At 72.2% G+C, this 56,714-nt stretch carries 50 protein-coding genes and 1 CRISPR repeat array (1 of these 51 cut by a window edge); of the genes, 27 read left to right on the top strand and 23 right to left on the bottom strand.

The genetic code is table 11. The features are described 5' to 3' along the window. The 9 genes from cas3 to ACFZAX_RS04355 form a co-directional block, all read left to right on the top strand. On the top strand, positions 1 to 2,859 hold the 3' portion of the coding sequence (gene cas3 / locus ACFZAX_RS04395) for a CRISPR-associated helicase Cas3' (RefSeq protein WP_390958957.1). It extends 276 nt beyond the left edge of the window; 2,859 of the gene's 3,135 nt are visible here — the last part of the coding sequence; its start codon lies beyond the left edge, outside the window; its stop codon occupies positions 2,857 to 2,859. Positions 2,860 to 2,978: 119 nt separating this feature from the next. Further along, positions 2,979 to 4,754, top strand: coding sequence for a type I-E CRISPR-associated protein Cse1/CasA (gene casA / locus ACFZAX_RS04390; protein ID WP_390959241.1), 1,776 nt, complete (start codon positions 2,979 to 2,981; stop codon positions 4,752 to 4,754). After that, a complete protein-coding gene (casB, locus tag ACFZAX_RS04385; protein WP_390958955.1) occupies positions 4,751 to 5,560 on the top strand; it encodes a type I-E CRISPR-associated protein Cse2/CasB in 810 nt (269 codons plus the stop codon). The genes casA and casB overlap by 4 nt, the downstream gene beginning before the upstream one ends. Continuing rightward, positions 5,557 to 6,780 carry a type I-E CRISPR-associated protein Cas7/Cse4/CasC gene (gene cas7e / locus ACFZAX_RS04380; protein ID WP_390958953.1) on the top strand — a complete coding sequence of 408 codons (1,224 nt, stop codon included), beginning with the start codon at positions 5,557 to 5,559 and terminating at the stop codon, positions 6,778 to 6,780. Before casB ends, cas7e begins: the two co-directional genes overlap by 4 nt. Beyond that, on the top strand, positions 6,781 to 7,668 hold the full coding sequence (cas5e, locus tag ACFZAX_RS04375) for a type I-E CRISPR-associated protein Cas5/CasD (RefSeq protein ID WP_390958951.1): 888 nt from the start codon (positions 6,781 to 6,783) through the stop codon (positions 7,666 to 7,668). 1 nt (position 7,669) lies between these two features. Next, positions 7,670 to 8,386, top strand: coding sequence for a type I-E CRISPR-associated protein Cas6/Cse3/CasE (gene cas6e / locus ACFZAX_RS04370; RefSeq protein WP_390958949.1), 717 nt, complete (start codon positions 7,670 to 7,672; stop codon positions 8,384 to 8,386). A 5-nt stretch (positions 8,387 to 8,391) separates the two neighbouring features. Next, positions 8,392 to 9,432, top strand: coding sequence for a type I-E CRISPR-associated endonuclease Cas1e (gene cas1e, locus ACFZAX_RS04365; protein WP_390958947.1), 1,041 nt, complete (start codon positions 8,392 to 8,394; stop codon positions 9,430 to 9,432). A 16-nt stretch (positions 9,433 to 9,448) separates the two neighbouring features. Next, complete coding sequence (gene cas2e / locus ACFZAX_RS04360) at positions 9,449 to 9,805, top strand: type I-E CRISPR-associated endoribonuclease Cas2e (RefSeq protein WP_390958945.1); 357 nt, start codon at positions 9,449 to 9,451, stop codon at positions 9,803 to 9,805. A 49-nt stretch (positions 9,806 to 9,854) separates the two neighbouring features. Then, positions 9,855 to 10,841: a ChbG/HpnK family deacetylase gene (locus tag ACFZAX_RS04355; RefSeq protein WP_390958943.1), complete on the top strand. Its 987-nt coding sequence runs from the start codon at positions 9,855 to 9,857 to the stop codon at positions 10,839 to 10,841. 75 nt (positions 10,842 to 10,916) lie between these two features. Continuing rightward, a CRISPR array of direct repeats spans positions 10,917 to 11,736; the repeat unit is 29 nt; unit sequence GTGCTCCCCGCGCGTGCGGGGATGGTCCC. 231 nt (positions 11,737 to 11,967) lie between these two features. Here the strand turns inward: ACFZAX_RS04355 and ACFZAX_RS04350 are convergent. After that, a complete protein-coding gene (locus tag ACFZAX_RS04350) occupies positions 11,968 to 13,434 on the bottom strand; it encodes a tetratricopeptide repeat protein (RefSeq protein WP_390958941.1) in 1,467 nt (488 codons plus the stop codon). 388 nt (positions 13,435 to 13,822) lie between these two features. Here ACFZAX_RS04350 and ACFZAX_RS04345 point away from each other — a divergent pair, with 388 nt between their 5' ends. The 6 genes from ACFZAX_RS04345 to ACFZAX_RS04320 all read left to right on the top strand — a co-directional run bounded on the left by ACFZAX_RS04345 (position 13,823) and on the right by ACFZAX_RS04320 (position 18,668). Continuing rightward, the gene (locus ACFZAX_RS04345; protein ID WP_390958939.1) at positions 13,823 to 14,215 is read left to right on the top strand and encodes a hypothetical protein; all 393 of its coding nucleotides are present in this window, start codon (positions 13,823 to 13,825) and stop codon (positions 14,213 to 14,215) included. Positions 14,216 to 14,428: 213 nt separating this feature from the next. After that, positions 14,429 to 14,881, top strand: a complete 453-nt coding sequence (locus ACFZAX_RS04340) for a sortase-dependent protein (protein WP_390958937.1) — start codon at positions 14,429 to 14,431, stop codon at positions 14,879 to 14,881. Then, the gene (locus tag ACFZAX_RS04335; protein WP_390958935.1) at positions 14,878 to 15,573 is read left to right on the top strand and encodes a class F sortase; all 696 of its coding nucleotides are present in this window, start codon (positions 14,878 to 14,880) and stop codon (positions 15,571 to 15,573) included. Before ACFZAX_RS04340 ends, ACFZAX_RS04335 begins: the two co-directional genes overlap by 4 nt. Next, entirely contained in the window at positions 15,570 to 16,088 is a 519-nt protein-coding gene (locus ACFZAX_RS04330; protein ID WP_390958933.1) for a sigma-70 family RNA polymerase sigma factor, read from the top strand. The genes ACFZAX_RS04335 and ACFZAX_RS04330 overlap by 4 nt, the downstream gene beginning before the upstream one ends. After that, positions 16,072 to 16,671 (top strand): hypothetical protein, encoded by a 600-nt coding sequence (locus ACFZAX_RS04325; protein WP_390958931.1) that lies wholly within the window; start codon positions 16,072 to 16,074, stop codon positions 16,669 to 16,671. Before ACFZAX_RS04330 ends, ACFZAX_RS04325 begins: the two co-directional genes overlap by 17 nt. A 278-nt stretch (positions 16,672 to 16,949) precedes the next feature. Further along, the gene (locus ACFZAX_RS04320; protein ID WP_390958929.1) at positions 16,950 to 18,668 is read left to right on the top strand and encodes a hypothetical protein; all 1,719 of its coding nucleotides are present in this window, start codon (positions 16,950 to 16,952) and stop codon (positions 18,666 to 18,668) included. 95 nt (positions 18,669 to 18,763) lie between these two features. Here the strand turns inward: ACFZAX_RS04320 and ACFZAX_RS04315 are convergent, their stop codons facing one another. The 3 genes from ACFZAX_RS04315 to ACFZAX_RS04305 form a co-directional block, all read right to left on the bottom strand. Then, positions 18,764 to 20,221, bottom strand: a complete 1,458-nt coding sequence (locus tag ACFZAX_RS04315; protein WP_390958928.1) for an SPFH domain-containing protein — start codon at positions 20,219 to 20,221, stop codon at positions 18,764 to 18,766. 62 nt (positions 20,222 to 20,283) lie between these two features. Next, a complete protein-coding gene (locus tag ACFZAX_RS04310) occupies positions 20,284 to 20,808 on the bottom strand; it encodes a hypothetical protein (RefSeq protein ID WP_390958926.1) in 525 nt (174 codons plus the stop codon). A gap of 287 nt (positions 20,809 to 21,095) precedes the next feature. Further along, entirely contained in the window at positions 21,096 to 21,458 is a 363-nt protein-coding gene (locus ACFZAX_RS04305) for a hypothetical protein (protein WP_390958924.1), read from the bottom strand. Between the two features lie 102 nt (positions 21,459 to 21,560). Between ACFZAX_RS04305 and sigJ the strand changes: the two genes are divergently transcribed. After that, positions 21,561 to 22,460 carry an RNA polymerase sigma factor SigJ gene (sigJ, locus tag ACFZAX_RS04300; protein WP_390958922.1) on the top strand — a complete coding sequence of 300 codons (900 nt, stop codon included), beginning with the start codon at positions 21,561 to 21,563 and terminating at the stop codon, positions 22,458 to 22,460. A gap of 43 nt (positions 22,461 to 22,503) precedes the next feature. On the opposite strand, the gene ACFZAX_RS04295 is transcribed toward sigJ, so the two are convergent. Further along, a complete protein-coding gene (locus ACFZAX_RS04295) occupies positions 22,504 to 22,989 on the bottom strand; it encodes a redoxin domain-containing protein (protein WP_390958920.1) in 486 nt (161 codons plus the stop codon). 158 nt (positions 22,990 to 23,147) lie between these two features. On the opposite strand from ACFZAX_RS04295, the gene ACFZAX_RS04290 reads away from it, so the two are divergent. Both ACFZAX_RS04290 and ACFZAX_RS04285 read left to right on the top strand, forming a co-directional pair. Further along, positions 23,148 to 23,864: a serine aminopeptidase domain-containing protein gene (locus tag ACFZAX_RS04290; RefSeq protein WP_390958918.1), complete on the top strand. Its 717-nt coding sequence runs from the start codon at positions 23,148 to 23,150 to the stop codon at positions 23,862 to 23,864. Positions 23,865 to 24,074: 210 nt separating this feature from the next. Then, on the top strand, positions 24,075 to 25,808 hold the full coding sequence (locus tag ACFZAX_RS04285) for a SpoIIE family protein phosphatase (RefSeq protein WP_390959239.1): 1,734 nt from the start codon (positions 24,075 to 24,077) through the stop codon (positions 25,806 to 25,808). A gap of 12 nt (positions 25,809 to 25,820) precedes the next feature. On the opposite strand, the gene ACFZAX_RS04280 is transcribed toward ACFZAX_RS04285, so the two are convergent. Together ACFZAX_RS04280 and ACFZAX_RS04275 are read right to left on the bottom strand one after the other, a co-directional pair. Continuing rightward, on the bottom strand, positions 25,821 to 26,636 hold the full coding sequence (locus tag ACFZAX_RS04280; protein ID WP_390959237.1) for a GNAT family N-acetyltransferase: 816 nt from the start codon (positions 26,634 to 26,636) through the stop codon (positions 25,821 to 25,823). Positions 26,637 to 26,764: 128 nt separating this feature from the next. Then, complete coding sequence (locus tag ACFZAX_RS04275; protein ID WP_390958916.1) at positions 26,765 to 27,091, bottom strand: hypothetical protein; 327 nt, start codon at positions 27,089 to 27,091, stop codon at positions 26,765 to 26,767. A 600-nt stretch (positions 27,092 to 27,691) separates the two neighbouring features. Here ACFZAX_RS04275 and ACFZAX_RS04270 point away from each other — a divergent pair. The 3 genes from ACFZAX_RS04270 (at position 27,692) to ACFZAX_RS04260 (ending at position 30,429) form a co-directional block, all read left to right on the top strand. Continuing rightward, a complete protein-coding gene (locus ACFZAX_RS04270; protein WP_390958914.1) occupies positions 27,692 to 28,072 on the top strand; it encodes a MerR family transcriptional regulator in 381 nt (126 codons plus the stop codon). 279 nt (positions 28,073 to 28,351) lie between these two features. After that, positions 28,352 to 28,555 (top strand): cold-shock protein, encoded by a 204-nt coding sequence (locus tag ACFZAX_RS04265; protein ID WP_266706811.1) that lies wholly within the window; start codon positions 28,352 to 28,354, stop codon positions 28,553 to 28,555. Positions 28,556 to 28,836: 281 nt separating this feature from the next. Next, positions 28,837 to 30,429 (top strand): DEAD/DEAH box helicase, encoded by a 1,593-nt coding sequence (locus ACFZAX_RS04260; protein WP_390958912.1) that lies wholly within the window; start codon positions 28,837 to 28,839, stop codon positions 30,427 to 30,429. A 121-nt stretch (positions 30,430 to 30,550) separates the two neighbouring features. Here the strand turns inward: ACFZAX_RS04260 and ACFZAX_RS04255 are convergent, their stop codons facing one another. Continuing rightward, positions 30,551 to 32,836: an MMPL family transporter gene (locus ACFZAX_RS04255; protein WP_390958911.1), complete on the bottom strand. Its 2,286-nt coding sequence runs from the start codon at positions 32,834 to 32,836 to the stop codon at positions 30,551 to 30,553. Positions 32,837 to 33,069: 233 nt separating this feature from the next. Here ACFZAX_RS04255 and ACFZAX_RS04250 point away from each other — a divergent pair, with 233 nt between their 5' ends. From ACFZAX_RS04250 to ACFZAX_RS04235, 4 genes are all read left to right on the top strand, one after another. Continuing rightward, positions 33,070 to 33,897, top strand: a complete 828-nt coding sequence (locus ACFZAX_RS04250; protein WP_390958909.1) for a hypothetical protein — start codon at positions 33,070 to 33,072, stop codon at positions 33,895 to 33,897. A 214-nt stretch (positions 33,898 to 34,111) separates the two neighbouring features. Next, on the top strand, positions 34,112 to 35,626 hold the full coding sequence (locus ACFZAX_RS04245; RefSeq protein ID WP_390958907.1) for an alpha/beta fold hydrolase: 1,515 nt from the start codon (positions 34,112 to 34,114) through the stop codon (positions 35,624 to 35,626). 197 nt (positions 35,627 to 35,823) lie between these two features. Beyond that, positions 35,824 to 37,050, top strand: a complete 1,227-nt coding sequence (locus ACFZAX_RS04240) for a cation:proton antiporter (RefSeq protein WP_390958905.1) — start codon at positions 35,824 to 35,826, stop codon at positions 37,048 to 37,050. A gap of 138 nt (positions 37,051 to 37,188) precedes the next feature. After that, complete coding sequence (locus tag ACFZAX_RS04235; RefSeq protein WP_390958904.1) at positions 37,189 to 37,992, top strand: N-acetylmuramoyl-L-alanine amidase; 804 nt, start codon at positions 37,189 to 37,191, stop codon at positions 37,990 to 37,992. Between the two features lie 48 nt (positions 37,993 to 38,040). On the opposite strand, the gene ACFZAX_RS04230 is transcribed toward ACFZAX_RS04235, so the two are convergent. The 11 genes from ACFZAX_RS04230 to ACFZAX_RS04180 form a co-directional block, all read right to left on the bottom strand. Next, positions 38,041 to 38,418 (bottom strand): VOC family protein, encoded by a 378-nt coding sequence (locus tag ACFZAX_RS04230; protein WP_390958902.1) that lies wholly within the window; start codon positions 38,416 to 38,418, stop codon positions 38,041 to 38,043. Positions 38,419 to 38,490: 72 nt separating this feature from the next. Then, complete coding sequence (locus ACFZAX_RS04225; protein ID WP_390959235.1) at positions 38,491 to 38,856, bottom strand: PH domain-containing protein; 366 nt, start codon at positions 38,854 to 38,856, stop codon at positions 38,491 to 38,493. A 211-nt stretch (positions 38,857 to 39,067) separates the two neighbouring features. Beyond that, positions 39,068 to 40,840: an NlpC/P60 family protein gene (locus ACFZAX_RS04220; RefSeq protein WP_390958900.1), complete on the bottom strand. Its 1,773-nt coding sequence runs from the start codon at positions 40,838 to 40,840 to the stop codon at positions 39,068 to 39,070. A 124-nt stretch (positions 40,841 to 40,964) separates the two neighbouring features. Next, entirely contained in the window at positions 40,965 to 41,780 is an 816-nt protein-coding gene (locus tag ACFZAX_RS04215) for an enoyl-CoA hydratase-related protein (RefSeq protein WP_390958899.1), read from the bottom strand. Then, positions 41,777 to 42,940 carry a cytochrome P450 gene (locus tag ACFZAX_RS04210; protein ID WP_390959234.1) on the bottom strand — a complete coding sequence of 388 codons (1,164 nt, stop codon included), beginning with the start codon at positions 42,938 to 42,940 and terminating at the stop codon, positions 41,777 to 41,779. Before ACFZAX_RS04210 ends, ACFZAX_RS04215 begins: the two co-directional genes overlap by 4 nt. A 244-nt stretch (positions 42,941 to 43,184) precedes the next feature. Further along, positions 43,185 to 44,573 carry a cytochrome P450 gene (locus tag ACFZAX_RS04205; protein ID WP_390958897.1) on the bottom strand — a complete coding sequence of 463 codons (1,389 nt, stop codon included), beginning with the start codon at positions 44,571 to 44,573 and terminating at the stop codon, positions 43,185 to 43,187. A gap of 60 nt (positions 44,574 to 44,633) precedes the next feature. Then, positions 44,634 to 45,224, bottom strand: a complete 591-nt coding sequence (locus ACFZAX_RS04200) for an ATP/GTP-binding protein (protein ID WP_358761401.1) — start codon at positions 45,222 to 45,224, stop codon at positions 44,634 to 44,636. Further along, positions 45,199 to 45,573, bottom strand: coding sequence for a DUF742 domain-containing protein (locus tag ACFZAX_RS04195; protein ID WP_390958895.1), 375 nt, complete (start codon positions 45,571 to 45,573; stop codon positions 45,199 to 45,201). Before ACFZAX_RS04195 ends, ACFZAX_RS04200 begins: the two co-directional genes overlap by 26 nt. Further along, on the bottom strand, positions 45,570 to 45,974 hold the full coding sequence (locus tag ACFZAX_RS04190; RefSeq protein WP_390958894.1) for a roadblock/LC7 domain-containing protein: 405 nt from the start codon (positions 45,972 to 45,974) through the stop codon (positions 45,570 to 45,572). Before ACFZAX_RS04190 ends, ACFZAX_RS04195 begins: the two co-directional genes overlap by 4 nt. Continuing rightward, the gene (locus ACFZAX_RS04185; protein WP_390958892.1) at positions 45,971 to 47,200 is read right to left on the bottom strand and encodes an ATP-binding protein; all 1,230 of its coding nucleotides are present in this window, start codon (positions 47,198 to 47,200) and stop codon (positions 45,971 to 45,973) included. The genes ACFZAX_RS04190 and ACFZAX_RS04185 overlap by 4 nt, the downstream gene beginning before the upstream one ends. Before the next feature lie 766 nt (positions 47,201 to 47,966). After that, positions 47,967 to 48,767 carry a DeoR family transcriptional regulator gene (locus ACFZAX_RS04180; RefSeq protein WP_390958890.1) on the bottom strand — a complete coding sequence of 267 codons (801 nt, stop codon included), beginning with the start codon at positions 48,765 to 48,767 and terminating at the stop codon, positions 47,967 to 47,969. 314 nt (positions 48,768 to 49,081) lie between these two features. Between ACFZAX_RS04180 and ACFZAX_RS04175 the strand changes: the two genes are divergently transcribed. Continuing rightward, complete coding sequence (locus tag ACFZAX_RS04175; protein WP_390959232.1) at positions 49,082 to 49,972, top strand: SIS domain-containing protein; 891 nt, start codon at positions 49,082 to 49,084, stop codon at positions 49,970 to 49,972. Positions 49,973 to 50,214: 242 nt separating this feature from the next. After that, positions 50,215 to 51,147: a ketose-bisphosphate aldolase gene (locus ACFZAX_RS04170; protein WP_390958889.1), complete on the top strand. Its 933-nt coding sequence runs from the start codon at positions 50,215 to 50,217 to the stop codon at positions 51,145 to 51,147. Between the two features lie 92 nt (positions 51,148 to 51,239). Here ACFZAX_RS04170 and ACFZAX_RS04165 read toward each other — a convergent pair whose 3' ends face one another. The 4 genes from ACFZAX_RS04165 to ACFZAX_RS04150 all read right to left on the bottom strand — a co-directional run bounded on the left by ACFZAX_RS04165 (position 51,240) and on the right by ACFZAX_RS04150 (position 56,328). Beyond that, the gene (locus ACFZAX_RS04165; RefSeq protein WP_390958887.1) at positions 51,240 to 51,578 is read right to left on the bottom strand and encodes a P-II family nitrogen regulator; all 339 of its coding nucleotides are present in this window, start codon (positions 51,576 to 51,578) and stop codon (positions 51,240 to 51,242) included. Further along, positions 51,575 to 52,966, bottom strand: a complete 1,392-nt coding sequence (locus ACFZAX_RS04160) for an ammonium transporter (RefSeq protein WP_390958885.1) — start codon at positions 52,964 to 52,966, stop codon at positions 51,575 to 51,577. The genes ACFZAX_RS04165 and ACFZAX_RS04160 overlap by 4 nt, the downstream gene beginning before the upstream one ends. 667 nt (positions 52,967 to 53,633) lie before the next feature. Continuing rightward, entirely contained in the window at positions 53,634 to 54,764 is a 1,131-nt protein-coding gene (locus ACFZAX_RS04155; RefSeq protein ID WP_390958883.1) for an NADH:flavin oxidoreductase, read from the bottom strand. A gap of 349 nt (positions 54,765 to 55,113) precedes the next feature. Beyond that, entirely contained in the window at positions 55,114 to 56,328 is a 1,215-nt protein-coding gene (locus ACFZAX_RS04150) for a right-handed parallel beta-helix repeat-containing protein (RefSeq protein WP_390958882.1), read from the bottom strand. Positions 56,329 to 56,714: the final 386 nt, after the last annotated feature.

Here is a 56,714-nt window from a genome sequence, read left to right as displayed (position 1 = left end):
CTGGCGGACCGTATGGGCCGGGCCGGTCTGGAGGTGCCTCTTCTGAGGCGCTTCGGTGACGACCGCGGACTCGCTCCGCACGGCCTGGCGGGTCAACTCCTCGTCAATGAGTGGCTGGTGGAAAAGCGCGGGTGGCCACGGTCGGCGGTGGACCAGTTCTCCGTCGTGATCGGCGGGCACCACGGGGTACCGCCCAACGACTCGCAGCTCCATGGCGTTCGCCTGCACCCGGAGCTGATCCGCACCCCGGGGAGGACCGAACCGCGCTGGAAGCAGGTGCAGTTCGAGATTCTCGATGTGTTCGCGGAGCAGCTCGGGGTGTCCGGCAGGCTGGATGCGTGGCGCTCGGTGGAGTTGCCGCAGACCGTGCAGGTGCTGCTCTCGGCAACCGTCATCGTCGCCGACTGGATCGCCAGCAACCCGGATCTCTTCCCGTACGTCGGCACGGGTGTGTCCCGGACCGCGTCCGAGCGTGTGGAGGCGGCGTGGAGCGGGATCGATCTGCCGCCGCCGTGGCAGCCGGTCGAACCGGAGGGTACGGCGGACGAGTTGTTCGCGGCCCGGTTCGCGCTGCCGCCGGGCGCGACGGCGCGGCCCGTGCAGGAGGCCGCCGTACGCCTGGCGCGCGAACTGCCCCGTGCCGGGCTGATGGTCATCGAAGCACCGATGGGCGAGGGCAAGACCGAGGCGGCGCTCGCGGTCGCGGAGATCTTCGCGGCGCGCACGGGGGCCGGCGGCTGCCTCCTCGCGCTTCCGACCCGGGCGACCAGTAACGCCATGCTGCCCCGCCTGATCAGCTGGCTGAACCGGCTGGACGGGCTCGCCGGGGCCGGGCGGCACTCGTTGTTCCTGGCCCATGCCAAGGCGGCGCTCCAGCGTGAGTACGCGATGCTCCTGGCGAAGGAGGGGCGTCGGCCTCTGCGGGCCATCGATCTGGACGGGCCCCAAGTGGCGCGTCGGGCCTCGCGGGACCAGGACCTGGCCGCCACTGAACTGATTGCCCATCAGTGGCTGCGGGGCAAGAAGAAGGGGCTGCTCTCCTCCTTCGCGGTCGGCACCATCGACCAGCTGCTCTTCGCCGGGCTCCGCAGCCGGCACCTGGCACTGCGCCATCTCGCGGTGGCCGGCAAGGTCGTCGTGATCGACGAAGTACACGCCTACGACGCCTACATGAACGTCTACCTGGAGCGTGTCCTCGCCTGGCTCGGCGCGTACCGGGTGCCGGTCGTCATGCTTTCCGCGACCCTTCCGGTCGGTGTGCGACGGTCCTTGATCGACGCGTACACGGCCGGTGCGGCGGGCGAGGGGGAGGCCGGGGCGGGTGCTCCTCGGAGCCCGGCCGCGTACCCGCTGCTCACGGCGGTGGCGGCCCCCGGGCCACGCGACGCCTCCTCCGCCCCCGCCGCTGCCCCGGCGCTCCTCACGGCGCGACCGCCGGCCGCGTCGGGCCGGGGGGTGGACATCGCGCTTGAGTCGCTGGACGACGGGCTCGACGTGCTCGCGGACGCACTCGCGGTCGCACTGCGCGAGGGTGGTTGCGCACTCGTCGTACGGAACACCGTGGAACGTGTCCTGGAGACGGCCGCGTTGCTCCGTGAGCGGTTCGGTACGGAGAACGTCACCGTCGCCCATTCGCGCTTCCTGGACCTGGACCGGTCCGAGCTCGACGCGCGACTCCTGTACCGGTTCGGGCCGGAGGGCGACCGTCCGAAGGGGACCGAGGCGCACGTCGTCGTAGCGAGCCAAGTCGCCGAGCAGTCCCTGGACGTGGACTTCGACCTTCTGGTGACCGACCTCTGCCCTGTGGACCTCATGCTCCAGCGCATGGGCCGGCTCCACCGCCACCAGCGAGGACCCGGTCAGAACGAACGCCCCGTGCCCCTCCGCCGGGCGCGCTGCCTGGTCACCGGGGTCGAGGGCCCCGGCCTGACACAGTCCGGCCCGACACAGTCCGAGCTGACTCAGACCGCGCCGCCCGGACCGCCCGGACCGCCCGGATCGCCCGCACTGGCCGGGCCGCTTGAGCAGACGGGGCAGACGGGGCAGACGGAGCAGACGGAGCAGACGGAGCAGACGGAGCAGACGGGGCAGCCGGAGCAGACGGGGCAGCCGGAGCAGCCCGGGCCGCCGCGCCCGGTGGCGGGGTCGCAGAGCGTGTACGGGCTGCACGCCCTGCTGCGGTCCGCAGCCGTCCTGCGGATGTATCTCGGTCCGGAGAAGCGCGCGTTGAGGTTGCCGCAGGACATCACCGGACTGGTGCAGACGGCGTACGGCTCCGACGAGATCGGCCCGCTCGACTGGGCGGAGACCATGCGGGAGGCCGAGGACGAGCATCACACGGAGGTGGGCAGGAAGCGCAAGGCGGCACGGGCCTTCAGGATCGACCGGGTGCGCGCGGACGGTAGTCCCCTGATCGGGTGGATCGACGCGGGTGTGGGTGACGCGGACGACTCGCGGGCAGGGCGGGCCCAAGTCCGGGACACCGAGGAGTCGATCGAGGTTCTGGTGCTCCAGCAGCACGAGGACGGTTCGCTCACCACACTCCCCTGGCTGCAGGACGGGCGTGGCGGGCTCCTGCTGCCGATGGACGCGGTGCCGCCGTACCGCGCGGCGAAGGCGCTTGCCGAGAGCTCGATGCGGTTGCCCGCCGTGTTCACGAAGCCGTGGGTGATCGACCGCGTCATCGCGGAACTTGAGGAATTCATGATTCCGCAGTGGCAGGTGAAGGAATGCCAGATGCTCGCCGGGGAGCTGGTTCTGGCGCTGGACGTGAATTGTCAGACCCGACTGGCAGGCTTTGAGATCGAGTACAGCCGGGTGGACGGTCTGAAAGTCACGCGCCCGGACGCATCGACGTGAGGTGGGGGCCGATGGAAAGGGAAGTCGGGGCCGGTGGAGGGCGAGGAGCCGATGTCGTCGTCGGCGATGCGGTCGAGGACGGGGGTTCAGGGGAGGCGGGCTTGAGGTCGTTCGACCTGGTGACGCAGCCCTGGCTGCCGGTTCAGCTCGCCGACGGGTCGGCGGCGGAGTACTCCCTGCGCGAGGTGTTCGCCGGCGCGGGACGGGTGCGGCGGCTGGTCGGTGACGTGCCCACGCAGGAATTCGCCTTGGTGCGACTTCTTTTGGCCATTCTTCATGATGCCGTCGGCGGGCCCGATGATATGAGGTCCTGGCAGGCTCTCTGGAGGGACGAGCATTCGTTCGATTCCGTTTCTGTCTACTTGGATAAGCATCGCGATCGTTTCGATTTGCTTCATCCGGTGGCGCCCTTCTTCCAGGTGGCCGGATTGCGGACGGCGAAGGACGAAGTCGCCCCGCTCAACCGCATCGTGGCGGACGTTCCCAACGGCGATCCGTTCTTCAGCATGCGGATGCCTGCCGTCGAGCGCCTGAGCTATGCGGAGGCCGCGCGCTGGGTGGTGCACGCCCACGCCTACGACACCTCGGGCATCAAGTCCGGTGCCGTCGGGGACGACCGGGTCAAGGGCGGCCGGGGCTACCCGCAGGGCGTCGGCTGGGCGGGGAACCTCGGCGGGGTGATGGCCGAGGGGGACGACCTGCGCCGGACCCTGCTGCTCAACCTGGTCGCCTCCGACACCGGCCTGCTGGATGTCGACGAGGACGACCGGCCGGCCTGGCGCCGCGATCCCGACGGCCCGGGTGCCATGAAGCCGCGTGGGATGGCGTCCCGTCCCACGGGCCCGCGCGACCTCTACACCTGGCAGACCCGACGGCTCCGGCTCCACCACGACGGTGCGGGGGTGTACGGCGTGGTGCTCGGGTACGGCGACCCGCTCCCGCCGCGCAATCAGCACCGGACCGAACCGATGACCGGGTGGCGGCGCAGCGAACCGCAGGAGAAGAAGCACCGTCTGCCCAAGGTCTTCATGCCGCGCGAGCATGATCCCACCAGGGCGGCGTGGCGCGGACTGGAGAGCCTGCTCGTCGAGGGCGCCTCGCACGCGGGCGGCCAGGGGAAGCAGGGCGCCGAGCGTGTGCGGCCGGCGGTGCTGGAGTGGGTGGCCGCGCTCTTCGGACGCGGGCACATTCCGGACGGGCTGATCCGGGCGAGGACGATCGGCGCCCGGTACGGCACCCAGCAGTCGGTGATCGAAGAGCTGGTGGACGACGGGGTCACGCTGCCCCTGGTCCTGCTGCACGACGAGGACCCCCGGTACGCCCGCACGGCCGTGGTCGCCGTCACGGACGCGGACAGTGCCGTGAACGCGCTGGGCGACCTCGCCGGCGATCTCGCCCAGGCGGCCGGGGCGGACCGGGCGGTGCACCGGGCCGCCGCCCGGGACCGGGGGTACGGCGCGCTGGACGGCCCGTACCGCCAGTGGCTGCGCGGGCTGGTGGCCGGCGCGGATCTGGACCTGGCGCGTACGGAGTGGCAGCGGGCCGCGTACCGGACCGTCGAGCGGCTCGGCCGGGACCTCCTGGACGCGGCGACCGCGGCGAGCTGGGAGGGGCGGATGGTGGAGACCTCGCGCGGGCCGGAGTGGTTCGACGACACGCGGGCCGACCGGTTCTTCCGCATGCGCCTCGGCAGGGCACTGCCCCGGGCCCGGGACGACGGTCCGGGCGGTCCCGACGGCCAGGGCGGTGCCGATGGTGCGGGCGGCACCGACGGCCGGGACGGCGCCGATGGCGGGCGCGGCCCGGGCGGTCCGGGCGGTCCCGAAGAGGCCGAGTACGACACCACTGCCGGCGGGCTCGACGCCGACGTCACCGTTTCGGAGGTTCACACGTGACCACAGCGCAGCAGCAGCCGGTGCTGCCCCGGCAGGAGCCCGCTCGGGCACCGGCGGAGGCCGTACCGGAGGCGGTACGGGATGAGGGAGGCAGGGCGGGGCCGGAGGCGAGGAGCAGGGCCGAGCTGGTCGGCGAGGCGGTGCACGCGCATGTGGCTCCCCTGTGCCGGGGTTACCAGGACGACGAGGCCGCCGCGGTGGCCGCGTTGGCACGCATCCGGCGCGGTGCGGGCAAGCCCGCCGGGTCGCTCCCCGACCTCTGGGGGCTCCTCGGGTTGGAGAGGCTCGACACCACCGGTTGGGGCGAGGCCGACGTGGTCCGCGCCGAGGAGGCGGTGCACCTTGCGGTGACTCTCTGGGCGCTGCACCAGCAGTCCCATCCGGAGACCGCGATGCACGTGCCCGGCGGCCCGGACGTCGGCGGTGCGGTACGCCGCCTCATGAAACCGGACGAGATCGACGAGCCCGTCCGGAAGCGGTTCGTGCGGGCCGGATCGGCCCCTTCGATCGAGGCCCTCGGCCCCCGGCTGCGCGAGCTGGTGCTGCTGTTTCGCCGGGACGGCATCGCGCTGGACTACGCGAAGCTCGCCCGGCAGCTCTACCGGTGGCAGGGCTCCGGCGGGCGGGCCGAGATCCATCGCGCCTGGGGGCGCGGCTTCCACCAGTACCGGCCGCCCGCGCCGCCCGGGGCCCCGGCCACCGGCACGGACACCGGCGACACCCCGCCGACCGACGCCGACGCCGTCGCTGCCACCGCCACCGCCGACATCTCCGCTTCTCCGACCGACAAGGACTCCCGCTCGTGACCCGGACCATCATCGACGTACACGTTCTCCAGACCGTTCCGCCGAGCAACGTCAACCGGGACGACACCGGGGCGCCCAAGACCGCTGTCTACGGGGGCGTGCGCCGTTCGCGTGTGTCCAGCCAGGCGTGGAAGCGGTCCACCCGCCAGGCGTTCGGTGAGCTGCTCGACCCGAGCGAGCTGGGGGTGCGGACCCGCAAGATCGCGGAGCTGCTCGCCGAGCGGATCGGCCGGATCGAGCCGGAGCTCGCGGCCGGTGCGGGAGCTTCGGCGGAGGGGAGCGTGCTCGACTTCGCCGCCGAGACGATCAGGGTCGCGACGGGCTCCAAGGTCGAGGTCCCGAAGCGGAAGAAGGCGAACGCGAAGGAGGGTGCCGAGGAGACGGTGCACGCCCCCGAGTCGCTCTACCTGCTGTTCCTCAGCTCCCGTCAGCTGGACGCCCTGGCCGAGTTGGCGGTGGAAGGGCTGCGCGGCGAGCGGGAACTCAAGGAGTTCTTCGCCGACAAGGAGGTCAAGGCGCGGGCGCGGGCGCTGGCGGACAGCCGGCATTCGGTGGACATCGCGCTCTTCGGCCGGATGGTCGCGGACGCCGCCGACATCAACGTGGACGCGGCGGCCCAGGTCGCGCACGCCCTCAGCGTGCACGCCGTGGAGAACGAGTCGGACTACTTCACGGCCGTCGACGACCGGAACAAGGAGAGCGAGTCCGGTGCCGGGATGATCGGCACGGTGGACTTCAACTCGGCCACTCTGTACCGCTATGCCGCGCTGGACGTGGACCGCCTCCGCGACAACCTCGGTGCCGGGCTCGACGAGGAGAAGCCGGGTTCGGAGCCCGTACGGCGGGCGGTCGAGGCGTTCGTGCACGCGTTCGTCAACTCGATCCCCACCGGGAAGATCAACACCTTCGCCAACCACACCCTCCCGGACGCCGTCGTCGTCAAGCTCCGTACGGCCCGCCCCATCAGTTTCGTGGGTGCCTTCGAGAGGCCGGTGACGGCGGACACCACCAGCGGGCATCTGGAGGGAGCCTGCCAGGCACTGGCCGCGTACGTCCCCGACGTCGAGCGCGCTTACGGCGCCGAGGCGGCCGGCAGCACGTGGGTCGTACGGGTCGGCTCCGCCACCCGGGCGTTGACCGGGCTGGGCGAGGAGCTGTCCCTCGACGGGCTCGTCAAGTCGGTGGGCGACGCGGTCGAGAGCCGGCTGGGCGGCGCGTGAATGAGCAGCGTCCTGACCCTGCGGCTCGCCGGGCCGTTGCAGGCATGGGGTTCCTCGGCCCGCTTCACCCGTCGTACGACCGAGTCGGCGCCGACCAAGAGCGGGGTGGTCGGCCTGCTGGCGTCCGCTCTCGGCCGCCCGCGCCGGAGTGACCTGTCCGACCTGGCAGCCCTGCGTTTCGGTGTGCGGATCGATCAACCGGGTGCCCGGGTGCGGGATTTCCAGACCGCGCACCATCCGGAGACCGGCAAGTCCATGCCGGTCTCGGAGCGCTTCTACCTGTCCGACGCGGTGTTCGTCGCGGCGGTGGAGGGTGATGCCGAGCTGCTCGTGCGCCTGCGGGACGCCGTGCGCGCCCCGGTCTTCCTGCCGTTCCTCGGCAGGCGGTCCTGCCCGCCCAGCGGCCCGATCGACCTGGGTCTCCACGAGGACGTGGAGGTGTCGGAGGCGCTGGCTGCGGAGACGTGGCAGGCGAGCGACTGGTACCAGCGGCAGCGGTCCGAGGAGGAGACGGTCGAGTTGACGGCGCTGCTGGAGGGCGTGCCCGGGGACGGCCCCGCCGAGGGCAGCCTGCGGGACCAGCCGGTCAGTTTCGACCCCGCGCACCGGCGGTACGCGCTGCGCTCCGTCGTGTCGGAGCCCGTGCGGGTGCGCAATCCGCGCCACCGTCCCGACCGGCGCCCGGCGAGGACCCGGCGCCCCGTGACGCCGCCCGCCCACGATCCGACGGCGGCGCTGACGAGCGCGGTGGACGAGGGGACACCCGGCGGACGGGCGGTACCGCAGGCAATGGCCGATGCGGCCACGGTCGATCCGGCATCGGCCGATCCGGCATCGGGGGATCGGTCACCGGGGGAGCAGGAACAGCCGGGTACGGAGGGCTTCTGACATGTATCTCACGCGTTTTCGCATCAACACCGCGCGCACCGGCGCGCGGAGGCTGCTGTCCTCGCCGCAGCGACTGCACGCCGCGGTCATGGCGTCCTTCCCCGAGGCACCGCCGCCGGCCGGACAGGGACCCCGGGTGCTCTGGCGGGTCGACCACAACTCCAACGCCGAGGTTCTTCTCTTCGTCACCAGCCCCACCCGTCCCGACCTCACCCACCTGGTGGAGCAGGCGGGCTGGCCGACCGCGTCGGAGCCAGGGTGGCAGAGCTACGACTACGCGAGGTTCCTGAGCGGCATCGGCGCCGGTTCGACGTGGTCCTTCCGGCTCACCGCCAACCCCGTCCACAGCATCCGGCGCAAGGAGGGCGAGGAGACGAAGCGCACCGCGCACCTCACCCAACGCCATCAGCTGAGCTGGCTGCTGCAACGACAGGAGCCGAACGGCTTCGAGATCCTGGAGAAGCCCGAGGAGAAGCGGCAGAGAGGGTTCACGGACGCGCACGAGGTGATGGTCCACGGCTTCCGCGGCCTGGCCTTCACGAAGGGGCCGGCCGACGCGGGTGCGAAGCGGGGCGCCCCCGTCACGATCAGTACCGTCACTTACGAGGGCCGGCTCCGCGTGACCCGGCCCGATCGCTTCGTCCAGACCCTGACCTGCGGTCTCGGGAAGGCGAAGGCGTACGGCTGCGGGCTGATGACCCTCGCGCCGGTCGGGTGAGGGGCGTGGACTCCTCACCCCGTGCGCTCCGCACGAGAAGTCTGTCCTCGCCCCGGGACCTGAACCGGGTCGGCGACCGGGTCTCCTTCGTCTACCTCGAACGCTGCGTGGTCCACCGTGAGGACTACGCGATCACCGCGGAGGACGCCGAGGGGGTCCGGCACATCCCGTCGGCGACCATCGGCACCCTGCTGCTGGGCCCGGGGACGCGGGTGACGCACGAGGCGATGAAGATCCTCGGCGAATGCGGTGCGGGCGTCGTCTGGCTGGGCGAAGCGGGCGTCCGGTACTACGCGTCGGGCCGTGCCCTGTCCCGTTCCTCCGCCCTCATGGAGGCGCAGGCGGTCGCCTGGGCGAACCAGCGCACCCGGCTGGGTGTGGCCCGTTCGATGTACCGGCTCCGCTTCCCCGAGGAGGACCCGGCGGGCCTCACCCGCAAGGAACTCCTCGGCCGCGAGGGCATCCGCCTCCGCGACTGCTACCGCGCCCAGTCGGTCCGTACCGGCGTGCCCTGGCGCGGAAGGCAGTACACCCCCGGTGACTTCACCGCCGGGGACGCCCCGAACCAGGCGATCACGGCCGCCGCCCAGTGCATGTACGGGGTCGCGCACGCCGTCGTCGCCGCCTTGGGCTGTTCACCGGCCCTCGGGTTCGTCCACTCCGGACACGAGTTGTCGTTCGTCATGGACGTGGCCGACCTGTACAAGACGGAGATCGGTATCCCGCTCGCTTTCGACGTGGCGGCGGAGAGCCCCGAGGAGATCGGCTCGCGCACCCGCCGGGCGCTGCGGAACGCGATCAATGAGCAGGGTCTGATGGACCGTTGCGTGCGGGACATCAAAGCGCTTCTCTCGATCGGAGCCCCGGGCCACGGGGCTCCGGGAAGCGGCGCGAGCGGCTCGGGAGGTTCGGGAGGTTCGGGAGGTTCGGGAGTTTCGTGGGCCGGCGGGGACGACGACGGCGCGGACCGCGTGATGCTGCTCTCCGACGGGGGTACGGAGGTGGCGGCGGGCCGCAACCACGCCACGGCGGAGATGACCTGGTGAGGGGGGCGAGCGCGCGGTGACGGTCATCGTCCTGACCAATTGCCCGGTCTCGCTGCGGGGGCTGTTGACCCGATGGCTGCTGGAGATCTCCCCGGGCGTCTTCATCGGCGGGCCCTCGGCCAGGGTGCGTACGGAACTCTGGTCGGAGGTACGCCAGTTCTCCGGTCAGGGGCGGGCTCTCCTCGCGTACAGCGACGACAGCGAGCAGGGGTACTCCTTCGAGACCCACGACCACAAGTGGCACCCGGTGGACCACGAGGGCCTGACGCTGATCTTCCGCCCGAAGCAGGGAGCTCGACGCCCCGCCCAGTCGGCGCCACCGGCGAAGGGCTGGAGCAAGGCTTCGAAACGGCGCCGGTTCGGGGGCGGGTGAGCGGGGAATCCGTTTCCACCGGCGGACGGAGAGGCGGCACACTGCGGGCATGGGCGACATGAGCGGCACCACCGACGGCCCTACTGGGGACACCACCGACGGCCGTACCGGGGACACCGCCGACGGCATCACCGAGGCGCCGAGCGCGTCCCTCCGGTCGGGTGAACTGCTCGGGTACCCGCCCGGCGCACGCCTGTTGATCGTCAACTGCGACGACTTCGGGATGTACACCGCGATCAACGAGGCGGTGGTGCAGGCGATCGAGCAGGGAATCGCTGGCTCGTGCAGCCTGATGGTCCCCTGCCCGGCCGCTCCGGACGCGATGCGGCGGCTGCGCCGCCGGCCGGAGATCTCGTTCGGCGTGCACCTCACGATGGTCTGCGAGATGCCCGGAAGTCCCTGGGGCCCGATGGCGGAGAGAGCGAAGGTGCCGTCCCTGCTGGACCGCACCGGCAATCTCTTCGCCCCCACCCCTGTAGGCCGTGCCGAGCTCCTCGGACAGGCCCGGATCGAGGACGTGGAGCGCGAGTTCCGGGCCCAGATCGACGCCGTGGCCGACGCCGGTCTGGCCCCGACCCACCTGGACTTCCACTGCCTCGCCGACGGCGGCCGGGACGATATCTTCGACCTCACCGTGTCCCTCGCCGACGAGCACGGGCTCGCGGTGCGCGCCTGGCTGGAACCCGCACGCGAAGCGATGCGACAGCGCCGACTGCCGGTCAGTGAGAACGACTTCCTGGACAGCTACGCGATCCCGCTCGACGGCAAACCCGTTCGGTACGCCCGGCTCCTGCGCGACCTGCCACCCGGCCTCAACGAATGGGCGGTCCACCCGAGCCTCGGCACACAAGAGTCCCGGGCCCTCGATGACGGGTGGCACGTACGGCGTACGGACTACGAGTTCCTGGTCTCGCCGGAGGCGAGGCAGGCGCTGGCCGAGGAGGGGATCCGGTTGGTCGACTACGCGGAGGTGCGGCGGGTCTGGCTGGAGGGGGCTGCTCCGGGTGGGAGTGCAGGGATAGGCAGTGAGGGTTAAATGCGGCTTATGTCGATTTCGGTGAAGTTGGATGATCCGGGCTCGGTGGCTTGCTAAATGCCCAGCTCGGGAAGGGTGCTCCCCGCGCGCGCGGGGATGGTCCCGGGCATCGGGAGTGCGTTCGTGCTGGTCAAGGGTGCTCCCCGCGCGCGCGGGGATGGTCCCAGCCCGTCGATGGCGTTCCGGGTCCGTTCCTGGTGCTCCCCGCGCGCGCGGGGATGGTCCCGCCCGCAACGCCTGCTGAAGGTCCGCGATGTGGTGCTCCCCGCGCGCGCGGGGATGGTCCCGTGCGGTCAGCGGCGTACTGGCGCGTCCGTGAGTGCTCCCCGCGCGCGCGGGGATGGTCCCTACAACATCGCCATCGCGGGCCGGTTCTTCAAGTGCTCCCCGCGCGCGGGGATGGTCCCGGCAACGTCGTCGCCCTGGACCCCGACACCCGGTGCTCCCCGCGCGCGCGGGGATGGTCCCCGCAGCTCCCCGCCGCCCCGCGCGCGGTGACCGTGCTCCCCGCGCGCGCGGGGATGGTCCCCTGGGTGCTCGTGATCCTCAGCGCCGAGGCCAGTGCTCCCCGCGCGTGCGGGGATGGTCCCAGATCGCGGCGTTCCGTCTCCTTCTCCTTCTTGTGCTCCCCGCGCGTGCGGGGATGGTCCCTCCCCCCACTGCTTGAAGAGGAAGGGGACGCGGTGCTCCCCGCGCGTGCGGGGATGGTCCCGTCATCACCGGCCGCTACCGGGCCAGCTGGCAGTGCTCCCCGCGCGTGCGGGGATGGTCCCAATCCACGAACATCGTCTTGCGGACGAAGAAGGTGCTCCCCGCGCGTGCGGGGATGGTCCCAGTCCGACCATGAGTTCCTGACGGTGGCTGCCGTGCTCCCCGCGCGTGCGGGGATGGTCCCGTCGTGCACCAGTGCGGCACGACGGGCGTCGAGTGCTCCCCGCGCCCCAGGGGGACACACGGCCGCGTAAGGAGCGCACCCGATCGTGGCCCGCCGCCCAGGGGTCACCTCCTGCGCAGGGTCACCTCCGGCCCAGGGGTCACCTCTGGCCCAGGGGTCACCCCCCTTGCCCAGGGCTCACCTCCCGCTCAGCGGACACCGACTCACAGCTCACCGGGCCAGAGGGCCCCCTCACCCGCCCCCCGCCCTCCCGGCAGGGGCTCCGGGCCCGGTCGACGCTCCCGCCGACACCCCCGCCCCCGTACCCGTCCCCGTCACCGTCACCATGTGGTTCTCCGCGCGGGTTCGCAGCTCCTCCACGCCCGGGACCTTGCGGTACTTGTCCAGGCGGGTGCGCATGTCCTCGGTGGCTTCGGTGACCTTGACGGAGCGGATGCCGTCGGCGCAGTCGAGGAAGTCGGTCCAGGTGGCGAGGGCGGCGTCGAGGTGGCCTCGGCGGAGGTGGATCTGGCCGAGGTCGGCGAGGATGATGGCGCGGCTGCGGCGGCGGTCGATGCCGTGGATCTCCAGGGACTCGTGGAGGTGGCCGGTGGCGCTGTCGAGGTCGCCGAGGCGGGCGAGGATCATGCCGGAGTGGTGGGCCCAGCGGCCGATGCTGAAGTGGGAGGCCCACGATTCGCCGGGGGCCGCGTCGGGGGTCTGCTCGATGGCGGTCTGGGCCGCGGTGAGGGCCCGGGTGGCGAGGCGGTGGTCGCCGTCGAGGGCGGCGGCGTCGGCGAGGGTGGTCTGGAAGTACGAGACCGCGCGCGGGTCGTCCAGGGACTTGGCGCTGTCCACGCAGCGTTCGGAGAGGCGCAGTGCCATGGCGCCGTACCGGGGGCCGAGGTCGATGGCCTGAACGGCCAGGCCCCGCAAGGCGGTTGCGGAGAGCTCGGGTTCGTCGGCGGCGAGGGCGAGGCCGTAGGCGTGGGCGTAGTACTGCTGGGCCATGCCCTGGTTGCCCTCGTCCTGGGCCATCCAGCCTGCCAGGTGCACGAGTTGCGAGGTGGCGGCGTACAACTGCCTGCCGATTTCCTCGGTGTAGGTGCCGTCGAGCCAGGCGGCGACGTCCTCGGTGAGGTAGCGGACGGCGAGGTGGCGGGCGTGGCCGCCGCCGAGTTCGGCGGCGGTGTCACCGAGGGCGCGGGTCATCTGGCGTACGGCGGCCACCTCGCCGGTGCCGACGCGTACGCCGCCGACGCGACCGGTCCGGCGGGTCACGCTCTCCGGGTCGGGCAGGTTGAGGGCGGCCAGAGCGTGGGCGCCCGAGGCGGCCAGGAAGTTTCGCCGAAGCACGTCGTTCCTCCCCAACTCGACGACTGACGCCACGGTATCGATGCCCGCAAGGGGGCGGGAGGCGGATCGTTGAGCGGGGACGCCCGGGGTGACGGGCAGAGCCGGCGGCGCGGCGGGGGTGGCCGGTCCGCCGGGTGTCTGGAGCGGCGGGTTCGTGTCCAGGCCGAGTACGTCGGCGATGTACGGGAGCCAGTAGTCGGGTTTCCGGCGGCCGGCCATCCATCGACGGACCGACTGGCGGTCGAGGCCGTTCGGGCCGCGCCCCTCGGCGATTCCCAGCTCCCGGGCGAGTTTGGACGGACCCCAGCCACGTGCCGCGCACGCCTGGCGGATCAGCTCGCCGATCTCCGGGGATTCGGGCACCTTGCGCTCACTCCTTCACCAGGGCGGGCCTCCCGGCCTGGCCTACGCGGGACTACATGTGGCCCACAGCCTGGCATCTCCTCACTGTGCGTGTTCGCAGGTTCACTGAACGCCATCCCTCCGGGAGTTCAGATCCACCCTTCGCACCGAAAGAGGTGAGTCCGCAATGAGCTCAGCCAGCGGAACGAGCGGAAACAACGGGTCGAGTGGAGCCGGCGACAACTGTGCGGCGAGTGGCAAGGGCAACGGTGGGTCGGGCGGCGCCGGTAGCCCCGGTGCGGCTCCGGGGCATTGCGCGCCGCCCGGAGGGTGCGGTTCGTACGGCGGGGCGAAGTACGGGAGTTCGGGTGGGGGTGTACGTACGGTCGGCGGAGCCGGGTACGGCGGGGTGACGTACAGCGTCCCCCCGTACGGCGGCGGTCCGTCGAACACGGGTGTGCCGGTCAGCCGGGCTGATCTGGCGGCCGATGTGCAGTTGGCGCTCGACCTCGCGCGGGGGCGGGCGACGGGCGAGGCGGCGGATGCCCTGCGGGAACGGCTGCGTCGCGCCATCGTCGCGTACGCCCCGCTGGCCGACGCGTACGCCGCCCAGCTCGCGGACTCCCGGGCGCGGGAGATCGTGACGCACATGGTCTGCCACGCGTGGGCCGTCGCCCAGGATCCGGGGCAGGACCCGGCGGTCAACCTCCGGTTGCTGGCGAAGGCGGTGGACCACCTCGCGCGGTACGCGGCGGCGGCACGCCACATGGCCCCCACCGACCTGGATTCGGGAGCCTGTTGATCAGCCTGCCGATCAGCCTGCCGATCAGCCTGCCGACCGGGCTGCCGACCGGCCTGTTCGACGCGACGCCGACCGGTCGCCGTGGCGCTGCCGGAAGGCGTCGAACGGCTTTGCCATTCCTTTACAACCCAGGGTGCTGCTGCCTCGTCTCTCCGCACGTTCCGTTTCCCGGCCCGCCCCTCTTGGCGGGCCGATCACGAAGGAGAGCCGTTCATGCGCCGAACCACCTTCAGTCTGCTGACGCTTGCCTGTGCCGCCGTGCTCGCCACCGGCGCCGGCCCCGCCTTCGCGGACACGGCGACCCCGGCCCCGAGCGCGCCGGCCGTCGTCTCCAACGGCTCCGCCGAGGCCCCCTCCGCGGCCCCGGCGGCCGTTCCGGCCGAGGCCGCTACCAACGCCCCGACCGCCGTGCCGGCCCCGAGGGAGGCTGCGACCGCCGTGCCCAGCGCGGCCGCTGCGGCTCCGGCCGGCTCGGGCGGTGCGCCGCAGGTCTCCTCCGTCCCGTCCGGGGCGCCGAACACCGGTGCCGTCGCCGCCGCGCAGTCGGGCGGCGGCAACGGGGCGCTGATGGGCGGAGGCATCGCGGCCGTCGTACTCGGGGCGGGCGCGGCCGTGTTCCTCGTGCGCCGCCGGGGCGCCGGGGTGAACGGGGCGACCGGGGCGTGACCTCGTACTCCAGGCGGACCTTCGGGACCGCCGTACTGGCCTCGCTGCTCGCCGGTTGCGGCGTCGGGAGCGAGGGCGCGGGCGAGGGCGCGGGTGAGGGCGGGGACGGTGGCCGGGGCGGAGTGTCCGGGCGACCCAAGGCTCCCGCCCCTGCCCCGTCGGCGCACGCCCAGCAGTCCCGACCACCGTCCACGGCCATCGCGTTGGAGCGTTCCGTACCGCTTCGGCTGGAGGTTCCGGCGATCGGGGTGGACACCCCGGTCGTCCGGCTCGGCCTCGCGGCGGACGGCACCGTGGAGGTGCCCGCGATCACCGCGCACGACCGGGCGGGCTGGTACGAGAACGGCCCGACCCCCGGCCAGACAGGCCCGGCCGTGATGCTCGGGCATGTGACGGTCGGGTCGTACGGTGACGGGGTCTTCCGGCATCTCGCGCAGCTCCGCGTGGGGGACCGGGTCGTGGTGCGCCTGGAGGATTCGACGGCAGCGGAGTTCGCCGTCTTCGCCACCCGTACGGTGGCGAAGGCGGCGTTCCCCACCGAGGCGGTCTACGGCAACGTGGACCGCCCGGAGCTGCGGCTCATCACGTGCGGCGGGGCCCGTGACGGCGACGGGGGCTACCAGGACAACGTGATCGTCTTCGCCGCCCTGGCACAGCAGGATCAGGAAACGTCCGACTCGGGAGATCGGTGAAGCGGGCCCGCGAGAGAAGCGACCGGCGCGGCCGGCAGGCGCAGGCGGCGTCCGAGCTGTTCGCCGTGCTCTATCCGTCCCTCGCCGGGTGGTGCCGCCGTCTCGTGGACGACGACGGGACGGCGCACGAGATCGCCTCGGAGGCGTTCACGCGGCTCTGGGCGCGCTGGACGAAGGTCGAGGAGCCGCGTGGGTACCTGTACGTCACCGCGGCCAACCTCGTACGCGACCACTGGCGTTCGCTGGAGCGCGAGCGCCGGGCGGTACGGCGGGTGGTGACCGAGGAGGTCGTCGGCGGGCATGCCGAGCCGGCCGACCCCTCGGTCCGGATGCTGGTGCAGTCGTTGCCCGAACGGCTGCGCGTGCCGATCCTGTTGCATTACTACGCGGACATGCCGATCCGGGAGGTGTCCGCGCTGACCGGGCGGAAGGAAGGGACCATCAAGGCCGATCTCCACGCGGCCCGCGAACTGCTCCGCGCCCACCTGAGGAGAAGCCTTGACCACTCGCGTTGACGAGGAGCCGGAGTTCGGCGCCGACGACCCGCTCGCCGTCATCCTGCGGCCCGGCCACGACCGCCTCGCCCCGCCGCCGGGCCGGTACGAGGAGCTCCGCCGCGGTGCCGCCGGCCGGAGGTACCGCAGGGGCGCCGCCGTGCTCGGCATGGCCTGCGCGGTGGCCGGACTCGCGGTGCTGCCATTCCGGTTGGCGGCGGGGCCGGGCGTACCTGCGATGCCCGCGTCCCCGGCGGCCCCGGCGGCCCCGGCGTCGACCGGGTCGGGGTCCACGGATTCGGGGGTCACGGAAGCGCCGACGCCCGGCCGGACGGCAGCCCCGCGGCGGGTGCCGTCACCGGTGCCGACCGGACCGGCCGTGACCGAGGGGACAGCCGCGCCCGAGCGTGCGAGCGAGGTCCCGTCCGCTGCCGTGCCCACGCCCACCCTGCCGCCGACCGAATCCGGGGCGGTGCCCTCCGGGGCGGCGCGGTCCGTCCCGTCCACCTCCGCGGCGGTGCCTGCACCGACCTCCAGCCCGACGGGAGCGTCCGCCGCGCGGAACCCGTCGGTGGCGCCCACCGAGAACGCGTCGGGCGGCTGAAAGGAGCATGTCGCAAAGGCCGTTCACCCCGTCCTCGCGAGGACGGGGTGACATCTCGAACTGATGAACCGTCCGATATCCGATGCCAAGCGGCAGTTGGGGTGTATGGGCGCGCACGCGTGGAACTCCCGCATTCATGTGCATAGACATGTTTCGGGCGTTGTACCGTGATCGCGTCATCACGCTCCGTGTGCCTCCGCGCGCGTGGGGCGGCCCCCGGTGGTGTACCCAGCACCGTCCCGAGGGCCTTCACCACGAGTGGAAGGAAGTCCACAGCGATGCTTTGGCATGCTATCTCTCCGGTGTCGGACACCGACGGTCGTTCGAAGGCGCTGGTGCGCTCGCGCCGCATGAACAGTGACGCGAAGATCATCCTGTTGTACGTGGAGGGCCTCCCGGCCGACCAGCTCGTCGGGCTGATGGGCCCGCTCTGGGACTACGCGAGTGCGGCGGGAGTCGAGGCCGGTCCGTACAAGAAGGCCAAGAAGTACTTGCAGCGCGAGGGGCATCTCCATCAGTGGCCCTACCAGTTCGGGCCCGGTCGATGGGCGACCGCGCAGATCCTGTCGAACGCGCCGATCACTCCTCAGGAGGCGAAGGCGGTCTGGGCGAGCCGGGAGCAGGAGACGGTCTGGTCCGGCGAGGGGCCGTGGGACGGGCCGGGGGGCGGAACGGGCATCGGCTCGCACCGTGGGCCGGGCAGGCGGTCGAGCTGGGGGCATGCCCGGGAGGCAGTGCGCTGGGAAGGCGCATCGCCGCAGGTCGCACCGAGTGAGGTGAGTCCGGCAGTCGGTCTGCGGGGAGGGCGGCAGTCCGGCGGCTACCCACCTGACGGACAACTGATGGCGCGCTCATCCCACCTACCTACCAGCGTGGGTGCGGTGTCGAACACCGAACGAGTCGCGTTCGGGGATCGGTTCGAATGGGGGCCGCCCCTGGTGGACGAGTCCGACAGCGGTTTCTGGACGGAGTCGCCGGAGTGGCTGGTGGAGCATGACGCGGCGCGCGCCTGGGAGACCTCGCCGGATTCCGTACCCGCTGCCGTACCCGCATCCGTAGCCGTTCTCGCCCCCGCACCCGCACCCGCACCCGCACCCGCCCTCGTGCCCGCAGTCGTCCCAGGTACCGCGACGGCGCCCTTGATGGCGGTTGCTCTCGGACCCGAAAGCGGTCCCGCACCCGAACGCGTTCCCGTGCCCGTTCCCGTGGCTGTTCCTGTCGCGACGGACGCGACGCACGCGACGGACGACGCGGGGGAGGAGCTGGGGAAGGGCTGGACGCCTCAGATGGTGCTGGCCGAAGAGGTGCTGCTGTCCTTGGGGAAGGAGTCGAGGCAGCTGCGCCTGGGGGTGTACGAGGCGCGCAGGCTGGTGGACAAGGCGGCGGAGTGGCTGCGGCGCGGCATGTCGGCCGCCGACATGCGGTACGTGCTGAGCTCGCAGCTGCCGAAGGACGGGGTGCGGACGGCCGTCGGGTTCCTGCGACACCGGCTGGAGGAGAAGATGCCGCCGGAACCGGGCCGCAGGCGCGCCGTGACAGCCGTCGAGCCGGGAGCCTCGCGCCCCCGGGGCGTGGACCGGATCGGGGACGTGAACCGGACCGGGACGGAGCGGATCGGGACGGACCGGACCTGGAGCCTTGAACTGTCCGGGGAAGTGGTCGCGCGGGTACCGCTGGTGGAGTGCGAAGGGCCCGGGGACGTGCACATGTTCCGTGCGTACCAGGGCCATGTGAAGTGCGAGGCATGCCGACAGGAAGAGGCGTTCCAGCTGTGGGCGGCCAAGCGGGCGGCGGATGCGCGGGCACGGGGCGAGGTGCTCACCGGGGACGGCAGGGGCGGCTGGCGCGACCGTCTCGCCGAGCTCGCCGCCGCCCTGGAGGACGGGGAAGCGCAGGCGAGTGCGGAGGCGGACCGGGTGGCGGACCGGATGGCGGACCGGGTGGCGGACCGGATGGCGGACCGGGTGGCCGCCGCCGCTCCCGAGCCGCGCGAGTGAACGGGCGCCCCCGCCCCGTACGCCGTGAGGGGCCGCCCACGCAGCGTGCGCGGACGGCCCCGGACGTCGGGAGGTACGTCGGTCGACGGGCGGCCTCAGTCGGTGACCTCGATCTTCCCGTCGTTCCTGGCCGTCGCCGGCACGCCCTCGGCGGCGGGAGCGGCGACCTCGGCGGGCGAGCCCGTCCGCGAGGCGGTGAGGCTCTTGAGCAGCGAGGCCAGGTCGACGCCGGTGGTGGAGGTGAGCAACTCCATGCCCTGAGCCACGTTGTCGGTGACGGTACGGGCCAACTGGCTCGCGCCGTCCGTGGAGATGACCGTCAGCTTGTCGATCGCGCTCAGCGGCTCGGCCGCCTTGGCGACGACCTGGGGCAGGACCTCCACCAGCATCTGGAGGACGGCCGCGTCGCCGTACTGCGCGAAGGCGTCGGCCTTCTTCTGCATGGCCTCGGCCTCCGCCGCACCCCGGGCGGCGATGGCGGCGGCCTGGGCCTCGCCCTCGATGCGTACCGCCGCGGCGAGCGCCGAACGCTGGAGCTTCTCGCCCTCACCGGTGAGCCGGGCACGGTCGGCGGTGGCTTCCGCTTCCTTGACCTGGGCGATGCGGCGGGCCTCGGCCTCCTGCTCGGCCTGGTACCGGGCGGCGTCGGCGGGCTTGCGGACGCGGGTGTCGAGCTCGCGGTCGGTCAGCGCCGCCTGGCGCGCGGCGACCTTCTCCTGCTCCTGGAGGACCTCCTGCTGGCGGGCTGCCTCGGCGAGCGGGCCCGCCGCGTTGGCCTTGGCTGCCGCGACCTCGGTCTCCACCCGGATCTCCGCCTGCTTCAGGTAGAACGTCCGCTCGGCGATGGCGACGTCCTCGGCCGCCTTCAGCCGGGCCTGCTCGGAGGTCCGCCGCGAGTTCGCCTCGGCGATGTCCGCCTCCTGCTTGGCGCGGGCGGCCTCGGGCCGGCCGAGGTCCTCCAGGTAGGTGCCCTCGGTGGTGATGTCGTGGATCTGGAACGCGTCCAGGATCAGCCCCTGGCCGGAGAGGCTGGCCTCGGCCTCCTCGGCGACCTGGCTGGCGAAGGCGGCCCGGTCGCGGATGATGTCCTCCACCGACATCCGGCCGACGATCGCGCGCAGCGAACCCGACAGGACCTCCTGCGTGAAGCCCGCGATCCCCGCCTGCTGGCGCAGGAACCGCTGGGCGGAGGCGCGGATCGCGTCCTCACTGCCCCCGACCTTGACGATCGCGACGCCTTCGAGGTTGGCCTTCACCCCGCGCAGGGTGACGGCCCCGCGCACCTTGACCGGGATCTGCCGGCTGGAGAGGTCGAGGGTGTACCGCTGCTGCACGAACGGCACCACGAAGACACCGCCGCCGACCACGACCTTCTGGCCGGTGTTGTCGATGCTGGTCTGACCGGTCACCGGGTCCGTGTGCTTCTTGCCACGGCGGCCGGTGATGATGAACGCCTCGCTGGGACCCGCGACCTTGTAGCGGGTGACGACGGCGAGGCCGAGAAGAACGAACAGTACGACGATGCCGATGACGGCTATGACCACTGGACTCATGCGGTGATGCCCCCCTGGACCGCTGCCCGCGTGGGCAGCGGATTGATCAACGACCGTATGTCTTACGGTCGTTCCACCGGGCGCACGGTGACCGAGGAGGAGGACAAGGTGGCCTCGACCCAGATCTCGGTGCCCTGCGCGACGGGTGCGGCGCTCTTCGCCGCGTACTTCACGGTGTGCCCGGCGAGGCGCAGCAGCACCTCGCCGTAGCCGTCCGCCGGGATCGCGGTGACGACGGAACCGGTGGTACCGATCAGGTCGGTGCCGCGCGGCGCGGGGTCCGTCCGGTCCTGCATCAGAGCCCGGCTGAACCTCCAGGTCAGCCAGGCCGCGACCAGTCCCGCCAGGCCCCCGCTCGCGAGGGCCACGGCCAGGCCTGCGTCGGTGGTTCCCTGCACGATCGCCCCGCCGAAGCCGAGCATCGAGAGGAACCCGGCGATCACGGGGAGCGAGAGCAGGCCGTCGAAGAGGCCGTTGAGCAGGCCCCCGAAGAGCCCGCCGAAGATCCCTTCCAGGATGCCGTCGAAGAGCAACGACAGGGCGAGCAGGGCGAGTCCCGCCGCACCGAGTGCGAGGAGAAGCGTCACGTCGTACCCCCTTGAGCCGTTCGGGCCCCCCGGCCCCGCTCCCTGGCGAACCGGACGGCTGGAACCGGCCGGCGAACCGACCGGAGAATCTCACGGGCCGGGGCCCACCGTCACTGCCGGGAACCGGCAGTCTTCGGATGATCTCGGTGCCGGAAACTGCCGTCCGAAGGGGTGGACGACCGCGCGGCACGGTTGGTTCCGTGCCGGGCGCTCCCTCCGGCCGCCGCTCCGTGCGCCGTGCCGGGCCGGGCGCTCCCGGCAGCCGCTCCCCGTGCCCCGTACGTCCCTCAGCGCTTCACCAGCGCCACCAGGCTCAGCCCGAACATCAGCACGCCGAGTGGGAGATGGACCGACGGTACGTGCGCGATGCCCAGCACGACCTGGACGGAGGCGAGGACGAGGAAGCCGGTCGCGTGCCGGACCGGCCGGGCGGGACCGCCGCCCGGCTTCCACGCCAGCACCGCCGCGAGGACGTACAGCATCGACGCCCCGTACATCACGCGGGCGCCGACGCTGTGCAGCGTCTCGCCGTAGGAAGCGGTCAACAGCAGCCCGGCGGAGACCGCTTGGAGGAAAATGGTCAAGGTCTGGAGCGCTATCGCGATCCGCAGGAACGAGAAGCGGTGCTCTGCCGCCGCCTGGGTGGTCATGGCCACGGTCCCCCTGTTCCGCCCCGGAAGGCAGTCGGTCGATAAGGTCTCACCAGCCCGACGAGACGGGTCCGCGAAAGGTAAGGCGAGAGGGCGCCCGGGATGGGGACGGCGGGGACCAGCACCGGCAAAGTGGCCGGGGAACGGCGCCAACTGCTCAACATCGCCTACCGGTTGCTCGGATCACTGGACGAGGCCGAGGACGCCGTGCAGGAGGCGTACACGCGGTGGTACGCCCTGCCGCGAGCCCGGCGGGACGAGATCGCCTCCCCCGGCGCCTGGCTGACCACCGTGACCGGCCGGATCTGCCTGGACGTCCTCGGTTCGGCGCGGGCGCGGCGGGAACGGTACGTCGGCTCCTGGCTGCCCGATCCGCTGCCCGACCGCACCGGACACGGCCGCGAGGGCGACGGCGACCCCGCCGACCTGATGGTCCTGGACGAGTCGGTGGCCATGGCGTTCCTCGTCGTCCTGGAGTCGATGACCCCCGCCGAGCGGGTCGCGTTCGTGCTGCACGACGTGTTCCGCTACCCGTTCGCCGAGATCGCCGACGTCCTCGGCCGGACCCCGGCCGCCTGCAAGCAGCTCGCCGCCTCCGGACGGCGGCGGCTGCGCACCGAACGCCCGCCCGTCACGGTGGCCGGCCGGGACGACGTGGTGCGGCAGGTCAAACAGGCCTGGGAGGCCAGGAACATCGCGGCCCTCGTCGACCTCCTCGACCCCGCCGCCGTGCTGACCGCCGACGGCGGCGGCCTGGTGAGCGCGGTGCTGCGCCCGGTCGAGGGCGGTGCGCGCATCGCCGCGTACATGGCCGCCGTCGCCGACCGGGCCCCCGGGCTCGAACTCCTGGAGCGCTCGGTCAACGGAACGCCGGGCCTGGTGGCCCGGAGCGGCGGCACCGTCCTGACGGTGGCCTCGTTCGAGATCGCCGACGGCCGCATCACCCGCATGTGGGTGGTCCGCAACCCGGAGAAGCTGCGGCCGTGGCTGGACGACGTCTGAGAGGCAGCCAGGACTGCCAGGACTGCGAGGACTGTCAGGACGGTCAGACGGGCGCGATCTCGGCGAGCCGCGCGGCCAGGGTGTCGACGGACTGGAACGTCGCGCCCACCAACGCCACGTGCTTCCAGCGCAGTACGCCGTCCGGCCCGATGAGGAACACCGAGCGGCGCACCCCGATCCCGGGCGCCGCCACCCCGTACTGCCGGGCCACCGCCCGGTCCGCGTCGACCAGCAGCGGCATCCGCAGCCCCCTGACCCGGGCGAAGTTCTCGTGACTGTCCACACCCTGTGGACTGATTCCCCAGACCTCCGCCCCGAGCCCCTCGAAGACCTCCAGACCCGAGGAGTACGAGCAGAGCTGCCGGGTGCAGACGGTCGTGTTGTCACCCGGGTAGAAGGCCAGGATCAGTGCGCGACCCGGCGCACCCGCCCGGACGTAGTCGCGCCGTACGAACTCCTCACCCACGAGCGCGCCGCCGGAAAGAGTGAACTCCGGTGCGGGGGCGCCGATCTGAGGTCCTGATGCCATGATGTCTCCTTCGTCCGGGGAATGTTCCCGGCGAGGTGCCCGCCAGGACGACGTTCCTACGAGAATGTGCCCAGGTGCTCCGCACGAGCATGCTCCTCGTTAGGGCGAACCGTTCGACGGGCCGGTCCACGGCCCGGTCCACGACCCAGGAGGTGCGCGTGGCCCCGCAGATGCCCTCGGCGGCGGTGCTCGTCCTGCACGGCGGCCGGGCCCAGGGAACCGGACCGCCCCCGCCCGGTCTGCTCAACCTGCCCGGGCTCCGGATGTGGCCGTTCATCCGGTCCCTCGTCCGGGCGACCGGCGAACACCGGACCGGGGGTGCGGTGGGCCCCGTACTCGTACGCGGCGTGCGGTACGGCCACCGGGGGTGGAACGGCGAGCGCGACGACGCCTTCCACGACGCGGTACACGCTCTCGACGTGCTCCAGGACGAGGCCGGGGACCTGCCGGTGATCCTGCTCGGCCACTCCATGGGCGCCCGCGCCGCGCTGCGCGCGGGCGGCCACCCGCTGGTACGCGGGGTCGTCGGCCTCGCCCCCTGGTGCCCGCCCGGCGACCCGGTCACCCAGCTGTCCGGCCGTGACGTGGTGCTGCTGCACAGCACCCGCGACCGCGTCACCAGCCCGCAGGCGACCCAGTCCCTCGCCACCCGCGCCCGCCGCGCCGGAGCCCGTACCTGTCTGATCACCATGCGGAACAGCGATCACGCGATGATCCGCCGCGCCCCCGCCTGGCACCGCACCACGACCGAGCTCGTCACCGGCCTGCTCGGGCTGACCCCGGTGCCCCGGCCGGTCGCGGAGGTGCTGCGGCTCCCCGCCGGCGCTGAGGCGACGGCCGGAACGCTGGACTTCGACGGCCTCCCCGCACGCTGAGCGCCCCGGGGTGCCCGCCGTCCCCCGGATGCGGGGCCCCCGGGCGCGGCAGAGGATGGGGTTCCGGCCGGTGACGAGCGGGCGGGCCGGCGACGGCGACGGCGGGAGGTTCCGGTGCAGGGCAGATCCGACGAGGAACCGCCGTCCCCGCCCCCGGCCGACCCGAGCCGTCCCGCTGCCGGCGCCGACGTTCCCGTCCCCCCGGTCGACCTGGCGGCCGTCGCCGCCTTCGCCGACGGTTCCCCCGCCGGAGTGGCAGCCTTCGACACCCGCCTGCGGTACGTCTACGTGAACCCGGCCCTCGAAGAGTTCAACGGCCTCCCCGCCGCCGCCCACCTCGGCCGCACGGTCCAGGAGGTGCTGCCCCAGCTCGACGTGCGCGACCACATCATGCGGCTGGTGCTCCACGACGGGAAGCCCCGGGTGTCCGTCACCCGGGGCCAGTCCTGGGGGATCTCCCGCCACGAGGAGCGCTACTGGCAGGCCGCGTACCACCGGCTGGAGGAGAACGGCGAGCCGGTCGGGCTCGCCGTCATCCTGCTGGAGATGAGCGACACCAAGAACGAGGAACGGCAGCTCGAACGTGCCCGCAGGCACCTCACCCTCCTCGCCACCGCGGCCGTCAACATCGGCACCACGCTCGACATGGACACCACCTGCCAGGAACTCGCCCGCTTCGTCGTCCCCTCCCTCGCCGACTTCGCGGCCGTGGAGGTCTTCCCGCCCGAAGTCGGTCACTCCGTCCGGCAGGCGCCGGCGGGGATCGTGCGGATGCGGCGCGCCGGGTACGCCGCCGCCCCCGAGTTCGAGGCGGGGGCGTCGCTCTTCACCCATGCGGGCGAGTACATCGACTTCGAGGACGACGCGGTCGTCTCCCAGTGCCTGGCGGCCGGCCGGCCCCTCGTCAGGGACCTGGGCGAGAGCAGCGAGTGGGGACGCGCCGGGGCCACCGCAGAGCTGATCGCCGCCTACCGGGCCTCCGGCCTGCGCTACGCCCTCGTCGTCCCGCTCGCCGCCCGGGGGGTGTCGGTCGGGGTGCTGAGCCTGGTCCGCTCGGAGAGCTCGCCGCCCTTCGACGACGAGGACGTGCTCGTCGCGGGCGAACTCGCCAACCGGGCCGCCACCGACCTCGACCACGCCCGCCGCTACGCCCGGGAGCACACCATCGCCCGGGAGCTCCAGGCGTCACTGCTCTCCGAACCCCGGGGCGCCCACCCGCACGTGGAGGTCGCCACCCGCTACCTGCCCGCCGACCGGGGCGCGGTGGTCGGCGGCGACTGGTTCGACGTCGTACCGCTGCGCGACGGGCGCCACCTCAAGGCCATGGGCGACGTCATGGGCCACGGTGTCGAGGCGGCCGTCGCGATGAGCCACTACCGCTCGATGCTCCGGATGCTCGCCTGGGAGGACCTGCCCCCGCACCGCATCCTGGAACAGCTCGACAAGATGGTGCAGCGCTCCGGGGTGGACCGGGCCGCCACCTGTCTGCTCGCCGTCGTGGACCGCTACAACGGCTGGTGCGAAGTGGCGAGCGCGGGCCACCTGCCGCCCGTCTTCATCGACCCGGACGAACAGCGCTCCCGAGTGGTGGCCGTACGGCCCGGCCCGCCGCTCGGCACGGGCTTCGGCGGCTACCGCACCGAGGTGGTGCCCTGCCGCCCGGGAACGGTCCTCTTCATGTACACCGACGGGCTGGTGGAGCGCCGGGGCGAGGACATCGACGTCTCCGTGCGGCGGCTCGCCACCCTGACCATGCCGGAGAGCGGCGACCTGGAGGACCTGCTCGACGTGGTCCTGGACCGGTTCGCCCCGGGCGCCGACGACGACATCGCCGTGCTCGCCTCCCGCATCCGCGAGGACGTCGGCATCGACCATCTCGTGGACGGCCCCCGCCCGCCTTCGGGACCCCGCCTGCTCCAGGGCGGTGGCGACCCCCGGCTCTGATCACGGGTTCGTTCAGCCCAGCTCCAGGCTGGTGAGCCCGTAGACCCCCGCCCGGTCGAACTCCGGCACCGGCCCGGCATACATCCGGGCCGTCCCGAACGCCGGCGTCAGCCCCAGCTGCTCCGCGAGCCGCACCCCCACCGGGTTGATGTCGGGCACGTCCACCGCCACCGGCACGCCGGGCACGGTGGCCGCGAGGGCGCCGAGCAGCGCCGCCGCCACGTCCGGCGAAGGCGCGTACAGCGGGCCGACCCGGGAAGCGGCACGGCACGCCCGCACCACCCCGAACCCCTCGACCGCACCGTCCTCCTCCCGCACCACCGCGAGCGCCGTGCGATGCGGCGCGGTGATCCAGGCCCCGAGGAAGGCCTCGCGCGGCGCCGGGAAGAAGCGCCGGTCGTACGCCGCCAGCCGGTCGAACGGCACCGAGCGGGCATCCACCAGCCGCAGACCGGTCGGAAGCCGCGCCCCGGCCGCCGGGAACCCCTCGTACCGCGCGTTGCTCCACTCCGTGCGGAAGCCGGACCTGCGGTAGTTGGCCTGCTGGTCGGGCACTCCGTCGAGCCCGATGGTGCGCCCGCTCAGGCGCGCCGTACCGGCCCGCCAGGTGCGCAGCCCGTAACCCTGTCCGCGCAGGTGGGGGCGGGTGAGGTAGAAGCCGAGGAAGGCGTAGCCGGTGCCGTAGCGCACGACCGACACCGAGGTCACCGGCTCCCCGTCGAGCCGGCCGATGAGGAAGCCGCAGGGGTCCGCGGTGAAGAACGGGCCCTCGTCGGCGAGACCCGGGTTCCAGCCCTCCTCGTGGGCCCAGGCGGCCAGGGTGGGCATGTCGGCGGCGCCGGCGGTGGTGATCTCGAAGGTGGACACGGACCAGTCGTACCCCGCACGGGCGGGCGCACGGGGACGGTTTCGCCGGATTGCGGCCCCGGCGAGCCCGACTCGCCCCGGAAACTGCCCTAAGGAGTGGCGTGCGCGGACTGCTGTTTACGCCGCAGCTGGCGCACCACGACGGCGACCGCGGTGACCATCGGCAGCAGACCCGCGACGGAGTCGGCGACGAGCAGCTTGTCGGCCCCGCCGGTGGTCCGGCGCACCCGCTTGACCGCGCGGACGACGGCGAGGCTGCCGGTGCCGACCTTGATCAGCAGGCGCATCTTGGACGGACCCGCCGCGGCCGGCTCCCCGGACTTCCCGGACTCCTCGAAGCCGCCGGACCGCTCGTGCTTCCCGGATGTGTCGTGCTTCTGGGACTTCAGGGCCTTGTGGGACCTCTTTCCGGACATCTCGCGTCCCTCCTGTGGCACCGGCCCGGTCCCGTGCGCGCGGCCCGGACTCGTACCCGTTCCACGTAACCGGCCTTGTGGTCGGCCCGCAAACGCAGCCCGCCCCCCGCCTGCTTCCGGTGCGCCTCCGGCCTGGTGAGAGGCGTGCCGAGGGCTCGGGCGTGCGGTGATCCCGCCGCGGGGGCGGTCGCCAAGTCGCCCTGCGCGAGGCCTGGTTCCGGGCCGGAACATGACGTAGCCCCTCACGACGGGGGATGCGTGAAGGGCTACGTGTGCATTATGGCCCCGCCCCGGCCCTGGCGACAACTGACCGGTAGGTCAGCTCATTTCGACCGGCCGGTCGGTCGCCCGGTGTGCCGGGCGGGAGCGGTGGGGCGCGCGGAGGGTGGTTGCGCGAGTAACCCCGTACGGCCCAACGGGTGCGCGCGGGGGCGCGCGGGCGGCGGAGAAACCTTCGCTCCCCGAGACGGGAAAAACTGTCGCGGCTACGATAGAGCTGACTGATCTGGACACAAGTGTTCTGGGACCCACAGGTGTCCCCGGGGAGCGGACAGGCCGCCTCCCGGGTCTCGCCCCCCGGGTGGTCCCGGAAGAGGTGCTATGCCCCCGGAAGCCACACAGCACGTCGTCGACCGCCTGGACGACGACGACTACCCCGCGTACACGATGGGGAGGGCCGCCGAGATGATCGGCGCGACACCCGCCTTCCTGCGGGCGCTCGGAGACGCCCGGCTGATCACGCCCCTGCGGTCGGAGGGCGGCCACCGCCGCTACTCCCGCTACCAGCTCCGCGTCGCGGCCCGTGCCCGGGAGCTGGTGGACAGCGGAACGCCCGTCGAGGCGGCCTGCCGGATCGTGATCCTGGAGGACCAGCTCGAAGAGGCGCTCCGCCTCAACGAGGAGCTGCGCTCCGGCCGGAACGGACGGCGCTCGGACGGGTCCGGCGGGCCCCAGGGCCCCGAGGAGGCCGGCCACTCCTGAATATCTGCCGCCGCCGAAGCAGATTTACGGGCAATGTGCGGTGAGAATTTATGCCGCCCCGGGCGGAACGTAATTACGTACCGCCCTCTTTCGCTTGCATCGTGCTACGGTTGTTGAAGTTGCAGTTGTGGTTCCCAAGAACTTCACGCGCTCTTGCCGGTCGTACATCGGTGGGTGCGGTTTTGTATTTCCGGTATTCATCCCGGACGGGGTAATCATCACGGCGACGTTGGATACGCACAGTGCGTGTCCGCGGGTTATGCCCCCAAGGAGACTGACATGGCTACTGGAACCGTGAAGTGGTTCAACTCGGAAAAGGGCTTCGGCTTCATCGAGCAGGACGGTGGCGGCGCTGACGTCTTCGCCCACTACTCGAACATCGCCGCCCAGGGCTTCCGCGAGCTGCAGGAGGGCCAGAAGGTGAACTTCGACATCACCCAGGGCCAGAAGGGCCCGCAGGCCGAGAACATCACTCCTGCCTGATCTCGCGCAGACGTTCCACGCAGCTGGGGCCCGCACCTTGGGGTGCGGGCCCCGGCTCGTTGGCGTTTCCGGCCGTGCGGGATGATGTCCCTGGGGGCCGGATTTCTTATTCGCCTGTTCATCCGGCGTTTCTTGTTCTTCGACAGGAGTTCCGCTCCCGGTTCTCCTGTTCTCCGTATTTGTCCCGTTCATCGGCTCGTTCTTGCGATTCTGGGCGCCCTTTCGGTCGTCGCTCTTCACAGAGAATCCCTCGATACGTGCCCATCGAGGAAAGGTTCTCCATGAACCGCGATCGCACGCCCCGCTCGAACGACAGGTTTTCCCGCACCCGATCCGGTGGATCCTCCTCCGGCGGCTCCGGTTTCGGAGGCGGCGCGAGGTATTCCGGCGGGGGCCGTCCCGGCGGCTCCGGCGGCGGACCGCGCCGCTCCGGCGGCCAGGGCAGCCGCAGGCCCGCGGGCAGGAGCGAGTTCGCCCTGCCCGTCACGATCAACCCGGGCCTGCCGGCGGTCGAGACCTTCGAGGCGATGGAGCTGCCCGCGCCCCTGAAGGCGACCCTCGTCGCCGAGGGCGTCACCGTGCCGTTCCCCATCCAGGCGGCCACCCTCCCCAACTCGCTCGCCGGGCGCGACGTCCTCGGCCGCGGCCGTACCGGTTCCGGCAAGACGCTGGCCTTCGGCCTCGCCCTGCTGGCCCGTACGGAAGGCCGCCGCGCGGACGCCCGCCGGCCGCTCGCCCTGGTCCTCGTGCCCACCCGTGAGCTGGCGCAGCAGGTGACCGACGCGCTCACCCCGTACGCCCGGTCGCTGAAGCTGCGGCTCGCCACCGTCGTCGGCGGTATGTCGATCGGCCGGCAGGCCAGCGCGCTGCGCGGCGGTGCCGAAGTCGTCGTCGCCACGCCGGGACGGCTCAAGGACCTCATCGAGCGCGGCGACTGCAAGCTGGACCGGGTCACCATCACGGTGCTCGACGAGGCCGACCAGATGGCCGACATGGGCTTCATGCCGCAGGTCACCGAGCTGCTCGACCAGGTGAACCCGGAGGGGCAGCGGATGCTGTTCTCGGCGACCCTCGACAAGAACGTCGACCTGCTGGTCCGGCGCTACCTGCACGACCCGGTCGTGCACTCCGTCGACCCGGCCGCCGGTGCCGTCACCACGATGGAGCACCACGTGCTCTACGTGCAGGGCGCCGACAAGTACGCCACCACCACGGAGATCGCCGCCCGCGAAGGCCGCGTGATCATGTTCCTGGACACCAAGCACGCCGTGGACCGGCTCACCGACCACCTGCTGGCCAGCGGTGTCCGGGCCGCCGCGCTGCACGGCGGCAAGTCGCAGCCGCAGCGCACCCGCACCCTGGAGCGCTTCAAGACCGGGCATGTCACCGTGCTGGTCGCCACGAACGTCGCGGCGCGCGGCATCCACGTCGACAACCTCGACCTCGTGGTGAACGTCGACCCGCCGAGCGACCACAAGGACTACCTGCACCGGGGCGGCCGTACCGCGCGCGCCGGCGAGTCCGGCAGCGTCGTCACGCTGGTGCTGCCCAACCAGCGCCGTGAGATGACCCGCCTGATGCAGGACGCGGGCATCACCCCGCAGGTCGCCCAGGTCCGGTCCGGCGAGGCCGAGCTGAGCCGGATCACCGGCGCCCGGACCCCGTCCGGTGTCCCGGTCGTCATCACCAGCCCGCCGTCCGAGCGGCCGAAGTCCTCCGGCAAGTCGCGCGGCGGTGCCTTCATGGGCCGCGGCCGGGGCCCGGGGGCCGGTGCCCGCTCGGGCGGCGGCGCCGGCCGGGGCCGCCGCACCGACCTGGCGACGCCCGAGGCACGCGCCGCCGCCGCGGTGCGCCGCGCCAACCGCGCCGCGTAACCCGTACAGCGGGAGCGCCCCCGTCCCCGGTCCTTCGCGACCGGTGGGCGGGGGCGCTGTCGTGCGTACCACCGTCGGGTCTTCCGGGCGGGCGACACGTCCGAGGCCGTGTCCTGCGCCGTCAGGTCTTCCGGGCGGGGCCCGTGCCCGTGGCCTCGGCGTCCACGTGCGGCAGCAGGCGGTCCAGCCACCGGGGGGTCCACCAGGCGGCCCGGCCCAGCAGCGTCATCACGGCGGGCACCAGCAGCAGCCGTACGACCGTCGCGTCGACGAGCACGCTCGCGGCGAGGCCCAGGCCCAGCATCTTCACCACGATGTCGTCGCTGATCAGGAACGCCGCGAAAACGCTCACCATGATCAGCGCCGCGCAGGTGATGACCCGGGCGGTGATCTCCAGCGCGTGCGCGACGCTGCCCCGGGGGTCCCCGGTGCGCGACCAGGCCTCGTGGATGCGGGAGAGCAGGAAGATCTCGTAGTCCATGCTCAGCCCGAAGACGATCGCGAACATCATCATCGGGACGTAGCTCTCGATCGGCACGTCCCCCGACACGCCGAGCGCCGGACCGCCCCAGCCCCACTGGAAGACGGCGACCACCACCCCGTACGAGGCGGCGATCGAGAGCACGTTGAGCACCGCCGCCTTCACCGCGACGAGCAGCCCCCGGAAGACCACCAGGATCACCAGGAACGCCAGCCCGACGACGACCAGGATGATCAGCGGCAGCCGGCCGGCGACGATGTCCAGGAAGTCCACCTGGGCGGCGGTGGTGCCCGTGACGTAGGTCCGTGCCTGGTAGCCCGACACGGCCTTCGGCAGCACCGTGTCGGTGAGGTCGTCGGTGAGGGCGGTGGTCCGCTCGTCCTGCGGGGCGGCGACGGAGTACGCGGTCGCGGTCAGCACGTCCCCGTCCGAGGTGGCGGTGAGCTGCGTGATCTTCGAGGCGTCGGTCACCCCGGTGAGGGCCTGCTGCGCCTGGGAGGAGAGCGCCGCCCGGTCCGCCTGCGGCACGTCGCTCCGGTCGATCACCAGGGTCAGCGGGCCGTTGGAGCCGGGGCCGAAGGCGGAGGACATCAGGTCGTACGCCCGCCGGTCGGTGAACGACTCCGGGTCGGCGCCGTCGCCGATGTGCCCCAGCTGGATGAAGAACAACGGGAACGCCAGCACCGCCAGCACCACCACCCCGCCCACCAGGAACCACCACGGCCGCCGCTCCACCCGCTCCGCGTACCGGTGCCAGCCGCCGCGAGCGGTCCCGCCCGGCGCCGCGTCCGTCTCGGCGATCGGCCCGCGTACCCGGACGCGGTCGATGCGCCGGCCGATCAGCCCGAGCAGCGCGGGTACGAGGGTCAGCGCGCCGGTCACCGCGGTGACCACGGTGACCGCCGCCGCGAGCCCCAGCTTCCCGATGAAGCCGATGCCGGACACCCAGAGCCCGGAGAGCGCGATGATCACCGTGCACCCGGAGAGCAGTACCGCCCGCCCGCTGGTCGCGGCGGCGTTCCCGGCGGCGGTGGCCGGATCCTGGCCGTTCATGAGGTTCTGCCGGTGCCGGGTCACCAGGAAGAGCGCGTAGTCGATGCCGACCCCGATGCCGATCATCGTGGCGAGCGTCGGCGACACCGTGGCGAACGTCCACGAGGACGCCAGCAGCCCCAGCAGCGCCAGCCCGCACACCGCGCAGAACAACGCCGTGACCAGCGGAAGGAGCGCGGCCGGCAGGCTGCCGAAGCCGATCAGGAGGACGAGGATCGCCACGCCGAACCCGATCGCCTCGCTGGTGCGGTCGTCGGCCTCGGGGCGCGCCAGCTCGCCGAGCGGACCTCCGTACTCCACCTGCACCCCGGCCGCACGCAGCGGCTGCACCGCCTGGTCCACGCCGGGCAGGTAGCCCGAACCGAGCGTCGAGGGCTGCACGCCGAAACGGACCGTGATGAACGCCGTCCTGCCGTCCACGGAGAGCGGCCCCGTGTCCGGTGTCCCGGTGGGGGGCGGGGTCGGCCGGGTACCGGGCGGCGGCAGCGGGTTCTGCGCGGAGAGCACGTCCGGCAGCTTCTGGAGGCCGGCGACCGCCGAGGAGACCTGGCCGGAGAAGTCGGTGAGGGGCTTGTCCGCGTCGTGCAGGACGATCTGGCTGCTGTACCCCCCGGCGGACGGCGCGTGCGCCTTGAGGACGTCCAGCCCGTCCTGGGACTGCGTGCCGGGGAGCGAGAACTCGTCGGAGTAGTCACCGCCGTACGCGTGAACGAGCGCCTGGAGCCCCGCCAGCGCCACCACCCACACCACCAGCACGACCACGAAGTGCCGGGCGCACCACGCGCCGAGTCGGCGCAGCCCGCCGGTGGGGCGCTGCGCCCCGGCCTCACGGCGCGGAGGCGGAACGGACCTCGCGGCCGGTGACGACGGCATGGGACCTCCCGGTGGCCTCCTGGACGGCACTCCACGGCTCCACGGGGCTCCATGACTCCACGGCTCCATGGCTCTACGGGGCTCCATGGCTCTACGGGTCTCCACGGCTCCACGGGGCTCCATGGCTCCACGGGGCTCCATGGCGCTCCATGGCGCTTCATTCAATGCGTGTCCGGAGGGGGAGGCACGCGGGGGCGGGGGGAACGGGTGACGGCGGGCTCTACGGTCGGTTCATGACGATCAAGAAGAGCGCCCCCCGCCACCTCGGTGTCCCTGCCCCCGAGGCACGGTTGCGCTTCGAGGCGGAACCTCACGAGAGCGGTGGGCCGCGGCGCCGCCTGCTGATGGTCGACGACCGGCCTGCCTTCGAGCTCAGCTTCTACTGCGGAACATGTCCTTTCCTGTTCCGCCGGCTCGAAGGCGCGAACGAGAAGTTGTCCCTGGAGAGCGTGCAGGAACGGCTCGCGGCGGCACTGGACGACCCGGACGACGACGGCGTGATCGACGCGTTCGGCGCGCTGCTGCCGCAGGGCGAGTACCTCCCGCTGCTCCTGGACGTGGAACCCACGCTGGTCATCCCCGGCAAGGAGGGCGACTACTTCAGCGGCGAGCAGGTCGCGACGTGGGGCATCGACCAGTTCTGGGGCCTCCCGGAGTATCCGCACACCCCGTACTACCGGACCTTCGAGACCGCGGTCGACACGGAAGCCCACCTCTACGAGTTCATCGTGCCCATGGTTCCCCCGACCTGGAACGAGAGGGTCCGTGTCGAGGAGTACGTCGCGCTCATGGAGCGGGGGACGGCCCCGACGGCGGTGGCCGTCTCCACGCTGGACGTGTGCCGGCCCTCCCTCGGCCCGGCGGACGGCCCGTCCGCGCACTGGGGCCTGACCCACTTCCTCCTCGACGGCCACCACAAGGCCGAGGCCGCCGCCACGGCCCGCCGGCCACTGCGGCTCCTCTCCCTGCTGGCCCTGGGAGAGAGCCTGGCCGAAGCGGACGACACCGCCCGCCTGCCCGCCCTGCGCGCCCAGCCCCGATCGGCGCGCAGAACCGCGTAGCCGACGCGGCTCCGGCCGGTGGACGGCAGTTGAGGACGCCAGTTGAAGGCGCCAATTGAAGGCGCCGGTTGAAGGCGCCGGTTGAAGACGCGCCCCAGGTGGCCAACCGGAGGGTTCGGCCACCGGGGTGGGGCCACCCGGCGGGGGCCGGCCCCACCCCGGGTCTCCAGGCTGCCGGATGGGTGCGCGGCGATCCGTCAACCACCCTTCTGCCATGGCTACTTACCGGAACAACACCCTGCTGTCCGCACTCTCCGCCACCGCCGTCGCGGCGACCCTGACCTACGCCGTCACCCCGGTGGCCCACGCCGCCGCCGGGCCCGCGCGTACCGCCGCCGCCCCCGCCCCGGAGTGGCACCCCTGCTCCGGTGGGCTCGCCGGACAGGAGTGCGCGGACCTCCCCGTACCGCTGGACTACGCCCGCCCGGACGGCCCCGCCCTCACCCTGGCCGTCTCCCGGCTGCGCACCGACCGGCCCGGCGCCCGGCGCGGCACGCTGGTGGTGATCCCCGGCGGGCCCGGCAGCTCGGGCGTCCAGCGGCTGACGCAGAAGGGCGCGGCCCTGCGGGAGGCGACGGAGGGCCGCTACGACCTGGTCTCCCTCGACCCGCGCGGGGTCGGCGGCTCCACCAAGGCCGGCTGCGGACTCGCCGAGGACGACCGCATGCTCACGGCCCTGCGGTCCTGGCCGGCCGCCGACGGCTCGATCGACGAGAACATCGCCCGCTCCCGGCGTACCGCCGAAGCCTGCGCGCGCGACGGCGGTGCGGTGCTCGGCAGCTTCACCAGCGCCAACCAGGTCCGCGACCTCGACCGGTTCCGGCAGGCCCTCGGCGAACGGAAGATCTCGGCGTGGGGCGTCTCGTACGGGACGTACATCGGGGCCCAGTACGCGCAGGCATACCCCGAGCGGGTCGACCGGCTGGTGCTCGACAGCAGCGGCGACCCCGATCCGGCACGCGTCGAGCGCGGCTGGCTGGCGAACATGGCGCGCGGCGCCGCCGACCGCTTCCCCGACTTCGCCGCCTGGGCCTCCGACCCGGCCCGCGTGACGGACGGGCTGCGGCTCGCCGAACGCTCCGAGGACGTCGGCCCGCTGCTCCTGGACCTCGCCGCCCGCCTCGACCGGACCCCCCGGGAGTCCAGCGTCCCGGGCGCCCCGCTCACCGGGAACGGCCTGCGCCAGACGCTCCAGAACGCCCTGTACTCCGACAGCGCGTTCGCCGGGTTCGCCGCGCTGGTGCGGTCCGTACAGGACCCGCAGGCCGTACCCGTACTGCCGCCGGAGCTGGTCCACCCGCTGCCGGACCAGGACGCGGCGCTGATGGTCGCGGTCATCTGCAACGACGTGCGGTGGCCCGCCGACACCGACGCGTACCGCGAGGAGGTCGCCGCCGACCGGGAGCGGTACCCGCTCACCGCGGGGATGCCCGCCAACATCACCCCCTGCTCGTTCTGGCAGAACCAGCCGGCCCACGAGCCGACCACGCTCACCGCCGACGGTCCCTCGAACATCCTGATGATCCAGAGCCTCCGCGACCCCGCCACCCCGTACAGCGGCGCCCTGAAGATGCGCGCGGCGCTCGGCGCGAAGGCCCGCCTGGTCACCGTCGGGCACGGCGGCCACGGGATGTACCTCGGCAACGGCAACGCCTGCGGCGACCGGACGGTGAACACCTTCCTCACCACGGGACGGCGACCGGCGCGGGACGCGTACTGCGCGGACTGAGGCCTCACGGCTCTCGTGGGCGGGGGGACGGGCCTGCGGGCCTGCCGGCCTGCGGGCCTGCGGGCCCAGGGAACTGCGGGGCCCCGTCCGTCCCCCCGCCCGTCCCCTGCCCGGGCGGGGGGACGGGCGGGGGACGGACCTGCCGGGGTGCGTGTCCGTCCCCCGCCCGGGCGGCGGGCTCTTGCAGGATGCGAACGGTGGACAACCCCGGCACCCTCATCCTGATCATGGCCATGGCCGCCCTGGCACCGCTGCTCGCCGCCTCCGTCGCGCGGCTGCTCTCCGTACCCGTGGTGATCTTCGAGATCCTGCTGGGCATCCTGATCGGCCCGGACGTCCTGGACTGGGCCCACCACGACCAGGTGATCGACGCCCTCTCCGACCTGGGCCTGTCGATGCTGATCTTCCTGGCCGGATACGAGATCCGGTTCGCGGACGTCGGCGGCCCGGTGCTGCGGCGGGCGGGCGGCGCCTGGGTGATCTCGCTCGCCCTCGGGCTCGGCATCTCCCTGGCGCTCAACGGCGGTGACCTCGCCCGGAGCCTGGTCATCGGCACCGCCCTCACCAGCACCGCACTCGGCGCCGTCCTGCCGATCCTGCGCGACTCGGGGCGGCTGGAAGGCCGTTTCGGGAACGTGGTCACCGGATTCTGCGCGGTCGGCGAGTTCGGCCCGATCATCGCCATGGCCCTGCTCTTCAGCGGGCGCAGCCCGGGAGCGGCGAGCGTGGTGCTGGCCGTGTTCGCGGTGATGACGGCCGGCGCCGTCTGGTGGGCGTCCCGGCCCCGGCCGGCCTGGTTCGGCCGCCTCGTCGCCACCACCCTGCACAGCAGCGCCCAGTTCGCGGTGCGCTACGTGATGCTGCTGCTCGCCGCGATGCTCGGCCTCTCCGAACTCTTCGGCCTGGACACCCTCCTCGGCGCCTTCGCCGGGGGCATGCTGACCCGGCTCATCCTCACGGGCTCGGTGCCCGAGAGCAGTGGGGCGATCCTCTCCAAGGTCGAAGCCATCGGTTTCGGATTCCTCGTGCCGTTCTTCTACGTCGTCACCGGCATCGACTTCGACCTGCGGGCCCTCCTCGACGGCGGCCGACCCCTGGCCCTGCTCCCCGCCTTCCTGCTCCTCTTCCTGGTGGTGCGCGGCGGCCCCGTGTTCGCTCTCGCCCCACCCGACCTCTCCTCGGGCCCGGAGCGCGGGGCGCTCGCGCTGTACGCGGCGACCTGCCTGCCGCTCGTCGTCGCGATCACCACGATCGGCCTCGACGAGAAGGTGATCGGCACGGGGGAGGGCGCGGCGCTGGTCGGCGCCGCGATGGTCTCCGTCCTGGTGTTCCCGCTGCTGGCACCGTGGCTGCTGGAGCGGAAGGAGGGCTCGGACGCGGGGGCCGGGGGAGCCCGGGCGGAGCGGGGCGGGGAGGCGTGGTGAGGGGGGCCCGGGCGGGCCTCGCGGCCCGTTCCCCGTACAACCGCGCAGGTCACCGGGGTCGGGCGGGAACCGGCCCGCGACGTCACCCGGTTGCCCCGCTCTCCTGCGAAGTCCGGCGCGGCGACGCAGGGTGGACCCATGTGGTCCCGCCGATTGGCCGCAGGAGCCGTACTCCTGACGCTGGCCTTCCTGATACTCCGGGACGGCCCGGCCGTGCATGCTCCCTCCTCGGAGCGCGCCGCCGCCGTCGCCCCGGAGCGGATACGGGTGCCCGCCGAGCCCCGGATCGTCAGCCGCGCCGCCTGGCACGCCGACGAGACGATCGTGAAGGAGAAGGCGCAGTACACCGGGGCCGCCCGGGCCGTCTTCATCCACCACACGAACAACGGCAACCGGTACGACTGCGCCGACGCCCCCGAAATGCTGCGGGCCGTCCAGTCCGACCACGTCAACGACGAGGGCTGGGACGACATCGGCTACAACTTCGTCGTCGACCGCTGCGGGACCATCTACGAAGGCCGCGCGGGCGGAGTCACCCGCTCGGTGCGCGGCGCCCACACCAAGGGCTTCAACGCCGACACCGTCGGCATAGCCGCCCTCGGCACCTTCAGCGACCCGACCACCCCCGTACCGCAGCCCATGCTGGACGCCATCGAGCGCATCGCCGCCTGGAAACTGCGCCCCGGCACCGACCCGCATGGCATGGTCACGCTGGTCTCCACCAACAGCGAGAGCCTCTACCCCAAGGGCAACTCCGCCGACTTGAACGTCATTTCGGGCCACCGCGACAGCTACGGCACCGATTGCCCGGGCGACGCGCTGTACGCCAAACTCCCCGAAATCCGCGAGAAGACAGCCGCCCTCCGCAAGGCCGCCAGCGGAAGCGTGGACCTCCTCCCGGCGAAGGCCCGGGCGACGGGGAAGCGGACAGCGGGGCAGTGAGGGGCGCTTGCTGCTCCTCGCAGCCTTTCGCCCGCTCCTCCGTGTCTTTCAGTTCTTCGCCCGCTCCTCCGCGCTGCGCTCGACGCACAGCTCATTGCCCTCCGGATCGTGCAACGTCACCCACCCGGCACCGCCCGGCTTCCGGTGGTCCTCGTACAACGTGGCCCCGAGACCGACCAACCGGGCCACCTCCTCGTCCCGGGTACGGTCCTGGGGCTGAAGATCGAGGTGCAGCCGGTTCTTGACCGACTTCCGGTCCTCCACCGCGATGAACAGCAACGCGTGCGGCCCCGCCGCGACCGAAGCCTCGGGGTCCCCCGGAAAGTCGTCCTCGGCGAGCTTGCCGCCCAGGACGGCGGCCCAGAAACTCGCGAGGGTGTGCGGATCGGCGCAGTCGACGGTGATGTGGCGAATCGCAGAAGTCATGGGCCCACCCGATCACGGGAGAGGGCCGGTGCGCAGGGGTTTGTTACGTGTGGGGATGGTGCGGCCGGCTGCTCAGCGCGCCACGAACTGCGTAAGGATCGCCTGCACTTCGTAGATGTCGACGCCCTTCGTGAAGGTCTTCTGGATCGGCGCGGGCATCCCCGAGATCCAGATCTTCAACTCCGCGTCCAGATCGAACGTCCCGGCCGTCTCCACCGAGAAGTGCGTGATGCTGCGGTAGGGGACGGAGTGGTACTCCACCTTCTTCCCCGTGATCCCCTGCTTGTCGACCAGCAGCAGTCGGCGGTCGGTGAACAGAATGGTGTCCCTGATCAGCAGGAACGCTGCCTGGATCTGTTCGCCTGGGCCCATGAGACGGGCGTAGTCCTGCTGGGCGGTGGCCGGGTCGACGGTGTGGGCGTTGCCGAAGAAGGCCATGGGGGTCCCGGGGTGGTGGAGTTGGCGGGTGCGGGTGCGGGTGCGGGTGCGGGTGCGGGTGCGGGTGTCCGGGTGGCGGTCGGGCAGACCGAGGGGCGGCATTACGTGGCCGGTGAGCGGTTCCCGGTCGATGTTCTCAATGACGCTCGGCGGCGTCACACCATCCGGGACCCGTAAGCCGGCTGTGCCGTTGCGCCGCCCCTTGGCGGGCTCAGATGCGGTGGACCGTGTGCAGTGTCGTCGCGTAGGTGCCGGTTCCGTCGAGGAGGGAGGCGCCGCCCAGGTCGGACATGGTGGGGCCGTTGGCGGTCTTGCGGCTGGAGAGGAAGCGGCGCTTGCCCGTGGTGTCCGTGCCGAGGTGGATGCCGACGTGGTCGACGGTGGCGGTGACCGCGTCGTCGCCGGAGTCGGCGTTGAAGAGGAGCAGGTCGCCGGGCTGTAGTTGGGTTGCGGCGGGCGGGTTCGTGCCGTCCGTCCGGTCGATCCGGGTGCCGGGGGTGTCGTCGGCCATGTGGCGGGACTGGCGGGGGATGCGGGTTTTGGAGGTGTCCTCGCCCGCGGCCAGGGGGATGCCCAGGTGGTAGCCGTAGACCATGCGTACGTAGCCGGAGCAGTCGAGGTTGCCGGCCTGCTTCGTGGAGGGTCCCGTCCAGGTGCCGTCGGGGAAGGTCCAGCCGGTGTTCATGTACTCGTGGAAGTCCGCGCCTTCGTAGCGGTAGCCCTGCGGGTCCGGATAGCCGTAGCCGGCCTCGCCCATGACCTGCTTGCCGGTCGCCGGGGCGGTGGCCGTGGTCACGGCGGGGGCTCCCGGGAGGAAGGCGGCGGCGTGGGCCAGGACGTCGGGGGCGGGTGAGCCCGCCCAGCCGCGGATCGTCCGCTCCAGGGTGGAGGTCCAGGTGCCGTCGAAGGGCTCGGGGAGGACGCGTACCCAGGTGTCGTGGGTGACGGTCGGCGGTTGCTGCCAGGTCGCGGCGTCGATCTGGAAACGGCTCACGGAGAGGGTGACGGGCAGGTTGGTGCAGCCCTGGTTGGCCAGGGCGCGCAGGCCCACCCGGCCCTTGGGGAACGTGGTGTCCGTGACGTCCGCCGTCCAGGCGGTGGGCTCTGTGGTGGCCGTTCGCCATGCCTTGGCCCGGATGCGGGTGCCTTCGCGGAGGACTCGTATCGTCCAGTCGGTGCCGGCCGGGATTCCGGTGGCGAGGGTGGTGGCGGTGGCCAGCTGGGTGACCGTGTCCGCGACCTCCTTCTCCACGCGCAGCTCGACGGTGCCCGTGGTCAGGAAGGACAGCCTGGCCCGGTAGTTGTTGTGGGTGTCCTGGTAGCCGAAGGACAGGGCGTACGAGCACGCCTGGCCGGTGGGCACCTTGTCGAAGCGGGCGGTCGCGCGGACGTCGACGTCGGTGATCGCGTCGTCCCGCAGGGTGGCGTGGCGGCTCGCGTAGTCGGTGGTGAGCGCGAGAATGGCGGTGCCCGGGACGACCGCGTAGTCGGTGTCGACGGGGCCGAGCGTGGACCAACTGCCGCCGGCGGGCGAGGTTCCCCAGTACGCGCGGTCCGCGACCGGCAGCGTCTGGTCGGGGAGGGTGCGCCGGAAGTCGTCCACGAAGGGGCGCTTGTTCTCGGTGAAGGTGCGTGCGGGGCCGGTGAGGAGGGCGGTGCGCGCCCCCTTGGTCAGGACGGCGACCCGCTGGGAGCCGCAGGTGACCTCCAGGCGCTCGGGGGTCCCGGGCAGCACGCTCGTGGTGAGGGTGCCGAGGGAGACGGTGGTGTACCAGGCGGGGTCGAGCGGGCCGAGGGTGACGGAGGACCGGGGCGACGTGAGGGACGCGGCAGCCGCCGTCGGGGCCGACGCGGCCCCGGTCGACACGGCGGCCTCGGGTATCGACGTTCTGGACGAGGCGTCGGCAGCCGTTGTGCCGAGAGGGACGGAGGCGGCGGCACCGGCGAGAGCGGCAAGCATGGTGCGGCGGGACGTGGGTGACATGCGGCCATGATCGTATGAGGACACACGTCGGGGAACGGGGTGGCGGCTCCGGAATCGTCCTCCTGGGGGCACCCCCGTCTTTTCGAGGTACCCCGTGGGTGGCCGGCACGGCCCGGGCCACGGCCTACCGCGCCCGGGCGTCCCGTGAGCCGCTGTTGCGGGCGTAATGGTGGGCGGCGGCGACCGAGGCCATGAGTTCGGCGTCCAGGAGGGACGGGTCGGCCAGGCGGGTCGGGGCCGCGTAGGAGGCGAAGAGGGCCTTGGTCACGCGGAGGGCCGACTCGGGGCGGCGGACGATCGGCTTGGTCCATTCGGTGACGGCCCGGTCGAGTTCGGCCTCGGGCGCGACCTTCTGGAGGACCGAGAGTTCGTACGCTTCCTGGGCGTCGAAGACGCGGCCGGTGAGGATCAGTTCACGGGCGCGGGCGGCGCCGATCTCGTTGATCAGGCGGGGGAGTACGCCGCCCCAGGCGGTCGGCAGGCCGAGGGCGAGTTCGGGGAGGCGGAAGGTGGTGGTGTCCGCGCCGACGCGCAGGTCGCAGGCGAGGGCGAGTGCGAGGCCGGCGCCGATGACCTTGCCCTGGACGCGGGCGACGGTGACGGCCGGGCAGCCGGTGAGGGCCTCGCAGACGCGGCGGGCCTTGTCGCCGGCGATCCGGATGCCGCTCCCGGTGGGGTCCTCGTCGAGCCAGTCAGCGAACTCGTTGCGGTCGCCGCCGAGGCTGAAGTCGGGTCCGGCGCCGCTCAGGACGAGGACGCGTACCTCCGGGTCCGGTACCGCGAGGACGGTCAGCAGGTCGTCGAGCATCGCCTCGGTGACGGTGTTGCCCTCGGCGGCGCGGTCCAGCTCGACGCGGAGTACCGGGCCTTCGCGCAGCGTGCGTACGGTGCCGGTGCGGCGGCCGTAGGGCGAGAGGAATTCGGAGAGCGGGAGTTTCATGTCGTCACATTCGATTTCGTCACGCCGAGGGAGGTCACGCCGAGAGAGGTCACGCGTCGGAAGACCATCCGTGAGGCGTACGTGGCGGGGGTGGAGACCCGGATGTCCGGGAAGCGGTCGAGGAGCTGGACGAGGAGCGAGCGGGCCTCCAGGCGGGCGAGGGCCGCGCCGAGGCAGTAGTGGACGCCACCGCCGAAGGTGAGGTGGTTGCCGCGGCGCCCGATGTCGAAGGTGAGCGGGTCCTCGTTGCGGCGCGGATCATGGTTGGCCGCTCCGTACATGACATGCACCATGGCGTCCTTGGGGATGGTGACGCCCGCCAGCTCGGTGTCCTCGGCGGCGACCCGGGTGTTGATGGCGATCGGCGGGTCGTAGCGGAGTACCTCCTCCAGCGCGTCGTCGATCAGCTCCGGGCGGGCGCGCAGCGTCGCCCAGCGCCCGGGGTCGCCGGCCAGCAGGGACACGAGGGAGGAGAGCAGGGTGGCGGTGGTCTCCAGGGAGGCGATGGTGACGAACATGGTGAGCCGGTAGAGGATCTCGTCGGCCGTCTCCCGGTCCGGTTCCAGCGCGTCCCAGGTGTGGATCCAGCCGGTGAGGACGTCGTGGCGGGGGCGGTCGCGGCGTTCCTGGACCAGGTGGGTGAAGTACTTCCGCAGGTGCGCGGTGGCATCGGCGGACACGGCCAGCTCGCTGCGGTTGGGCAGCAACTCCTGGGCGTGCACCTGGTTGTGGGTGATCTCCAGGATGTGGTCGTGGTCCTCGGCGGGGATACCGAGCCAGCCGCCGATGGTGGAGATGGGGAGCCGGTCGCTCACCAGGGAGACGAAGTCGGCCTCGGCGCCGCCTTCGAGCGCCCCGGCCAGGTCGTCGAGCAGCCCCCGGACATGCTCATCGACCTGCGGAGTGAGCCGGTCGATCGTCGACCGGTCGAAGAGGTTGCCGAGACTGCGCCGCTGGCAGGTGTGCTCGGGGGCGTTGAGGCGCGCGAGGGTCTTCGTCATCTCCTGGGTGGCGACGGCGTCCCAGCGCCCTGCGTCCTCCTGGCGCTCCTGCCACGCGAAGTCGGGCGCCAGCCAGCCGCGTCCCCGGAGCACCTGGTTCGCGGAGTCGAAGCCGGTGACGAAGTACCCGCCCCAGGGGGCGGGGACGACGTCACCCATGGCCCGCAGTTCGGCGAGCAGGGAGAAGGGGTTCGCCTGCCCGTCCGGTGATTTGAGTGTGCGCAGAAGGGTGACAAGGGCCCGGCGGTCGACGACGGGCTTGGTTATGCCACTTTTCGCGCTCACGGAGAGTTCCTTGTCCTGGGCATCCGGTTACCGCCCAGAACCTACCCGCGGGCATGTCCCGCCCATGCGCCGATCTTTGTTGGCCATGTCACAGGAATATGCCTCAGGAATGGTCAATTCACACGCGGAAGACGTCGAGGAAGGAGCTCCACCAACCCTTGTTCTTCTTCGGCGTGTCGGCCGCGTGGTGACGGGGCGTCACCTGCGACGGTTCGGCGGTAACCCGTGCGGACGCGATGGTCTGATGGTGCGTCACCCCATGGCGGGCAGCCGTGGGGGTGAAGACCACCGGCAGGGAGACCAGCGCGCGGTGGAACGGCCCCGGCCGCCACTCGACGGCCGACGGGTGCACCGCGAGGGCGATGTCCGGCACGGAGTTGAGCACCTTCTCGATGGCGGTGAGGGCGATCAACTGGGCCGGAGACTTCGCCGGGCACACGTGCGGTCCGGCGCCCCAGGCGAGGTGGGCGCCCTTCGCCATGGTCTCGCGGGCGGCATTGAGGTCCGGGTCGCTGTTGGCCGCGGCGAAGCTGATCAGTACGGGCGTACCCGCCTTCAGGATCATGCCGTTGAGGTCGACGTCCTGAACGGGGAAGTGTGTCGCGTAGTTGGCGATCGGGGGGTTGTTCCAGAGCACTCCGTCGATGGCGTCCTCCACGAGGAGCCCGCCGCCGCGGTGGCCGCCCGCGTCCGCATCGCCCGACAACATGGCGAGCAGCGCGTTGGCGATCAGGTTGCGCTCCGGCTCGACACCCGCGCCCATCAGCACGACGAGCTGGTCCTTGAGCTCCTCGTCGCTGAGCCCGGCCGGGTGCTGGATGAGCCAGGAGGTGATGTCCTCGCCGGGCTGCCGTCGCTTGAGGGCGACGAGCTCCATCAGGCATTCCGTCAGGCGGGTGTTGGCGCGCAGCACGTCCTCACCGTCGAAGATGGCGGACATGTCACGGGTCAGCCGGTCACCGATGTCGCCGGGGCAGCCGAAGAGCTGGTTGAAGAGCAGCAGCGGCAGCAGCTTCGCGTAGTCGCCGAGGAGATCGGCGCTGCCCCGCTCGATGAACTGGTCGATCAGGTAGTCACCGATCCGCTCCACGTCCCGCCGCAGCCGGCTGGGGTTCAGCCGGGCGAGGCTCTCGGTGACGGCCTTGCGCAGCCGCAAGTGCTCGGTGCCGTCCGTGAAGAGGCAGTTGGGCCGGTACGCCATCATCGGCAGCACCGGGCTGTCGAGCGGGACCTGCCCCTCGCGCAGCGCCGTCCACCGCCGGGAGTCCCGCGCGAAGAGCGACGGGTTCTGGAGGACCCGGAGCGCCGCCTCGTGCTGGACCACCAGGGTGGCCTCCACGCCGGGGGCCAGCTCGATCGGTGCCGCGGCTCCGTGGGCGCGCAGCGCCTCGTACACGCGATGCGGATCGGCCGCGAACTCAGGGCCGTAGAGCGACGTCTGTCGCCCCTGGTGCATCGGGCACCCGGAGGGGGCGCCGTGCGGGTTGGCTCCCGGCGACGGGTCCATGTCTCTTCCTCGGTGTGAAGGCGGGCCGGAACCGGCCCGTGGGGGGTGGGGCTCGAAGGGTCAGGCGACGCGGGCGAGCAGGTGCTGCACCAGCGTGATCAGGGCTTGCGCGGACGACTTCTGGTCACGCGCGTCGCAGTGGATCACCGGAGTGTCCGGCAGCAGGTCGAGCGCCTCGCGGAGCTCGTCCTCGCTGTGCTGCGTGGCGGGGTCGAAGCTGTTCACGGCGACCGCGTACTCCAGGCCGTACCGCTCGACCAGGTCGATCACCGGGAAGGTGTCGGCGAGCCGGCCCGGGTCGATCAGCAGCAGAGCGCCGAGCGACCCGCGCGCCATGTCCTCCCAGAGCTGCACGAACCGCTGCTGGCCCGGGGTGCCGAACAGGTACAGCACCAGTTCGTCGCTGAGCGTCAGACGGCCGAAGTCCAGCGCGACCGTCGTGGTTTCCTTGCCGGGAGCGCTCCGCAGGTCGTCCAGGTGGGCGGCGGCCTGCGTCATCCGCTCCTCGGTGCGCAGCGGAGTGATCTCGGAGAGCGTGCCGATGAGCGTGGTCTTGCCCACGGCGAAATGTCCGACGACGAGGATCTTCGCCGCGCGCTGGACCGCATCCGGCACATAGATGTTCTCAGCCGAAGCGGACGTGGAGTCCATGCAACACCTCTTCGAGGATCTTCCGGTCGACGAGTTGGGCGGCGGGCGGGGCCTTGCGCCGGATCAGGTGGCCCTGTTCCGCTAAATCCTGGAGCAGCAGCCGGGCCACCCCTACGGGCTGCTGGAGGTGGCCGGCCACCTCCGCGACCGAGAGGTAGCCGCCGGAACAGAGCTCCCAGATCGCCCGGACCTCGGGACCCGCCTGTTGGGGCATCTCCCGGTCCGGGGCGATGGTGACGAGCGTGACGAGGGAGAGCGCATCCGCGTCGGGCAGACCGCGCCCGCCGGTGATGACGTACGAGCGGACGAATCCGCTGGAGACGGCCTCTTCCTCGCCCCGGGCCGTCATGCGTCGCTTCCCGCCGTCTGGCGAGGAGGTGTGCTCATCGCCTTCCCGACCGCTCCGACCTGCTGCTGCATCCGGAACGACATGGCTTCCATGTCCACGTCGGCGGCAGCCGCAGCGGCCAGATAGGCGCCGCTGCCGGCGGCTATGAGGAAGATCCAGCCGTCCTCGTACTCCAGCAGCGTCTGCCGCCACTGGCCGGGCACGCGGGTACCGATGAAGGGGGCGACGGCCCGGCTCAGCGACTGCATCGAGCTCATGGCGGCGGCGACGGTCTCGGCGTCGTCACGGCCGATGTCGGCCGAACTGGCCAGCAGCAGGCCGTCGGCGGACACGAGGATGGCGTGTCGGGCGCCGGGTACTTGGAGCACGTCGTCGAGTACCCACGACAGGTCGGGATTCACTGGTTCTCGGTTCCTTCCATCGTCGTGTCACGTCCGGACCGTGTGCCCCGCTGGAACGCGCCGAGTCGGGAGGCCGTCTCCTGGTTGCTGCGCACCGGAGCCGGTTCGGCCGCCGCCGTGGGCAGGACGGAGACCGGGCTCTGACGGCGGCGCTTGGGCAGCCCACCGGCAGTGGTGGCCGGCGGCGCGGTGGGCGCGAAGGGCTCCTGCCGTACGGCGTCGGGGAACAGCGGGGTCGGGGCGGTCGGGGCCGTACGCGCCGGGAGCGGTGGCACGGACGGCGCCGAGGTCTCCCGGGTGACCGGCACGGGGATCGGCGGCACGTCGCCGGTCAGCAGCTCGTCGGGGAGCAGTACCACCGCGCGTACACCTCCGTAGGGGGATACGGAGTCCACCGACACCTTGAACCCGTAACGGGCGGCCAGCAGGCCGGAGACGGCGAACCCGAACTGAGGGGGGATGCCCAGGCTGGAGACGGTGATCTCCGCACGCGGGTCGAGCAGGGCGCCCGCGCGGTCCTTCTCCTCCTGGCCCATGCCGAGACCGGCGTCGTCCACGATGAGGCAGACGCCCGAGGGCACGGCCTGGATGTTGATCTCGACCGGGGTGCCCGGGGCGGAGTAGTTGGTGGCGTTGGCCATCAACTCGGCGAGAACCACGGCGACCGGCTCGACGGCCTTGCTGACCACCGAGAAGTTCACCTGCCCGTTGATCCGGACCCGGTCGAAGTGCCGGATACGGCCCTGGGCGCTGCGGGCCACGTCGAAGACGGAGGCGACGGTCTCGCGGCGGCCGAGCCAGCCACCGCAGAGCACGGCGATGCCCTGTGCCCGGCGGCCGAACTGGCTGTTGGCGTGGTCGATCGCCATGAGGTCGGCGAGGATCTGGGGGTCGTCGCCGTACTTCGTCTGGGCCTTCTCGATGACGACCTGCTGCTGGTCGGCGAGACCCTGGAGAGTACGCACGGCCGCCTTGAGGACGGCCTTGGTCTCCTCCTCGGCGTCCTTGCGGACGTCGGCCAGCTCTGCGGCGTGCCGGTGCAGGAGGCCGGTCTGTGCGGCCTGCCACTCGTCGCGCTGCCGCCACAGGCCCTCGCGCTCGGTTCTGAGCTCGTTGGTCTGCCTGCGCAGCCTGATATTGGTTTTACGAGCCCGCAACACGGCGCCAACGGCGACCAGTGCTACGACCATCAGTGCCCAGAGGACAGCGTCCTGTGGAAATGTCATGAGACTCACTTCAAGTGCCATGGCTACGGATACGGCTTGACGCCCCCGTGCCTGCCGCATTCCCTGGCTCAACGAGCCCTGGACCGCGCCATGCAGGGAATGCCCCTCCGAAGTCGGGGCCGAGGTTGTCACCCCTTGCGGAGCGCCCCCTATACGCCATCAGCCCACTGGAAGTCAGTTGATCTTACATGGGTGGCATATGTAAGTGTGAACTGCTGACCGCCAGTTGCGTGATCTCGACCGATTATGCGCATTTATGATCCGCCGTCATATGCGCGCGGAGTGCGGGGGATGTCCGTTCGTCGTCGTGGACGGAGGGGTGGTGACACGTGCGTCCATGGCGCGCGGGCGTCGGTGCGACTGCGGTGCGGGGTGCGGGAGATGGCCGTTCGGTGGTGGGCGTGGTGGTACGGGGAGCTACGCGCGGAACTGGTGTGGGGTGTGGGGATCGTGCGGGGATGCGGTGGGGATCGTGGGAGCGTGCGGCGGGCCCCTTTGCGGGGGCGGTGCGGGGGATTCAGGGCGTTGCGGCGCCCCGCGGGACCTCCTTGGGCCCTTGTGAGGCTTTGCGCGGCTTCGTGGGGCGGGCCGGCGTGAGGGGCGAGGTCGCGGGGGGCGGGTCGGCGTGAGCGTCGAGGTCGCGTGGGGCGGGGCTTTGGGTGGTGCGGGGCCCTGGGTGGTGCGGGGTTCTGGGTGGTGCTGGGTTCTGGGTGGTGCGGTGGGCCGGGTTGCTCGCGTGTCGGGGGGCGGTGCGGCCGGATGAGGTTCAGACGGCGATGACGGTCACGCCCGCTTCGCGGAAGCCGGCCGCGGCCTCGTCGTCGATGGCCGTGTCGGTCACCAGCACGTCGATCCGGCGCAGTTCGCAGACCCGGGCGAAGGCCCGGCGGCCGATCTTCGAGGAGTCGGCCGCCACGATCACCCGCTGAGCGCGCTCGGCCAGCAGCCGGTTGACGGCCGCTTCACCCTCGTGGTGGACGTACGCGCCCTCCCGGACGTCGATCGCGTTGACGCCCAGGACGGCGACGTCGAGCGTGATCTCCTCCAGTACCCCGCTCGCCAACGGCCCGGTGAGTTCGTACGACTGGGGGCGCGCGACTCCGCCGGTCACCACCATCTTGATCTGTGGCCGGATCACCAGCTCGTTCGCGATGTTCAAGGCATTGGTCACCACGGTCAGCGCGGGCGGTGCGCTGCTGCCGGCCGTACTGTCGCCGCCGATGTCCGTGCGCACCGAGAGGCCGCGCGCGACCTCGGTGACCGTCGTGCCGCCGGTCAGGCCCACCACACCGCCCACCGGCACCAGGTCGGCCACGGCGCGGCCGATGCGCTGCTTCTCCGAGGCGTGACGCGCCGTCTTGTACCGCAGCGGGAGTTCGTACGAGACCCCGTGCGCGACCGCGCCACCCCGGGTCCGGGTGAGCATCTGCTGCTCCGCGAGCTGGTCCAGATCCCGGCGGATGGTCGCGGCCGACACCTCCAGGGTCGACGCGGCCTCCTCCACCTCCACCCGGCCGTGCGCGGCGAGCAGTTCCAGCAGGGCGTTCCACCGGGCGTCCCTGGACACAGGCGCTCTCCTCGGGTGTGTGGCGTACGGGTGTGTGGCGTACGGAGTACGGCGTGGGGTGTGCGGGGGCGTGGCGTGCTGGCTCCGGGCGGCCCGCGAGGGCGAAAACCGGACAAGCGCAAGCCTGACATGAGCAACGGAAATGTTCGAACGATGAAAGAAGTGGAGAGCCGATTGCTTGAAAATGCTTGATCGGAGCCGCTAGCGTGCATGAACGAGCACGCGGGCCTCGGTGTGTCCGTCTTTCGGGCGGCGCGTGCGGGACCGCCGCAGGCCGAGCATCCCTCCCTCAGTCAGGAGCGCACTCCGTGACCGTGACCTTCGTCGAAGCCGAGATCGCCAGTCAGCCCGCCTGCTGGCGCCGTGCCGCCGAACTGGCGTCCACGCAGGCCAAGGCCGCCCTCCCCGACCACGGTGAACGCATCGCCGTCGTGGGCTGCGGCACCTCCTTCTACATGGCGCAGGCCTACGCGGCGCTGCGCGAGAGCAACGGACTCGGCGAGGCGGACGCCTTCGCCGCCTCCGAGTTCCCCCTCGGCCGCCGCTACGACCGGGTCGTCGCCCTCACCCGGTCCGGCACCACCACCGAGGTACTGGAGCTGCTCGGCCGGCTGCACGGCACCACCCGTTCCGTCGTCGTCACGGCCGTGCCGAGCGCCGAGGTTCGGGCGGTCTCCGACGACGTCGTCGAACTCGCCTTCGCGGACGAGGAGTCCGTGGTGCAGACGCGGTTCGCCACCACCGCGCTCACCCTCTTCCGCGCCCACCTGGGGCTGCACACCGACGTCGTGGTGACCGATGCCGAAACGGCTCTTTCGGAGCCGCTGCCCGAGGGCCTGGTCGAGGCCACGCAGCTTTCCTTCCTCGGCCGGGGCTGGACGGTGGGCCTCGCCAACGAGGCCGCGCTGAAGATGAAGGAAGCCTCGCTGGCCTGGACCGAGTCCTACCCGGCGATGGAGTACCGCCACGGTCCGATCAGCATCGCCACGGACACCACGGCGACCTGGATGTTCGGGTCTGCCCCTGCCGGTCTCGCCGAGCAACTGCGCGCCACCGGAGCCCGGTGGGTGGAGAGCACTCTGGACCCGCTGGCCGACCTGATCCGCGTCCAGCGGCTCGCCGTCGCCCGCGCGACCGCCTCCGGCCTCGACCCCGACCGGCCGCGCCACCTGACGCGCTCGGTGGTGCTCCAGGAGAACGAGTAGCCCCGGCGCTCGCGCGTTCCCGCCGTCGCGGCGCCCCCTCCGCCCGGTGTGTCCCCTGGTCCACCGAGCCCGCTGTTCCTGCTGTTCCTGCTGGCCCTGCTGTCCCCGCTCTCCCTGCTGCTCTCGATGTTCCTGTAGTCCCTCCGTCCCCGTAGTCCCTCCGTCCCGGCAGTCCCTCCGTCCCTGCACCTCCTGCTGTCCCCGCCGTACTCCTCGTTCGACACCGTTCTGGAGACACGCACATGACCCTCGCAGCCACCGGTGACCTGGTCGCCGCAGCAGCCGTCGAGCACCGGGCCGTCGCGGCCTTCAACGTCATCACCCTGGAACACGCCGAGGCGATCGTTGAAGGCGCCGAGCGGGCGGGCTCGTCGGTCATCCTCCAGATCAGCGAGAACGCGGTGAAGTTCCACCACGGCCGCCCCGTCCCACTGGCCCGCGCCGCCGCCGAGGCGGCCCGGTCGGCCGGGGTGCCCGTGGCGCTCCACCTGGACCACGTGCACAGCGTCCCGCTGCTCCACCAGGCCGCCGAGTGCGGTTTCAGCTCGGTGATGTTCGACGCCTCCCGGCTGCCGTACGAGGAGAACGTGGCGGCCACCCGGTCCGCCGTGCTCTGGGGCCACCGGAACGGGTTGTGGGTGGAGGCGGAGCTCGGTCAGGTGGGCGGCAAGAACGGCGAGGCGCCGCTCGACGCCCATGCCCCGGGCGCCCGGACGGACCCGGACGAGGCGCGCGCGTTCGTGGCGGCCACCGGTGTCGACGCCCTCGCGGTGGCCGTCGGCAGCTCCCACGCCATGACCGTCCGCACGGCACGCCTCGACCACGGTCTGCTGGGGCGGCTGAGCGAGGCGCTGGACCTCCCGTTGGTGCTCCACGGCTCCTCGGGCGTACCCGACGCGGAGCTGCGGCGGGCCGTCACCGGCGGTATCTCGAAGATCAACGTCGGTACCGCCCTGAACACCGCGATGACCGGCGCGGTCCGGGCCCACCTCGCCGACGACCCCCGGGCGGTGGACCCGCGCGGCTACCTCGGTCTCGGCCGCACGGCGATGAGCCGCACGGTCACCGCCTTCATCGGCGTTCTCGAAGGGACCATGGTGCCTGCTGGTCAGGGTTCCCCCGGAGACCCCGCTTCCCCCGTCGCCCCCGTCGTCGCGCAGGCTCGGGCCTGCTGACCCGTAGCGCGGGGGGCACTGTGAGCCGGGGGTATTGGGCGCCGGGGTCACTGTGAGCCGGGAGCACCGGGCGCCGGGTCACCTCGTGCGGGTCATATCGCGTCCGGGCCACGCTCGCCGGTACGGACGCGTACGACGGTCTCCACCGGGACGGCCCACACCTTGCCGTCGCCGACCTTGCCGGTCCGGGCCGCGCGGACGACGGCGTCGATGACCGCGTCGGCGTCGGCATCCTCCACGAGGACCTCTATGCGGATCTTGGGAACCAGGTCCACGCGGTACTCGGCGCCCCGGTACACCTCGGTGTGGCCGCGCTGGCGTCCGTACCCGCTGGCCTCCGTGACGGTCAGGCCCTGCACACCGAGCTCCTGGAGAACGGTCTTCACCTCGTCGAGGCGGTGCGGCTTCACGACCGCGGTGATGAGCTTCATGAGGGCGGAGTCCTGTCCTTCGAGGGCGGGTTCGCGTGGGCGGCGGGCGCCTGGGCGACCTGCGCGTGGCCGCCGTGCGCGTGAGGGCCGTGCGGGCGGGTGCCGGGGACGTGCGCCTGCGGGGAGGCGAAGCCCTGGACGCCGTGATCGTAGGCGCTCTCCGCGTGCACCGTCCGGTCCAGACCGGCGAGTTCGTCGTCGCTGGAGGCACGCAGCCCCATGGACCGGTCGATCGCCTTGGCCATCCCGTACGTCATGAGGAAGGTGTACGCGGACACCACCAGCACCGCCACCGCCTGCTTCAGGAGCAGGGCGAGTCCACCGCCGTGGAGAAGTCCTTCCGGGCCACCGGTCATCGAGGCAGTGGCGAACACCCCGATGAGCAGGGTGCCGACGACGCCCCCGACGAAGTGGACGCCCACCACGTCGAGCGAGTCGTCGAAGTCGAACCGGAACTTCCACGCCACCGCGTACGAGCACACCACGCCGGCTGCCAGGCCGACCCCCGCACCGCCCAGCACCCCGACCGTGCCCGACGCGGGCGTGATCGCCACCAGCCCGGCGACCGCCCCCGACGCCGCGCCGAAGGTGGTCGGGTGACCGTCGCGCTTCTGCTCGACGAAGAGCCAGCCGAGCAGACCGGTGGACCCGGCGACCAGGGTGTTGAGGACCGCCGCCGCCGCCAGTCCGTCCGCGTGCAGGGCCGAACCGCCGTTGAAGCCCAGCCAGCCGAACCAGAGGAGCCCGGCACCGAGCATCACCATCGGCAGGTTGTGCGGGCGCATGGCTTCCTTCTTGAAGCCGATGCGCGGCCCCAGCACCAGCGCGAGCGCCAGACCCGATGCCCCGCAAGCGATCTCCACCACGAGGCCCCCGGCGAAGTCCAGCGCGCCGAGCGTCCGAGTGATCCACCCGCCCGGACCCCAGACCCAGTGCGCGACCGGAACGTATACGAGAAGAGCCCACACAGGTACGAACACGACCCAGGCCGCGAACCGCATGCGGTCCGCGACCGCTCCGCTGATCAGCGACGCCGCGAGGATCGCGAAGGTCAGATGGAAGGTGCCGAACAGCAGGGTGGGGACGCCGCCGGTCAGGGTGTCGGGGCCGATGTCGGCGAGCCCCAGGTGATCGAAGCCGCCTATGAGCCCCGCGAAGGAGTCGTCGCCGAAGACGAGGGAGTAGCCGGCGACCAACCAGACGACCGTGACCAGAGCGATCGCCACGAAGCTCATCATCAGCATGTTCAGGACGCTCTTGGCGCGGACCATGCCGCCGTAGAACAGGGCGAGCCCCGGAGTCATCAGCAGGACGAGTGCGGTGGCGGCGAGCAGCCAGGCGGTATCGCCCGTGTCGAGACCTTCCGCGGCAAGGGGAGCAGAGGTCACCAAGGGGCCCTCCTCGGGGCGGCGTGGGGTTCCGGCGAAGGAGAGGGTCGCGGGCGTGCGTTACGTACGGAGCACGTGGGGGTTTCCAGCGCATTTCATTGCCCGAGGGTGACGTAAGGAACAACGCCCGGTGCCGGGCGCGGGGGCGGCGGGTGGTCTGGACGCAGGGTGGCCCGAACGCCCGGTGCCCGGCCCTCGGCGCGGAGTTGGGCGTGCGCACGCCAGTGGGACGCGCGTCGGAGCAGTGTGCGTGAGTGCGGTGCGCGGCAGTGTGGTGCGCGCGCGAGTGGTGCGTCCCAGAGATGTGCGGGTGGCTGCGGTGCGCGGCAGTGTGGTGCGCGCGCGAGTGGTGCGTCCCAGAGATGTGCGGGTGGCTGCGGGGCGCGGCAGCGTGGTGCGCGCGAGAGGGGTGCGGGTGGCTGCGTGAGCGCCGGTGCCGTGGTGCTCCAGGACGGGCGGCGGCTGCTGCTGATGCCGTGGTCGGCGGAGAGGGGCGGGTCGAAGGCTGTCATGCGTTCGACTATCCGCCGGGCGCCGACGGTTGTCCTCAACCCGTGGGTCGAACCCGGGTGGATCTCGGGTGGAGCAGGGGGGAGCTCCGGGTGGAGTGGGGGTAGACCCCTGGGTGGAGCCGGTCAACGCCCTCGGCTCCACCCAGGCCCCACCGTCAGCGCAGCGACTTCAGCATCTCCGCGTTGAACGGCGCGATGTCCTCGGTCCGCCCCACCAGCGTCTTCGCCGCCCACTCGGGGTCGGCGATCAGGGCGCGGCCCACCGCCACCATGTCGAACTCGTCGCGCTCGATCCGGTCGAGCAACTGCTCGATGCCGGTGACCGGAGAGCCCAGGCCCCGGAAGGCGTTGAAGAACTCCCCGTCCAGGCCGACCGACCCGACGGTGATCGTCGGCAGGCCGCTGATCTTCTTCACCCAGCCGGCGAGGTTCAGGTCGGAGCCCTCGAACTCCGGCAGCCAGTAGCGGCGGGTGGACGCGTGGAAGACGTCGATCCCGGCCTCGGCCAGCGGCGTGATCAGGGCGTCCAGTTCCTCGGGGGTCTCCGCGAGCTTCGCGTCGTACGCGTCCGACTTCCACTGGGACAGGCGGAAGATGAGGGGGAAGGAGTCGGACACGGCGGCCCGGCAGGCCGCCACGATCTCCGCGGCGAAACGGGTGCGCGCGACGAGGTCGCCGCCGTAGGCATCCGTACGGCGGTTGCTGCCCGACCAGAGGAACTGGTCGATGAGGTAGCCGTGGGCGCCGTGCAGCTCGGCACCGTCGAAGCCGAGGCGCTCGGCCGCCGCGGCCCCGTCGGCGAAGGCCGCGATCACGTCGTCGAGGTCCTGCTGGGTCATGGCGCGCCCCTTGGGCTCGCCCGTGAGGGAGATGCCCGACGGGCCGACCGGCTCCGCGTCGGTGAACGGCGGGGCGCCTTCCGTGCGGGTCACGCCCACGTGCCACAGCTGGGGAACGATCGCGCCGCCCTCGCGGTGCACGGCGTCCACGACATCGGCCCAGCCGGCGAACGCGTCCTCACCGTGGAAGCGCGGCACCCGGTCGCTGGTCCCGGCGGAGGGGTGATCGACGTAGGTGCCCTCGGTGATGATCAGCCCCACCCCGCCGGCGGCGCGGCGGGCGTAGTACTCCGCCACGTCCTGGCCGGGGACGCCGCCCGGGGAGAACGAGCGTGTCATGGGCGCCATGGCGATCCGGTTGCGCGAGGTCAGCCCGCGCACGGTGAACGGGCGCGAGAGGGCTTCCGCCGCACGGTGGGCTCCGGGGAGGGCATTCGCATCGGTCACGTCGAGTCCTCTTCGTCGGGGGTGTCGGTACCCCCGTGGTCAACACCGGGCCACCCCCGGGGCTTCCCGGCCCCCGCCCCGTGTGGCCGAGCTCTCGCCCGGCGTCCGGCCTCCGCGACGGCAACGGCGACGGTGACAGCGACGCCGACCGTGAACCGCCGGGCGGGGCGCCCCCCCCCCGGGGGGGGGGGGGGGGGGGGCCCCCCGGGGGGGGGGGGGGGGGGCGCGCCGCGGGGGCGGCGCCCCCGGGGGGGGCGGCGGGGGGGGGCCCCCCCCCCCCCCCCCCCCGGGGGGGGGCCCCCCCCCCCGGGGGGGGGGGGGGGGGGGGGCCCCGCCCGGGGCGGGTCGGTCAGGGCGTGACCCGGTTGCCGCCGAAGGTCACCACGAGGCTGCCGTCCGAGGCGAAGGACCAGCCCAGGGCGCCGCTGTAGGCGGAGCACCGGGAGCCGTTCGTACCGGACCAGAACTGGTTCGAACTGTCCACGTCGCCGATGGTCTTGTCGTTCGACCCGTCGTCGCTGCGGCAGGAGGTGTTGCCGCGGAAGACCGAAGTGCCGCCGTCGAAGCTGAAGTTGCGCTCGGCGTTGTCGATGCTGACGTTGTCGGAGAGCGCGATCGTGCCGAGGTTCCTGTTGTAGGTGAACCCGTGGTGGCCGTTGCCGTACGCGATGCTGCGCCGGACGACGTGGTCGACGGGGATGTCGTCGCCGCCGAGCTTGTAGCCGTTCCGGTCGCCGTTCGAGTTCACGGTGCCGTCGCTGAGGGTGCCGTTGCCGTACGAGAGGGAGTCCTCGATGGTCACCGGGCCGATGGGGCCCGTGTCGGTCTTCGTGTAGAGGTCCCAGCCGTCGTCGATGTTGTTGTGGGACACGGCGTACCGGAAGACGTTTCCGGGTCCGACCGTCAGCTTCGCGGCGAAGCCGTCGGCGTCCTCGCCGTCCGAGTCGGCGTTGTCGTGCGACTCCGCGCTCAGGATCAGATTGTCGGACGGCCATTCGTCCTTGGGGGTGTCGGACGCGATCCGGGAGAGCTGGAGCCCCGAGTCGCGGTTGAAGCGGGTCACGGTGTGCTCGATGACGTTGTGGCTGCCGCCGACGAAGATGCCGTTGTCGCCGGCGTGTTCGACCGTGATGCCGTCGAGGTGCCAGTACGAGGCGTTCAGCGCGAGGCCCCGGTTGGTGGTGGCCTCGGTCTGGGCGGAGAAGTTCAGCACCGGGGACTCGCCCGGATAGGCGGCGAGTGTGGTGAGGGCGCCCGCCGTGCCGTCGTGGCCCTGCGGGACGGTGACCGTCTGCGCGGGCGTGTAGGTTCCGCCGCGCAGATAGATGGTCCCGCCGGCCGTGACGCGGGAGATGGCCGAGGTCAGGGTCGTGGGGGCCGACTCCGTGCCCGCCGCGCCGTCGGTGCCGCCCGGCGCCACGTACAGGGCGCCGGCGGCCGGGGCGGCGGTGGTGCCCGCCTCGGCGCCGAGGGGTAAGGCGGCGCCTTGTGCGGTGGGGCCGGACAGCGCGACCACCGTCCCGGCGAGCACGCCGACGCCTGCGATCAGGGGCTTCCATTGCATGTTTGGTCTCCAGTCGTCCGGTCCGCCGCGATGGGGGAGCGGCGGAGCCGTGGGGGGAGGAACAGGGATGAACCGGTGCCACCGTGTGGCGGCGCGAGAGTTCGGGTACATGAACCGGGCGGGCGACCGGGGGCCGGTTCAAGCGGAGCAATCGCCTCCATCGGACCGTAAGTCCATGCCATGTACACGTCAATAGACGTGTACATGATTACTGTCTATGAATGTGAACCCTGATGGGTCGTGCCGGGGCTCCGTCGGGCGGTGCCGGAGACGGGCAGGGGTGGGGGGCCCCCCGGCAACCCGGGGGCCCCCCCCCCCCCCAATCGGGGCGCCGGGGGGGCCCCCCCGCCCCCCCCCCCCCCCCCCCCCACGCAAACAAACCCCCC

Origin of the sequence: Streptomyces sp. NPDC008125 (assembly GCF_042957125.1) — a bacterium.
Taxonomy (GTDB): domain Bacteria; phylum Actinomycetota; class Actinomycetes; order Streptomycetales; family Streptomycetaceae; genus Streptomyces.
The sequence above is the reverse complement of the archived record's forward strand: the minus strand, read 5'-3'. Positions and strand labels throughout refer to the sequence as shown.

Excerpts from the sequence above, each read along its gene's own strand:
- cas5e (WP_390958951.1), top strand. The coding sequence starts at position 6,781 with ATGAGCAGCGTCCTGACCCTGCGGCTCGCCGGGCCGTTGCAGGCATGG.
- cas6e (WP_390958949.1), top strand. The coding sequence starts at position 7,670 with ATGTATCTCACGCGTTTTCGCATCAACACCGCGCGCACCGGCGCGCGG.
- ACFZAX_RS04355 (WP_390958943.1), top strand. The coding sequence starts at position 9,855 with ATGGGCGACATGAGCGGCACCACCGACGGCCCTACTGGGGACACCACC.
- ACFZAX_RS04340 (WP_390958937.1), top strand. The coding sequence starts at position 14,429 with ATGCGCCGAACCACCTTCAGTCTGCTGACGCTTGCCTGTGCCGCCGTG.
- ACFZAX_RS04320 (WP_390958929.1), top strand. The coding sequence starts at position 16,950 with ATGCTTTGGCATGCTATCTCTCCGGTGTCGGACACCGACGGTCGTTCG.
- ACFZAX_RS04315 (WP_390958928.1), bottom strand. The coding sequence starts at position 20,221 with ATGAGTCCAGTGGTCATAGCCGTCATCGGCATCGTCGTACTGTTCGTT.
- ACFZAX_RS04305 (WP_390958924.1), bottom strand. The coding sequence starts at position 21,458 with ATGACCACCCAGGCGGCGGCAGAGCACCGCTTCTCGTTCCTGCGGATC.
- sigJ (WP_390958922.1), top strand. The coding sequence starts at position 21,561 with ATGGGGACGGCGGGGACCAGCACCGGCAAAGTGGCCGGGGAACGGCGC.
- ACFZAX_RS04295 (WP_390958920.1), bottom strand. The coding sequence starts at position 22,989 with ATGGCATCAGGACCTCAGATCGGCGCCCCCGCACCGGAGTTCACTCTT.
- ACFZAX_RS04280 (WP_390959237.1), bottom strand. The coding sequence starts at position 26,636 with ATGCCCACCCTGGCCGCCTGGGCCCACGAGGAGGGCTGGAACCCGGGT.
- ACFZAX_RS04275 (WP_390958916.1), bottom strand. The coding sequence starts at position 27,091 with ATGTCCGGAAAGAGGTCCCACAAGGCCCTGAAGTCCCAGAAGCACGAC.
- ACFZAX_RS04270 (WP_390958914.1), top strand. The coding sequence starts at position 27,692 with ATGCCCCCGGAAGCCACACAGCACGTCGTCGACCGCCTGGACGACGAC.
- ACFZAX_RS04265 (WP_266706811.1), top strand. The coding sequence starts at position 28,352 with ATGGCTACTGGAACCGTGAAGTGGTTCAACTCGGAAAAGGGCTTCGGC.
- ACFZAX_RS04260 (WP_390958912.1), top strand. The coding sequence starts at position 28,837 with ATGAACCGCGATCGCACGCCCCGCTCGAACGACAGGTTTTCCCGCACC.
- ACFZAX_RS04255 (WP_390958911.1), bottom strand. The coding sequence starts at position 32,836 with ATGCCGTCGTCACCGGCCGCGAGGTCCGTTCCGCCTCCGCGCCGTGAG.
- ACFZAX_RS04250 (WP_390958909.1), top strand. The coding sequence starts at position 33,070 with ATGACGATCAAGAAGAGCGCCCCCCGCCACCTCGGTGTCCCTGCCCCC.
- ACFZAX_RS04245 (WP_390958907.1), top strand. The coding sequence starts at position 34,112 with ATGGCTACTTACCGGAACAACACCCTGCTGTCCGCACTCTCCGCCACC.
- ACFZAX_RS04235 (WP_390958904.1), top strand. The coding sequence starts at position 37,189 with ATGTGGTCCCGCCGATTGGCCGCAGGAGCCGTACTCCTGACGCTGGCC.
- ACFZAX_RS04230 (WP_390958902.1), bottom strand. The coding sequence starts at position 38,418 with ATGACTTCTGCGATTCGCCACATCACCGTCGACTGCGCCGATCCGCAC.
- ACFZAX_RS04225 (WP_390959235.1), bottom strand. The coding sequence starts at position 38,856 with ATGGCCTTCTTCGGCAACGCCCACACCGTCGACCCGGCCACCGCCCAG.
- ACFZAX_RS04220 (WP_390958900.1), bottom strand. The coding sequence starts at position 40,840 with ATGTCACCCACGTCCCGCCGCACCATGCTTGCCGCTCTCGCCGGTGCC.
- ACFZAX_RS04215 (WP_390958899.1), bottom strand. The coding sequence starts at position 41,780 with ATGAAACTCCCGCTCTCCGAATTCCTCTCGCCCTACGGCCGCCGCACC.
- ACFZAX_RS04210 (WP_390959234.1), bottom strand. The coding sequence starts at position 42,940 with ATGGGTGACGTCGTCCCCGCCCCCTGGGGCGGGTACTTCGTCACCGGC.
- ACFZAX_RS04205 (WP_390958897.1), bottom strand. The coding sequence starts at position 44,573 with ATGGACCCGTCGCCGGGAGCCAACCCGCACGGCGCCCCCTCCGGGTGC.
- ACFZAX_RS04200 (WP_358761401.1), bottom strand. The coding sequence starts at position 45,224 with ATGGACTCCACGTCCGCTTCGGCTGAGAACATCTATGTGCCGGATGCG.
- ACFZAX_RS04195 (WP_390958895.1), bottom strand. The coding sequence starts at position 45,573 with ATGACGGCCCGGGGCGAGGAAGAGGCCGTCTCCAGCGGATTCGTCCGC.
- ACFZAX_RS04185 (WP_390958892.1), bottom strand. The coding sequence starts at position 47,200 with ATGACATTTCCACAGGACGCTGTCCTCTGGGCACTGATGGTCGTAGCA.
- ACFZAX_RS04170 (WP_390958889.1), top strand. The coding sequence starts at position 50,215 with ATGACCCTCGCAGCCACCGGTGACCTGGTCGCCGCAGCAGCCGTCGAG.
- ACFZAX_RS04165 (WP_390958887.1), bottom strand. The coding sequence starts at position 51,578 with ATGAAGCTCATCACCGCGGTCGTGAAGCCGCACCGCCTCGACGAGGTG.
- ACFZAX_RS04150 (WP_390958882.1), bottom strand. The coding sequence starts at position 56,328 with ATGCAATGGAAGCCCCTGATCGCAGGCGTCGGCGTGCTCGCCGGGACG.